This is a genomic window from Mycobacterium sp. ML4, from assembly GCF_054515735.1.
The window spans coordinates 1-57,671 of record NZ_JBTNSY010000009.1; the positions used below are offsets into that span (position 1 = coordinate 1).

A 57,671-nucleotide genomic window follows, 5' to 3' on the forward strand; every position below is an offset into this window, starting at 1 on the left:
AGCGGTGGCAGTGGCGGCGATGGTGGTAAGGGGGCGGCTGGGACTGCGCTAAGTCCCGATGGCTGGGCGGGGGGCAAGGGCGGTAACCCGGGTGCGGCGGGATTGGGTGGTGTGGGTGGTTTGGGCTCGGTGAACGGGGCGACCGGGGCTGCGGGGGCAGCGGTCACTGGTGGTGGTAATGGTGGGGCTGGTGGGAATGGTTTTGCCGCGACCGCGGCGGGCCAGCCCGGGGGTAACGGTGGGGCTGGGGGCGATGGTGGGGCGGTGGGCAACGGCGGGGCTGGCGGCGCCGGTGGTGACGGCGCGGCCGGCTTGGCCGGACTCGATGGCAAGAACCCGAGTGATCCCGGAACCAACGGCTTTGGCGGCGGTGCCGGCGGTCAAGGCGGTGCGGGAGGTGTCGGCGGTTCGATCTCGGGTAATGGCGGGGCCGGGGGCATTGGTGGGGCCGGTGGTGCGGGTGGTGATGGGGGCAAGGGTGCTGCTGGTGCGACCGTGGCCCCTCCCAGCGTCGGCGGGGCCGGTGGTGCCGGTGGTGGCGGTGGTGCCGGCGGCAGTGGTGGACTCGGCGGCGCGGCGACCAACGGCACCGGCGGTGCGGGCGGCGCTGCTGGAGCGGGCGGCAGCGGCGGGGACGGGGGGGACGGCGGGAGAGGCGGGAGTGGTGGCGGTTTGCCTGGGCGTACCGGCGGGGTCGGTGGGGCTGCTGGCGGCGGTGGCACGGGCGGCATCGGCGGAGCCGGCGGTGCATCGGGGACGGGCACCGGCGGTGTGGGAGGGACCGGTGGGGCGGGCGGTCATGCCGGGACTAGCGGCGCCGGCGGACAGGGCGGTGGCGGCGGCCCATCCTCATCCGGAGGCGCTGGGGCCGCCGGCGGGGCCGGTGCCGCAGGCGGGAGTGGAGGCGCCGGCGGTGCCGGCGGGGCATCGAATTCCGGCATCGCCGGGACCGGCGGTGTAGGCGGTGACGGAGGCAGCGGAGGCACGAGCGGCACCGGCGGTGCGGGCGGCGGTGGTGGGCCGGGCGGCAGCGGCGGCTCCGGCGGGATTGCCGGTACCGGCGGTAAGGGCGGAATCGGCGGGGCGGGCGGTGCATCTTCGATCGGTGGCGGCGACGGCGGGGCCGGCGGCGCGGGCGGCGTCGGCGGCACCGGTGGCGCGGGCGGCAATGGCGGTACATCATTCGCGTCGGTGGGCCCCGGCGGCCCCGGCGCTAACGGGTCTCAAGGCGGCACTGGCGGCGATGGCGGCGATGGAGGTGACGGCGGCGGTCCCGGTGGCATCGGTGGCGTCGGCGGCACGGCTGGCGACGCCGGAACTGGAGGAGCCGGCGGTCAGGGTGGGCAAGGCGCCCAAGGGAAGGGTGGAGCCGGTAACCCGGGCGGACCTGGCACGTCTGGTAACCCCGGCGCCAACGGCAACAACGGCTGAGGCGCCTGCGGTCCGCCAACAGTCTCCTGCTTGCCGTGTGTGCCGGGCTAAGTAGACGGTGGCCACCACGCCGTGCAGCACCGGGGTTAACGTTGACGTTGCCGAAATCGGCTCCTGCCTCGAATGCCATGACTGAGTTGGTTGTCTCGCGCTCTCAGTTACTGCCGCCCGGCTCGCTGGGAGGGCTTCGCGAGCCGCCGAAGGCGAGCCCGGGGTGAATCCGACGGATGTCCCGGTTCAGCAGCACGAGCCCGAATCCCAGGGCCCGCGCTGCCCACGACGGCTAACCCGAAAGGGATCAGCAGCAGGCGGTTGCGGCTCATGGATGCCACCGGCTCGCGGTGTACACCACCAACCCGCCCAACCCAGCAGGGGACGCCGGGTACAGGTGCCAGGTCTGCCAGTGCCAGCCATCGCCCACCGCCTCGGCGGTCAGCGCGGTCAGCGCAGCGTCATCACCCGGAAACACACCGCCCAGCCACCCGGGTTCGTGAGTACACCGTTCGCGCAGGCACTGTGCCAGAGCGCGGAAGGCCGCCTCGTCGTGCGTCTCGGTGTCCGATTCGAGGTGGTAACCGGGCGCGTCGGAGCGCTCAGGCAGATCGCCGCCGACGGCGCACGAAACTTGCTCGGAGAAGCTGCGGGTGTGGTGTTCCACGCTGACGACATGCGAGGCACCCAGGACGCCGAGCAGCAGCGCGCCGCCAGTGGGGTGTTCCAGTCGATAGGTGGCCAGGGGAGGAGGTGTCGCCGCGTTGAGCGCCAGTGCCAACCGGGCCCCGGACACGTCGGCCGGTGCGACAGCGAGCTGATGGAGCGGCACCGGTGCTACCCCGAGGCCGCGGAGTTGACGGTGAGCCCACCGGTCAGCACGGTTGTGACGGTCGAGATTTCCCACGGCATTTCCGGTGCCCAGCGTTCGAATGACAGCAGCGCGGAGTCGGCCAAGTCCGCGTCGTCGACGTAGTCCATCTCACCGCCGGGCCGACAGGGCTTGGTCGTCGTGAGTGTCTTGACGGCGTAAACGAGAGCGAGAATGGACGCGATGAACAGCGCCGCCGCGATCACCACCAGCTGCGCTCCCACACGAACCCTTTCCCCGATGCGCCATAAAGGTAGCTCAGCGAGTCAGTGCGTGTCCCTCACCCGCGACGCCGCAACTACCGGCTAGGCTATCGAACAGCTGTTCGTACGACGTGGGGAGCTGCGGTGCGGGTGATGGGCGTCGATCCCGGGTTGACGCGGTGCGGGCTGTCGCTGGTGGAAGGCGGACGCGGCCGGCAGATTACCGCGCTGGACGTCGACGTGGTACGCACCCCGTCCGACGAGCCGCTGCACCGGCGGTTGCTGGTCATCAGCGACGCCGTTGATCATTGGTTGGACACCCACCACCCGGACGTATTGGCCATCGAGCGGGTGTTCTCCCAGCTCAACGTCAGCACCGTGATGGGCACCGCGCAGGCCGGCGGAGTAGTCGCGCTGGCGGCGGCCAAGCGCGACATCGACGTGCACTTCCACACCCCCAGCGAGGTGAAGGCGGCGGTGACCGGCAACGGCGCCGCCGATAAGGCGCAGGTCACGGCCATGGTCACCAGAATCCTGGCGTTGCAGGCCAAGCCGACGCCGGCCGACGCGGCCGATGCGCTGGCGCTGGCCATCTGCCACTGCTGGCGGGCGCCGATGCTGGCCCGGATGGCCGCCGCCGAGGCCCGGGCGGCCCAACAACGCAGCAAGTATCTGGCCAAGTTGAAGGCTGCCCGATGATCGCCTCGGTGCGCGGAGAGGTGTTGGAGGTGGCACTGGACCACGCGGTGATCGAGGCCGCCGGTGTGGGGTACCGGGTGAACGCGACGCCCTCGACGCTGGCGACGTTGCGGGCGGGCACCGAGGCACGGCTGATCACGGCGATGATCGTGCGTGAGGATTCGATGACGGTGTACGGGTTCTGTGACGCCGAGACCCGCGACCTGTTCCAGACGCTGCTGTCGGTGTCCGGGGTCGGTCCACGGCTGGCGATGGCGACGCTGGCCGTGCACGATGCGGCGGCGCTGCGCCAGGCGCTGGCCGGCGGCGACGTCAACGCGCTCACCCGGGTGCCCGGCATCGGTAAACGCAGCGCCGAACGGATGGTGCTGGAACTGCGCGACAAAGTCGGTGCGGTTGCCGGGGCGGCCGAAACGCCGGCGGTCAACGGTCATGCCGTACGCGGCCCGGTGGTGGAGGCCCTGGTCGGGCTCGGGTTCGCGGTCAAGCAGGCCGAGGAGGCCACCGACAAGGTGCTGGCCGCCGACCGGGAGGCGTCCACCTCCACCGCGCTGCGGGCCGCGCTGTCGTTGCTGGGTAAGGCCAAATGAGCGAGCAGGATTTCGAGGAACGTGACGTCTCCCCGGCGCTGGCCGTCGGGGAGGGCGACATCGACGGCAGCCTGCGGCCTCGGTCGCTGCGGGAGTTCATCGGCCAGGCGCGGGTGCGTGAGCAGCTGCAGTTGGTCATCGAGGGTGCCAAGAACCGCGGCGGCACCCCGGATCACATCCTGCTGTCCGGGCCGCCGGGGCTGGGCAAGACGTCCCTGGCGATGATCATCGCCGCCGAGCTGGGAACCTCGCTGCGGGTGACGTCGGGGCCGGCCCTGGAACGTGCCGGAGACCTCGCCGCGATGCTGTCCAACCTGGTCGAGCACGACGTGTTGTTCATCGACGAGATTCACCGCATCGCCCGGCCCGCCGAGGAAATGTTGTATCTGGCGATGGAGGACTTCCGGGTTGACGTGGTGGTCGGCAAAGGCCCGGGTGCGACGTCGATTCCGCTGGACGTCGCGCCGTTCACGCTGGTTGGGGCGACCACCCGGTCCGGTGCTCTGACCGGCCCGCTGCGCGACCGGTTCGGCTTCACCGCGCACATGGACTTCTACGAACCCGCCGAGTTGGAGCGGGTGCTGGCGCGATCCGCCGGCATCCTGGGCATCGAGTTGGGCACGGAGGCCGGGGCCGAGATCGCGCGCCGATCGCGCGGCACCCCGCGGATCGCCAATCGGCTGCTGCGTCGGGTCCGTGACTTCGCCGAGGTTCGCGCCGACGGCATCATCACCCGCGACGTCGCAAAATCCGCGCTAGAGGTCTACGACGTCGACGAGCTCGGGCTGGACCGGCTGGACCGGGCCGTGTTGTCGGCGCTGACCCGCAGTTTCGGCGGCGGTCCAGTGGGTGTCTCGACGCTGGCAGTGGCGGTGGGCGAGGAGGCTGCGACCGTGGAGGAAGTGTGTGAGCCTTTCCTGGTGCGCGCCGGGATGGTTGCGCGTACGCCACGCGGGCGAGTGGCCACGGCGCTGGCCTGGACGCATCTGGGCATGACGCCGCCGGCCGGGATCTCGCAGCCCGGCCTGTTCGACTAGGAGGACTGAAATGATCACCGCCGCTTTGATATTCGCCGCGCTGGCCACGGTCCTGCACGTCTACATCTTCACGATGGAATCGTTGACGTGGACCTCAAAGCGCACCCGTGCCACGTTCGGTACCACGGTCGAGGAAGCCGAGACCACCAAGCTTTTGGCCTTCAACCAGGGGTTCTACAACCTGTTTCTGGCCATTGTGGCCGGGATCGGCATCGCCGCGGTGTGCACCGGCTATCGCGACGTCGGCGCGGCCCTGGTGTTTGCCGGGGTCGGTTCGATGGGTGCGGCCGCGGTGGTGCTGTTGCTATCCGCGCGGGACAAGGCGCGAGCGGCGGTGACGCAGGGGCTGTTCCCGGTGATCGCGATCGTGCTGCTCCTAGTCGGGCTGCTGACGTAGGCCTTCACCTTTCGCCGAACGTGCGCTCAGGGCGACATTCCGGCACGCGCTTCGCCATCAGTACACGTTGGGCGATGTGCTTCAACGGCGGCATGTCCGGGTACCCAACTTGGTACCTACCGAGGGAGATGTCATGAAAACCATCGAGGACCGTCCCGCCCGGGGACGAATCCCACGCTCGCGTGGCGCCGTGATCGGACTGGTGTTAGTGATCCTGGGCGCCTGGGGCGCACTCATTCTTTCGTCGGCCCGAACTTCGACTTCGCCTACACACCAGGTCAGGCCTGGACGGCCGCGCGTGGCTGGCTCGAGGTGCTTCCCGGCGTAGCCACCGCTGTCGGTGGTCTGCTGGTCCTCGTCTCGCGTAACCGCGGCAGCGCCTTGCTCGGCTGCTGGCTGGCCGCCCTAGGCGGCGCGTGGTTCGTCGTCGGCCGCATCGTGGCACCGCTGGTGAGTGTGGGGTCGGTCGGCGACCCGGTGGGCGCGACGGATCGTAAGCGTGCTGCGGTGGAGCTTGCGTACTTCTCCGGGCCGGGTGTGCTGATCACCCTCCTTGCCGGGGCCGCGTTGGCTCGGATGGCGTTCCGGCTGGCTCGGGATGTCCGGCCTGTTGATTCGGTCGCTCAACCAGTTGGGCCGGCCCCGGCGGAGCCGCAGCACAGCGGACTGGTCGAACCTGACCGCGAGGTGTCCACGGATGCTCTCACCAAGCCGCGCGACCGATTCGCGCCGGCGGACGACAACGGACAGCGGCGCGGCGGGTTGTTCCGCCGCCACCGCACGCCGGTCTCGCATCCGTAGCGTCGCCCGGTCCCGTTAGACGCAAAGTTTTGGCTCACAGGGCAGCCTGACAAGCGGCGTGCTCTTCGTTCGCCGTCAGCGTCATATTGCTGGTCCTCTTGGTGTGCGCGGGGGCACTGGTGCCGTCCGTAGGGCCCCATTTCAACTTTGCCTTCACGCCCGTCGAGGATTGGACGTGGACAGCGGCGCGAGGCTGGTTCGAAGGGCTTCCGGGGGCATGCTTCTCATCGCCTCAGGAACCGTGCCGTCGCCACCCTCGGCGGCGTTCTGGCGGTGGTGGCCGGCGCGTGGTTCGTCATCGGGCAGCAGGTAGCTCCGTGGCCGCACCTGGGGACGATCGGTGATCTGGCCGGTGCCACCGAGCGCAGGCGCGCAATCCCGGACATCCAACATTTCACTGTGTATTTCACCGGGTTGGGCACGTTTACCGTGTTGGTCCGCGGGTTCGCGTTGGCGCGTATCTTCTGCCGCCTGGCTCGCGACGTTCCGGCGCCGGCATTCGCGCGCTCAGTACGTGCCGAACCGGCGCCAGCCGGGGGTGATTACCAGCCGGCGGACGACACCCCCGCGACGGAACCGACGTCGGACGCCCGGACAAAGCCCCGTGGTGAGCAGGTCGCGGTGGACAACGACCCGCGGCGCTGGCGGCGTGCCCTGCGTCCGCGGGAACAGGTACCGGCCCCGGTAACGCGTGCCTGCGGTGGCCCCACCAGCGCGGTTGATCGCCGCGGCAACGTCGTGAGGGGTGGCGCAGTCGGTCGCGCGAGGATCAACTGGACTGACCCGCACCGCCGTTACCGACAATCGGGAAGAACAACTGAAACGCTGTTCCGCCGCCGCCGCCCGATCCGGTGGCAGTCCCGCCTTGACCTCCCTGTGCGGTGAACTGGACGCCGCCGCCCGCTCCACCCGCGCTGCCACTAGCGCCCGGTTGGCCGTCGAGGGCAGTGTTGGTGACGAAGATATTGGCGCGTCCGCCTTGGCCGCCACCGCCGCCGGTGCTTGACGGCGCCCCGGCCCCGCCTGGCCCGCCAGTGCCGAGGTTGCTCACGTCCAAGGCAAAACCGTTACCGCCACCGCCACCGTTTCCAGCGGTACCACCCGCGCCTCCGGATGCGCCCCCGCCGCCACCACCACCGCCGAAAGCAAAGGCTTGGGCAATGCCGGCGCCCCCACCCCCGCCGCCGCCTGCGCCGCCCCTGCCACCAACCTCGCCTGAAGCGGCAGCACCTCCACCGCCACCGCCACCGAAACCTCCAAAAGCGGCGGCGTGGGTACTGGGGTCGAGGGCTGCGCCCCCGTTGCCGCCGCTGCCGCCGACGCCGCCCAGACCGCCGTTGGCCGCGCCGCCTCCGCTAGCGCCGCCGCGGCCGCCCGCACCCCCCCCACCACCACCACCGGCCAATGGGCTGGCATTCGCGACGGTCAAAATGCTCTGGCCGCCGTTGCCGCCGCTGCCGCCCTTGCCGCCTTGTCCACCCTGGCCGCCTATAGTGCTGCCCGCGCCCGGGGCTCCGCCGGTGCCGCCCTCACCGCCGGTACCGCCCCGACCGCCTTTCGTGCCGGGTGCGGAGTCAGTATCGCCAACGTTAGGGCCGCCGGTCCCGCCCGCTCCGCCTGTGCCGCCTACGCCGGCTTGGCCGCCGGCGCCACCCCCTATCCCGTTGATGCCGGCGCCGCCGGTGCCGCCGGTGCCGCCGGCGCCGCCCTGGCCGCCCTGGAAGCCAGGGATTGGGAATTGCGGGTCGGAAGTGCCAGCTTGGCCGGTGGCGCCGCCTCCGCCGTTGCCGGCGGTGCCGCCGGTGCCGCCGGTGCCGTTGGTGCCGGCTGTTCCGCCGTCGATGCGGGTGCCGGCTTTGCCGGCGGTGCCGCCGGTGCCGCCTTGGCCGCCTTGGGCGCCTTGGCCGCCGCCGGTGTCGCCGGTGGTGGTGGTGCCGGTGTTGGTGCCGCCGGTGCCCCCGGTGCCGCCTTGGCCGCCGGTGCCGCCGGTGCCGGCTTTGCCGCCTCCGACGCCGTTGATGCCGGCGCCGCCGTCACCACCGGTGCCGCCGGTGCCGCCCTGGCCGCCCTGGAAGCCGTTGGTGGGCGCGGTTGTGGTGTCGCTGCCGTTGGCACCGTTGGCGCCGGTGGCGCCGCCTCCGCCGTTGCCGCCGAGGCCGCCGGTGCCGCCGAGGCCGTTGGCGCCGGCCGCTCCGCCGTCGATGCGGGTGCCAGCTTTGCCGGCGGTGCCGCCGGTGCCGCCTTGGCCGCCTTGGGCGCCTTGGCCGCCGCCGGTGTCGCCGGTGCTGGTGGTGCCGGTGTTGGTGCCGCCGGTGCCCCCGGTGCCGCCCTGGCCGCCGGTGCCGCCAGCGCCGGCTTTGCCGCCGCCGACGCCGTTGATGCCGGCGCCGCCGTCACCGCCGTCACCGCCGGTGCCGCCCTGGCCGCCCTGGAAGCCCGCTACCGGGGCGATCGGGTCGGGATTGCCGTTTTGGCCAGCGGCGCCGCCTCCACCATTGCCGCCGAGGCCGCCGGTGCCGCCGGTGCCCACGCTGCCGGCCGCGCCGCCGTCGACTCCGCTGCCGCCCAGTCCTGCGGCGCCGCCGTTTCCGCCGTGCCCGCCTTTTGCGCCCATCCCGCCGCCGGTGGCCCCGGTGGTGGTGGTGCCGGTGGCGTCGCCACCCGCACCACCGCCGCCACCGTCGCCGCCGGTGCCGCCTTGACCGCCGCCGCCGCCGTGCAGTCCACCGATGCCGGCACCGCCGTTGCCGCCTTGACCACCGGTGCCGCCGGTGCGGCCGGTACCGCCGGGCAGCGGGTTGGTGTCCGATTTACCGATCCCGCCCGCATCACCTTGACCGCCGGTCCCGCCGGTGCCGCCCACTCCGCCGGTGCCGGCGCCACCAGCATGTCCTGCGGTTCCGAAATATCCGCCGGATCCTGCGGCGCCGCCCGTCCCTGCGGCACCGCCGCTTCCTCCGGTGCCGCCGTTGCCGCCGTCGGCGTCAAATCCCACGCCGGTGCCGCCGGTCCCGCCCTGGCCGCCCGCTCCGCCGGTGCCGCCGATTCCACCGGCCCCACCTGCGCTCAGCAGTCCGTAGCTGGCTCCGCCGTCTCCGCCGACACCGCCGGCTCCACCGGCGTACCCGATGCCGCCTACACCGCCCAGCGGTCCCGCTCCTGCGGTCCCGGTGGCGCCGATGGCGCCGGCACCGCCCGTGCCGCCGGCACCGCCCGCACCGGCCCCTCCACCGAACAGCGCCCGACCGGCCCCTCCGCTGCCGCCGGCCCCACCGGTGCCCCCGGCGCCGGCAACCCCCGCCCCGCCGGCACCTCCGGCGCCCCCGGCGCCACCGAATCCGCTCAACAGTCCACCGGCACCACCGGCTCCACCGGTCCCGCCGATAGCCCCCGCCGCGCCGGCCCCGCCGGCTCCGCCGGCCCCGCCGTTGCCGAATAACCCGGCGTCCCCGCCGCGTCCGCCGGTCTGGCCGGTGGCTCCCGACCCGCCGTTGCCACCGTTGCCCCACAGGATTCCGCCGGCCCCACCGGCCTGCCCGGTTCCCGCGGCGCCGCGGTAACCGTCGCCGATCAACGGACGCCCAATCAGGGTGTTGGTCGGTGCGTTGATCAACCCCAGTACGTCTTGCTCAAGGATCTGCAACGGGGACAGGTTTGCGGTCTCAGCCGCCGCGTATGCCGCGGCGCCGGCACCCAGCGTGCGCATGAAGTGTTCATGAAACTGCGCCACGTGGATGCTGAGCGCCTGGTACTCCTGCCCGAAGGCGCCGAACACCCCCGTCACCGCCGCCGACACCTCATCTGCGGCCAGCGGGGCGATCTCGGTGGTCCACGGAGCCGCAACCGAATTGGCCGCCCGCAGCAGCTCACCCAGACCCCGCACGTCGCCCGCCGCCAGGGCCAACACCTCCGGGGATGCGATCAAAAAAGAAGACATACCCGGTGCTCCTTGACCTCGCGGTGAGCGATCAGCGATGACTGCGCCCACACGCTATCCCGCGGCCGCAGAATCGTCAGCATTTAAACTCAAAAACTATTGGACATTTCCCGGGAAATTCATCACACGGCGATTCTGCACTCCGTGATTTCCGCAGGTGCGTCCAATTTCGGTCCACCAAACTGCCGAAAAATTCGTGATTGCACCGTGAAAGTGGTAGTTGCACAATGTGTTTCGTGTTCGGAATACTCGTGAAAGGTGGCAAATAAGGACCGTGTTGTGGAATGAGCTTCCAGTTCAACGCCCGTCCCGAACAGGCTCACTCCGGACAGCAACCCAAAACTGACCGGGCTTTTTCTACATAAACGCTGGTCAGCGATCCCCGCGGGTGTCGATGACCCGCTGGGCGATATCGACCAGTGACGTATTGCTCTCCTGGGAAAGCCGGCGCAGCATGTCGAAGGCTCGCACATCCTCGACGTCGTAGCGCTCCATGATTATTCCCTTGGCCTGCCCGATCCGGTCCCTGCTGGCGACCGCTGATCGCAGGTTCTCGCTCTGGCGATTGGACATGATCGCCGCGGCGGCATGGGCGGCCAGCACCATACCGATGGTCTGTCGCTCGACATCCCACTGAGTGGGCTGGTACCCGAACAAGTTCAACGCGCCGGCGGTGCGCTCATGGGTGTAAAGCCGGAAGGACATTCCACTGAGCACGCCAAGCTGCTGCACGGCCGCCGAGTAGGCAGGCCAGCGCGTTTCGTTACGAAAATCGTCCGTCCGCACCACGTCGTAGTCGGATGACGACGCTGCCTCGATGCACGGTCCCTCGTTGAGGGTGTGTTGCAGCTCGTCGAGCTCGTGCGGCAGCTCATCGGTCGCGGCAACTGAATCGAACCGGCCACCTTTGCCGATCAGCAGAATTCCGGCGGTGTCGACACCCGCTATCAGCTCCATCGCGGCGGAGGTGACCTCGGTCAGAATGTCTTCGACGCGACGGGGTGTCGCGACCACGCGAGCCAGCTCGGCCATACGCAGCGCAAGGTCATGGTTGGAGGGCTGGGCCATGGGTTCGAGTCTGCCACCCTTCAAATCGTCGTAACCCAGTCGACATCTCCCACCGCCGAACAGCGGTCGCCGCGGGTGTCGATATCCCGCTGGGTCTGCCGGTCGTCAAACGAACGCGATGTCCCCGGACAGCAGGACAGGCGTTCGGTCGACGAACCCGAACGCCTGTCCGTGTCCTGGTTCAGAGCAGTCCCAGCAGCCGCAGATCGCTGATGTACTTCGCGATGATTACCGGCGTGACGTGCGGGATGTCCTTGTCCGGTCCGATCTTCGCGTCCTGTACCGCCCGGCGGAACCGGTCGGTGGGTGCCAGCGACCCGCGCAGTGGCCGCTCGGGTTTCTGGTAGTTGTGCAGCAACGGCAGCAGTGAGGTCTGACGCTGTTTCTCCGGTAGGCCTCGCAGCGCGGTTTCGAACCGCTGCAGCCATTCCCCGTAGTCGGCGATGCGCTGGATCGCGCAACCTGCGACGGCCGGGTCGACGAGCCAGTCCACGAACTCGTCCATGCCAATGCCGTCGTCGTGAGGGTTCATGACGTGGTAGGTCTGGAACCCCTGGCCGACATTCTGGGCGCCCAGCGTGCAGATGGCCTCGGCGATGAACTCGACCGGTAGCCCGTCGTAGTGGGCCCGCTGCCGGTTGCCTTCGGAGTCGGTCTCGTAGAACGAGGCCGGTGCAATCCCGGTCGCCGCCAGGCTGAGCATCATGCGGGTGAACATGTCCGGCACGTTGAGCTGACCGGCATAGGTGGTGTCGGCCAGGATCATGTCGCAGCGGAATACGGCCACCGGCAGGCCGCACAGGTCGTGGGCCTCGCGCAGTAGGACTTCACCGGCCCATTTGCTGTTGCCGTAACCGTTGGCGTAGCTGTCGTTGATGGCGCGGGTAGCGCTGATCCGGCGAATGTCGGCGTCCTCGGTGAACTGTCCGGGCTTGATCTGGTCGCCTACGCCGATCGTCGACACGTAGGTATATGGCTTTTGCTTGCTGGTCAGCGCGATCTTGATCAGCTCGGCGGTACCAAGTGCGTTGGGCCCGAACAGTTCGCTGTAGGGCAGCACGTGGTTGACCAGTGCGGCCGGGTCGACGATCAGGTCGACGGTGTCCGCCAGCCGTTGCCAGACCTGGGGGTCCAGGCCAAGGCCGGGCTCACCCTTGTCGCCGGCGATGACCTCCAGATGGTCGGCGGCCAGCCGCTGGTAGTGGGCCAGCAGCGCGGGGTCGCCGCTATCGAAGGTCTGGTCAAGCCGAGCCCGTGCCTCTTCGTCGGACCTCGCCCGCACCAATGCAATGACCTTGCCGTCGACCGGATCCATCCGTTCCAGCCAGTCCAGGGCCAGGTAGCGCCCCAGGAATCCGGTGGCGCCCGTCAACAGCACGGTTCGCACCTCGGCGCTCGGTTTGGGCAGCCTCGGCGCTGCGTCCAGGGTCGCGGCGTCGAGGAACTTGTCCAGCGTCAGGTCGCTCGCCTGCACCTCCACCGCGTCGCGACCGTGTACAGCCGCAAAACTCGGACGCTTGGTGCCCTGGCGCTCGGCCTCGATATAGGTCGCGATCGCCTGTAGATCGTTGGCCGGGCTGACGATGACTCCGACCGGCACGTCGATGTCGAAAATCTCGCGTAGCAGGTTGCCGAATGTCAGCGCCGACAGCGAGTCACCGCCCAGGTCGGTGAAGTGCGCGGCGGGGGACAGGTCGCTGCTCGCCGTGCCCAGCATCGCGGCCGCCGCCCGGCTCACCGTGTCAAGCGCCGGGCCGTCGGCGCCGCTGCGGCGCAACTCGGTCAGTTCGCTGGCCTGGCTCGAGGCCAGGTCGGCGTAGAGCTGTTCCAGCCGCTCGCCGTAGTGCGCCTTCAGCTTCGGCCACGCCAGTTTTCGGATGCCGGTCAACAGCCCGTTTTCCAGGGTGAAGGGGGTGCTCTCGATGAGGAAGTCCCGCGGCACCTCGTAGGACTGCAGCCCGGCTTGTCTGGCGACGGTTTGCAATGAATCGGCGATCATCGGCTTCAGCGCCTCGACGCTGTGCGCAGCCAGTGCGTCTGCAGGCGGCACCACCACGGCCAGCAGGTAGGGGTGGGCGCTGTTGCCGTAGACGTAAATCTGGCGGACCAGCGGGCTGTTGCCGAAAACGGCCTCGAGCTTGGCGACGGTAACGAATTCGCCCTGCGCCAGCTTGAGCACGTTGTTGCGGCGGTCGACATAACGCACCTGGTCCGGAGCGAGCTCGGCCACCACGTCGCCGGTGCGGTAGTAGCCGTCCTCATCGAACACGCTGACCGTGATCTCCGGTCGCTTGTAGTAGCCGGGGAACAGGTTCTCGGTCTTGACCAGCAATTCGCCGCGCGGGTAGGGCCGGTCGGTGGTGAAGTAACCCAGGTCCGGCACGTCGACCAGCTTGTAGTCGATCACCGGCGGGCGCTGCACCTCGCCGTCGAACAGCACCATCCCGGCTTCGGTGGACCCGTAGCCGTCCAGCAGGTGCATCTCCAACAGCGACTCCGCCCAGGCCTTCAATTCCGGCGACGTGGGCGCCGAGCCCGTCATCGCGAAGATGTAGCGTCCGCCGAGCAGATACTCCCGCTGCTCGACCAGCACCTGCGCCTCAACCGCCGCGCGGTCACCACCGTCGAGCAGCCGGGCTGTATGGCCCGGCTCCTCCACCGACTCAGGGCTCGTCGGCATAGTCGCAAGGCGGCGGTCCACCTCGCTCTGGAATTCCCCGTAGAGCGTCTCCCAGATGCGGGGCACGAAGTTCAACTCGGTGGGCCGCACCAGCGCCAGATCTTCCAGAAAGGTCGACAGGTCGCTCTTGGCGGCAAAGTAGGCGGTGCCGCCGTTGCCGAGTGTGCCGTAGAGGATGCCGCGGCCCATCACGTGGCTCATCGGCATGAAGTTGAGGGTGATCGACGCCGCGGTCGGTCCGAACCAGTTCTTGGCCGACCGGCGGAACATCTTGCCCACGTTGCGCTGCGGGTACATCGCGCCCTTGGGGGCGCCGGTGCTGCCGGAGGTGTAGATCAGCAGTGCAAGCGCGCCTTCAGCGATCTCCGGGAGCCGCGCCGTCGGCAGCTCCGAGCCGCGCCGCAGGACGTCGGCCAGCGTCTCGACCACCACACCGGTGTCCCCCAGGGCGGCCACCGCAGCGTCCAGGGCGTCGCGTTCGTCGTCGACCTGCGGGTGGTAGTCGAACACCACCAGCTTTCCGGGCGTTTGAGCTGCCCCGCGGATCAACTCGACGGCGTCGGTCAGCTGGTTCACACTCGCCGCGATCAGGCTGGGCCCGGTCTCGGTGACGATCGGTTGCAGCTGGGCGATCGCCGCGCTGGTCTGCAGCGGCACCGACACCGCCCCAATCTGACCGAGTGCCATGTCGATCGTGGCGTAGTCCACGCTGTTGAAGCCCAGTACGCAGACGCGGTCGCCGCGTTGAACGTCACCGGCGGTCACGGCGCGTCCGAACGCGGCGATCCGCTCACCCAGGTCGCGGTAGGTGACGGTCTCGAAACGAGGGAGCAGGTTGAGGATGGTGCGCCCGGTCTTGGGGTCCGCGACGAACTCCACCGCGCGGTGGCCCAGCGCGGGCCGGTCGGCGTAACCCTCGAGGACGGTCTGAATGACCTGCGGGAGTCGCAAGTCCGGGTTCTCCAACGCTTCAGCCACCGTCGGGTCGGGCCGGGCGGCGGCGAATTGTGGGTCGGTGGCGGCGAGCTCCTCGGCGCGGCGTTCTATCCGCTCTTCTTGTGTGGTCGTCATATCAGATCCTCTTTGAAATGAATCAGGAAAGAAATGAAATCCAGGCGGCGCGGCGCTGCGCAGATGAAAAGAACGTTAGCTAAAGTAAATATATTCCTCAATGCGCGAGCACTGCGAGTTGGCTGTGAGTTGCGCCACGCGTGCGGGCGGCCGTCAGGCACGGGCTTCCACGGGGTCGACCGCATCGAGTAGTCGCTGCATGGTTGTGCACATGTGCGCGAAGTCGTCGGCGCCTACCAAATTCGACCATCGAGCCTCGATCTCGGCCACTCGATTGCCGGCGTCGCTGAGTAGACGTCGACCGCGTCCGGTCAGATCGATGAGTTTGGCGCGGCCGTCCTGCGGGTCGGGGCGGCGGATCAGGTAGCCCAGCGCCGACAGGTCGTTCACCAGCTCTGACGTCGCCGCGAGGCTCAGCTGTGCTCGGGATGCCAGTTCAGTCAAGCGGATGCCGCCCATCCGGATATTGCCGAAAATCTGCAGATGGGGATCGCGGATGTCGCGATAACCCTGCTCGGTGTGCGGCGCGGCCAACTCGGTGCGAAACTGCCGCGTCAACCGCACCAGTAGCTGTCCGATCGCTTGCCGGTCGGCGGGTAAATCCCTTGACGTCGCCATGAGTTCCGAAGATACTACGGGTACCGAAGTTTCGGCTTCCGAAGTAAATGAGGGGCGCCATGAGCAAGCTGATGGAAGAGTTCGTCGAGACCGGCTTAGGCCGGTTGCATGTGTCGCGCCGGGGGAGCGGACCGGTCACCATCCTGTGGCACAGCCTGTTCCTGGACTCCCGGTCGTGGAAACCCCTGATCGAGGCGCTCGACGAGCTCGCGCCACACCGCACCGTGATCGCCATCGACGGACCGTCACACGGTCGCAGCGCACCGGTCACCCGCGACTTCACGTTCGACGAATGCGTTCAAGCCGCTGCGGACGTGCTGGACGGACTGCGCATCTGCGAGCCGGTCGACTGGGTCGGCAACGCCTGGGGCGGACACATCGGGATTCTGCTGGCCGCCACCCAACCGCGCCGGATCCGCACCCTGACCACCATCGGCACCCCGGTGCACGGCATCAGCCCGCGGTTCCGCGTGACCAAAGGGTGGCCGCTGGTGGCGCTGTATCGGCTGTTCGGTCCGACCCGGCTGGTCTGCGATCCGCTCTCACACGCCCTGCTGGGACCCAACGGTTCCGCAGAGTTCATGGATGCGTTTCGGCAGGCCGACCGGACTGGCATGTACCACGCCGTGTGCTCGATGATGTTGAAGCGGCCCGACATTGGTCACCGGCTGTCTCGCATCACGGCGCCGACGTTGATGCTGGCCGCCCACGACGACGACGAGGGCTGGCCGCCGCAGCAGGCCCGGGCCGCCTGCGCCGTCATGCCCAACGCACGGGCTGACGTGGTGATGGGCGGCGGTCGGGTCGCGCCATTGTTGGTCGATGCGAAGACGATCGCGCGGACGTTGGTCGACTTCTGGGCCGTCGCAGAAGTCGACCCGCCACGACACTGACTCCTCGCACACGACTCGCCGAGGCGGGTCTGCGTGCGTTCAATCTGGGTGGCGGCCGAGTGCGCTAGAGCGCGGAAAGCAGCCCCGTCAGCACGTCCAGCCCCTCGGTCAACAGCTCGTCGGTGATCGTCAGGGGCGGGAGCAGCCGGATGATGTTGCCGAACATGCCGCAGGTCAACACGACGATGCCCGCGGCATGCGCCGCAGTGGCCAACCGCGACGTCAGCTCGGGGTCGGGGTCGGAGGTGCCGGACTTCACCAACTCCATGGCGATCATGGCGCCGCGGCCACGCACGTCGCCGACCCGGTCATCGCCGGCCTGCAACCGCAGCAGCGGCTCGGTGATCAGACGCTCGATCTCCCGGGCCCGCTCGATCAGCCCCTCGGATTCGATGGTCGCGATGGTTGCCAGCGCGGCCGCACACGCGACGGGATTGCCACCGAAGGTCCCGCCGAGGCCGCCTGCGTGCGGGGCGTCCATCACCTCGGCCCGGCCGGTGATCCCCGACAGCGGCAGCCCGTCTGCGATGGCTTTGGCCGTCACGATGATGTCGGGCTGGATGTTCTCGTGCTCGCAGGCGAACATCGCGCCGGTGCGCGCAAAACCCGATTGCACCTCATCGGCGATGAACACCACGTCGTTCTCCCGGCACCAGCGAAGCAGGGCCGGCAGGAATCCTTCGGCGGGGACGATGAACCCGCCTTCCCCCTGGATCGGCTCGATGATGACCGCCGCCAAGTTCTTCGCGCCGACCTGCTTGTCCATCACGCTGATGGCGCGGGCCGCGGCCTTTTCGCCGTCGGTGGCCAGTTCCTTGTCGAGCAGGCCGTCCCGGTAGGGATAGGACAGCGGCGCGCGGTAGATCTCCGGGGCGAAGGGGCCGAAACCGCTCTTGTAGGGCATCGACTTTGCAGTCAGTGCCATCGTCAGGTTGGTGCGGCCGTGGTAGGCGTGGTCGAACGCGACGACGGCAGACCTGCCCGTATAGGCGCGGGCTACTTTGATCGAGCTCTCCACCGCCTCGGCGCCGGAGTTGAACAACACCGAGCGCTTCTCGCCGGCGCCCGGGGTGATCCGGTTCAACTCCTCGGCCACGGCGATGTAGCCCTCATAGGGCGTCACCATGAAGCAGGTGTGGGTGAACTCGGCAACCTGTCGGCGTACCGCCTCGACGACCCGCGGGGCCGCGTTGCCGATCGTGGTCACCGCGATGCCCGAACCGAGGTCGATCAGACGGTTGCCGTCCACGTCCTCGAGGATCCCGCCGCCCGCGCGCGCCACGAAAACCGGCAGGGTGACGCCCACGCCGTGTGACACCGCGGCGGTGCGGCGCTTGTTCAGTTGCAACGAGGCGGGACCAGGGATTTCAGTGGCCAAATGGCGGCTCTGCTCGAGGCTGGCCACGGACTCCTCCTCCCGCGGACGCGCAGGTCACGTCGCGGTTAAAGCCTAGCTGGTAGTCGGCTGGACGGTGCCCGTCGGTTTGCGACCTGCGGGAATGGCAGACTGGACCGTTAGCGACGTGAGCGAGCCCGGTTCGGACCGGCGCCGTCCCGGCTTTGGCGGGGAGTTTCGAGCACTACCGATACGAAAGACAGGCGTGTTGATGGAGAGTTTTGTCTTGTTCTTACCGTTCCTGCTCATCATGGGCGGGTTCATGTATTTCGCGTCGCGTCGTCAGCGGAAGGCGATGCAGGCCACCATCGACCTGCACGAGTCATTGGAGCCGGGGGACCGGGTGCACACCACATCGGGACTGCAGGGCACCGTCGTGAGTTTCACCGACGACACGGTCGACCTCGAGATCGCACCGGGGGTGGTGACCACCTGGATGAAGCTGGCCGTGCGCGACCGGATTCTGCCTGACGACGATGAAGACTTCGACGACGAGGACGTCGAACTGGAGGCGGCCGGTGAGGATGAGGACAACGAATCGGACTCCAGCCGGGTTATCAAGGATTCCTGACCGGTACCCACTGCCGCGTGCGCGACGTCGGTCGTAGCGCGGCACGTAGTCTTTTCGAAGGTTCTGTCCGGGTCTGGACGGATCCTCAAACCCGATTCGCGAGGAGACAGAAAGAACGTGGCATCGTCTTCGGCGCCAGTGCAGCCTGCCCGCTATCTGTCGGTGTTTCTGGTGATGCTCGTCGGCCTTTATCTATTGATGTTCCTCACCGGCGACAAGAAGGCCAGCCCCAAGCTCGGCATCGATCTGCAGGGCGGCACCCGGGTGACGTTGACGGCCCGTACCCCCGACGGCTCGCGACCGAGCCGGGACGCGCTGGCGCAGGCGCAACAGATCATTAGTTCGCGAGTCAACGGGCTGGGTGTCTCGGGCTCTGAGGTGGTCATCGACGGCGACAATCTGGTGATCACGGTGCCCGGCAGCGACGGCAGCGAGGCGCGTGATCTGGGCCAGACGGCGCGGCTGTACATCCGGCCGGTGCTCAACTCGATGCCGGCCCAGAAGGCTCCGGAGGAGCCCAAGCCGGGGCAACCGCCGGCCGGCGGCGAGCCCGGCGCCGCGCCGCCCGGTGCGCCGGCTCCCGGTGCGCCCGCACCCGGTGCCCCGGCTCCCGCGCCGCCGCAGTCCGGCGCACCCGCTCCGGCGCCACCACGCGGGCAACCCAGGCCCTACCCGCAGGACCCGGCGCCGAGCCCGTCGCCCGCGCCCAGCCCCTCGCCCGCGCCCAGTCCCGGCCCGTCGCCGACGGGCCAGGCACCGCCCACCGACGTGCCGCCCACCGACACGCCCGCCGCGCCCGATCCGCGCAAGGATCTGGCCGAGCGGATCGCGCAGGAGAAGAAGTGGCGGCAGAACACCAGCCAGTACATCCAGATGATCGCCTTGCAGTTCGAGGCCACCCGCTGCGACAAGGACGACATCCTGGCCGGCAACGACGACCCGAAACTGCCCCTGGTCACCTGCTCGACCGACCACAAGACCGCGTACCTGCTCGCCCCGTCGATCATCAGCGGCGACCAGATCCAGGACGCTACCTCGGGGATGAACCAGAGCAGCCTCGGTTATGTGGTGGACCTGCAGTTCAAGAGTGCCGCGGCCGAGACCTGGGCCAAGTACACCGCCGATCACACCGGCACCCAAACAGCGTTCACGCTCGACTCTCAGGTGGTCAGCGCGCCGATGATCAGGGAACCCATTCCCGGCGGGCGGACCCAGATCAGCGGCGGTGACCCACCGTTCAGCGCGGCGACCGCGAAGCAGCTGGCCAACGTCCTGAAATACGGATCGCTGCCACTGTCCTTCGAGTCCTCGGAGGCCCAAACGGTTTCGGCGACATTGGGTTTGACCTCCCTGCGGGCCGGTCTGATCGCCGGCGGGATAGGTCTGGTGCTGGTGCTGATCTATTCGCTGATTTACTACCGGGTGCTCGGGCTGCTCACCGCGCTGTCGCTGATCGCTTCCGGCGCGATGATCTTCGCGATCCTGGTGCTGCTCGGCCGATACATCAACTACACGCTGGACCTGGCCGGCATCGCGGGTCTGATCATTGGTATCGGTACCACAGCGGACTCGTTCGTGGTGTTCTTCGAACGCATCAAAGACGAGATACGCGAAGGGCGTTCGTTCCGTTCGGCAGTTCCGCGGGGTTGGGCGCGGGCACGCAAGACCATCGTGTCGGGCAACGCCGTCACCTTCCTGGCAGCCGCCGTGCTGTATTTCCTGGCGATCGGACAGGTGAAGGGATTCGCCTTCACTCTGGGTCTCACCACGATCCTCGACCTTGTGGTGGTGTTCCTGGTGACCTGGCCGCTGGTGTACCTGGCCTCCAAATCCACTCGGCTGGCCAAGCCGGCATACAACGGCCTGGGCGCGGTCCAGCAGGTGGCACGCGAACGCCGGGCGTCGAGCACGGCAGCCAAGACGGGACGGGGGTAAACCATGGCGTCCAAGCCCGACACCACAACCGACGTCGTCGAGCTCGATGAAGAGCCGAAAAGCACTGGGCCGCAACACAGTTTCCTGTCCCGGCTGTACACCGGCACTGGTGCCTTCGAGGTGGTCGGTCGCCGCAAGCTGTGGTACGGCGTAAGCGGGGCGATCATGGCGATCGCGGTGCTGGCGATCATCATCCGCGGATTCACCTTCGGCATCGACTTCAAGGGCGGCACCACGGTGTCGATGCCGTCGGCCGGTGCCGGCGGCACGGTCAGTGTCACGCAGGTGGAAAATGTGTTCCACAAGACCATTGGCAAGGACCCCGAATCGGTGGTCACCGTCGGCAAGGGTTCGTCGGCCACCGTGCAGATCCGTTCGGAAACCCTGTCCAATGAGCAGACCGAGAAGCTGCGCAATGCCCTTTTCGACGCGTTCCATCCCAAGGGCGCCGACGGCAATCCCAGCAAGAAGGCCATCAGTGACGCGGCTGTATCGGAGACCTGGGGTGGTCAGATCACCAAGAAGGCGGTGATCGCGCTGGTGGTGTTCTTGGTGTTGGTCGCCATCTACATCACCGTGCGCTACGAGCGGTACATGACCATTTCAGCCATCGCGGCCATGATCTTCGACCTGACCGTTACCGCGGGTGTCTACGCGTTGGTGGGCTTCGAAGTCACCCCCGCCACGGTCATCGGATTGCTGACGATCCTCGGTTTCTCCCTTTACGACACCGTCATCGTGTTCGACAAGGTCGAGGAGAACACCCACGGTTTCCAGCACACCGCCCGCCGCACCTTCGCCGAACACGCGAACCTGGCCGTCAACCAGACGTTCATGCGGTCGATCAACACCAGCCTGATCTCGGTGCTGCCGGTGCTGGCGCTGATGGTGGTGGCGGTCTGGCTACTGGGTGTCGGCACGCTCAAAGACCTGGCGCTGGTGCAGCTCATCGGCATCATGGTCGGGACCTACTCCTCGATCTTCTTCGCCACCCCGTTGCTGGTCACCCTGCGGGAACGCACCGAGCTGGTGCGCACCCACACCCGTCGGGTGCTGCGCCGCCGTAACGCGGGCGCGGTCACCGACAAGAAGTCCGCGCGCGCAGATTCCCCGGCCGACGCGGACGCCGACGACTCCGGAGAAACCAGAGAAGAGCCCGCTGAGGCCGGCGCCCCCAGCAAGCCCGCCGCCAACAAACCGGCGCCAGGTGCCCGGCCGGTGCGCCCCAGCGGCGCGCGGCGCCCCACCGGTAAGCGAAACGCCGGCAAACGGTAGGGCCGCATGTCGATCCGGTCTCGCTGGCTGGGAGCCGTGCTGGCCGCCGGTGTGACGGCCGTGCTGGCCGGCTCCACCCTGACCGCTTGCTCCGGGAGTGCCGCGGGGCAGATCTCCTATGTGGTTGACGGCGTGCTCTCCACCTACAACACCAACACAGTGCTGGGCGCCGCGTCCGCCGGCGCCCAGGCATTCGCCCGGACGCTCAGCGGGTTCGGCTATCACGGACCAGACGGGCAGGTCGTCGCCGACCACGACTTCGGAACCATCTCGGTGGTGGGTGGGGCGCCCCTGGTGCTCGACTACCAAATCGCCGACAACGCAGTGTATTCCGACGGCAAGCCGGTGACGTGTGACGACCTGGTGCTGGCCTGGGCGGCCCAATCGGGGCGCTTTGGCGGTTTCGACGCCGCCAGTCAGGCCGGTTACGTCGACATCGCCAATATCGAGTGCACACCCGGTCAGAAGAAGGCCCGGGTCTCGTTCATCCCGGACCGCGGCGTCGTCGACTACACCCAACTGTTCACCGCGACCTCGATGATGCCCTCGCACGTCATCTCCGACACGCTGGGCACCGACATCACCACGGCGCTGCTGACCAACAAAGGCGCGGTGATCGAACAGGTCGCCAAGCTGTGGAACAGCACGTGGGACCTCAAGCCCGGCGTCAAAGCCGAAGAGGTTCTCAAGCGCTTCCCGTCGTCCGGACCGTACAAAATCGAGCGCGTCCTGGACGGCGGCGCGGTGGTGCTGGTCGCCAACGACCGCTGGTGGGGCGCCAAGGCGATCACCAAGCGGATCACCGTGTGGCCGCTGGGGGGCGACATCCAAGACCGGGTGAACAACCGCAGCGTCGACGTCGTCGACGTGGCGGCCGGATCTTCGGGCGCGCTGGCGACCCCGGATAACTATGAGCGCGCCGATTCGCCCTCAGCCGGGATCGAGCAGCTGATCTTCGCCCCGCAGGGGCCGCTCGCGGCCAGCTCTGCCCGTCACGCGTTCGCGTTGTGCACCCCGCGTGACATGATCGCCCGCGATGCCGGGGTCCCGATCGCAAACTCGCGCCTATCGCCGGCGGCCGACGACGCGGTGTCAGCGGCCGACGGCGCCGCCGAGGCCGCTCAGTTCACCAAGGCCGATCCGAATGCCGCCCGCGCTGCGCTGAACAACGTCGCGCTGACGGTACGCATCGGCTATCGAGGGCCCAACGCGCGGTTGGCGGCCACCGTCGGGTCTATCGCAGCGGCGTGCGCCCCGGCCGGAATCACCGTCTCGAATGTGACTCTGGACACATCGGGTCCCCAGGCGTTGCGGGACGGAAAGATCGACGTGCTGCTGGCCAGCACCGGGGGAGCCAGCGGCAGCGGATCGACCGGATCGTCGTCGATAGACGCCTATGACCTGCACAGCGGCAACGGAAACAACCTGTCTGGCTACGCAAATCCACAGGTCGACGGGATCATCGGCGCGCTCGCGGTCTCTGCCGACCCCGCCGAGCGTGTCAGATTGCTGGCTGAGGGAGCGCCGGTACTCTGGGGAGACATGCCAACGTTGCCGTTGTACCGGCAGCAGCGGACGTTGTTGATGTCGAAAAAGATGTATGCCGTGAGCAGGAATCCGACGCGCTGGGGAGCGGGCTGGAACATGGACCGATGGGCGTTGATGCAGTGATAAACCTGAGGGGCAGGGCTCCCGTGGCCGACGTGATCGCGTCGCTGACCCGCGAGGTAGCAGACTTCCCGACGCCCGGGATTCAGTTCAAAGATCTCACCCCGCTGTTTGCCGACAGCGAGGCGATGTCCGCGGTGATCGAGGCTCTGGCCGACGTCGCGTCCGGCGCCGACCTGGTGGTCGGCATCGAGTCGCGCGGAGCCGTGGTCGCCGCCGCCCTCGCCACGCGGTTGGGCACGGGCCTGCTGTCCATCCGGAAAAGTGGCAAGGTGCCGCCGCCGGTCCTCAGCGAGGATTACCAGATGGAGTACGGCACCGCGTCCATGGAGATCCCGGCCGACGGCGTTGATCTGGCCGGACGCAACGTAGTGCTGATCGACGACGTACTGGCTACCGGCGGCACACTGAGCGCCGCCAGCCGGTTGCTCAAGCGGGTCGGCGCGAACGTCACCGGTGCTGCGGTCGTCCTGGAAATGGAGGCACTGGGCGGCCGCGACGCGATCGCGCCGCTGCCGGTGCACAGTTTGAGCCTGGCATAGCCCCGACATCGGTCGCCGGAAGAGCGCGAGTTCCGAGATATCCTCTATGGCGGAGGTGACTGACGTGGCGGACGACCAAAGCACGCTGCAAGCTGCCGCGCCACCCACCGAGCCGCTACCTGTCGCGGAGATCCCCGAGCCGACGGCCGAGCCGCTCAAGACCACCAGCAGCGCGTCGCGCCGGGTTCGCGCCCGGTTGGCGCGTCGGATGACGGCACGCAGCGGCGCCATCAACCCGGTGCTCGAGCCATTGGTCGCGGTGCACCGGGAGGTCTATCCCAAGGCGGATCTGTCGATCCTGCAGCGGGCCTACGAGGTCGCCGATCAGCGGCACGCCAACCAGTTCCGCCACTCCGGCGACCCCTACATCACCCACCCCCTGGCCGTCGCCACCATTTTGGCCGAGTTCGGCATGGACACCACCACACTGGTGGCCGCGCTGTTGCACGACACGGTCGAGGACACCGGTTATACCCTCGAGCAACTGTCCGAGGACTTCGGTGAGGAGGTCGGCCACCTCGTCGACGGCGTGACCAAGCTGGATCGCGTCGAACTGGGCAGCGCGGCCGAAGGCGAGACCATCCGCAAGATGATCATCGCCATGGCCCGTGACCACCGCGTGCTGGTGATCAAGGTGGCTGACCGGTTGCACAACATGCGCACCATGCGCTTCCTGCCGCCCGAGAAGCAGGCGCGCAAGGCCCGCGAGACGTTGGAAGTCATTGCGCCCCTTGCGCATCGGCTGGGGATGGCCAGCGTCAAGTGGGAGCTGGAAGACCTCTCGTTCGCGATTCTGCATCCCAAGAAATACGACGAGATCGTTCGGCTGGTCGCGGGCCGCGCGCCGTCCCGCGACACCTACTTGGCCAAGGTCCGTACCGAGATCACCAACACGCTCAACGCTTCGAAGATCAAGGCGACGGTAGAGGGCCGGCCCAAGCACTACTGGTCGATCTACCAGAAGATGATTGTCAAAGGTCGCGACTTCGACGACATCCACGACCTGGTCGGGGTACGCATCCTGTGCGACGAGATCCGGGATTGTTACGCCGCCGTGGGCGTGGTGCACTCGCTGTGGCAGCCGATGGCCGGGCGGTTCAAGGACTACATCGCTCAGCCCCGGTACGGCGTGTACCAGTCGCTACATACCACGGTCGTCGGGCCCGAGGGCAAGCCGCTGGAAGTGCAGATCCGCACCAACGACATGCACCACACGGCCGAATACGGCATCGCCGCACACTGGCGCTACAAGGAAGCCAAAGGCCGCAACGGTGTTCCGCATCCGCTGGCCGCCGCCGAGATCGACGACATGGCCTGGATGCGTCAGCTGCTCGACTGGCAACGTGAGGCTGCCGATCCCGGTGAGTTCCTCGAGTCCCTGCGTTACGACCTTGCCGTTCAGGAGCTTTTCGTCTTCACCCCCAAAGGCGACGTGATCACGCTGCCCACCGGGTCCACGCCGGTGGACTTCGCCTACGCGGTGCACACCGAGGTGGGCCACCGCTGCATCGGCGCCCGCGTCAATGGACGGCTGGTGGCGCTGGAACGCAAGCTGGAAAACGGGGAAGTCGTCGAGGTTTTCACTTCGAAGGCGCAGAATGCCGGCCCGTCGCGAGACTGGCAGCAGTTCGTCGTGTCGCCGCGGGCGAAGACGAAAATCCGGCAGTGGTTCGCCAAGGAGCGGCGGGAGGAGGCGCTCGAGGCCGGTAAGGAGGCCATGACCCGCGAGGTACGCAGGGCCGGACTTCCGTTGCAGCGCTTGGTCAATGGCGAGTCGATGGCCGCGGTGGCCAGGGAGTTGCACTACACGGACGTCTCGGCGATGTACACCGCGATCGGCGAGGGGCACGTCTCGGCCCGCCATGTCGTGCAGCGGCTACTGGCCGAACTCGGCGGTATAGATCAGGCCGAGGAGGAACTGGCCGAGCGGTCGACGCCGGCGACCATGCTGCGGCGTCCTCGCAGCAACGAGGACGTGGGCGTTTCGGTCCCCGGTGCTCCCGGCATCCTGACCAAGCTGGCCAAGTGCTGCACGCCGGTACCCGGCGACCAGATCATGGGATTCGTCACCCGCGGCGGGGGAGTCAGCGTGCACCGCACCGACTGCACAAACGCCGCGTCGCTGCAGCAACAGGCCGAGCGCATCATCGAGGTGCTCTGGGCGCCGTCGGCATCGTCGGTGTTCCTGGTGGCGATCCAGGTCGAGGCGCTCGACCGGCACCGGCTCCTGTCGGACATCACCCGAGTGCTGGCCGATGAGAAGGTGAATATCCTGTCGGCGTCGGTCACCACGTCGGGCGACCGGGTGGCGATCAGCCGGTTCACCTTCGAGATGGGCGACCCCAAACATCTCGGGCACCTGCTCAACGTCGTGCGCAATGTCGAAGGTGTCTATGACGTATACCGGGTGACGTCGGCTTCTTAGCCGGGCTACGGCGCTCCGGACTCTTCGGTGGTCGTGTCGTAGGTATCGGTCGAATCCGTTTGGTTTTTTCTGGACGGCTCGCCGCTCGTCTCGGTCGTCGTCTCCGGCGTCGCGCTGGTGGTCGATGCCGTCGTCGCGGGCATCGGGTTGTTCGAGCCGTTGTCGTCGCCGGACACAAACGCCACCAGCGCCGCCACCAGCACCAACGCCAGGCCCGAAGCGGCGACCGTCGCGATCAACATGGTGCGGCTGCTCGCCCTGCCCGGGGATGGCGCGGGGGGCGGGGTATCGGAGCCCGACGGGACCAGGCCCGCCGGCGCCGCAGCAGGCGGCGGCGGCGGTAGTGCCATGCCGGCGCCACCGAGTGCGGCGCGGGCGGCCTCGGCGAACTCGGTCACCGTCTGATACCGGGCATCGGGGTCCTTGGCCATTCCGCGGGCGATTACCGCGTCAAAGGCGGGGGCAAGGTCGGGAGCGATGGCGGTGGCTCGCGGTGGCGGGGTGTGCAGGTGGCCGGAGACCTGCTCCGCGAAGCTGTCGCCCGGGTAGGGCCGCGACCCGGTGAGGCACTCATACATCGTGCACGCCAGCGCGTAGACGTCGGCACGGGCATCCGTTGTGCCACTGAAGCGTTCGGGTGCCAGATAGGCCAGCGTGCCCATCGTCATCCCGGTGGCGGTCAGGGCCGTGTCAGTGGTGGCGCGGGCGATGCCGAAGTCGATCAGGTAGACGAAGTTGCGGGCGTTGGCGACCAGGATGTTCGAGGGCTTGACGTCACGGTGCACCAGTCCCGCCCGATGCGCGCTGTCCAGCGCCGCCGCAACCTGTTCGATGATCGCGACGGTTTGTTCCGCGCTGAGCCGGCCGCCGTTCTCGGCGATGAATCGGGACAGATCGCGGCCCTCGACGAGCCGCATATCGACATAGAGCCGGCCGTCGATCTCGCCGAAGCTGTGGATGGGCACTACATGAGGGTCGTTGAGGCTGGCCGCCGTTCGAGCCTCTCGGCGGAACCGGTGTTCGAACTCCTTGTCCTCGACCAGGTTCGGTGGCAGCACCTTGATCGCGACGACGCGGTCGGTCTGAGTGTCATAGGCGCGATAGACCTGCCCCATGCCGCCGCGACCCAGCAGCCCCTGCAACTGGTACCGACCGAACGAGCTCTCGGCCACGAATCTCCTCCCGGACAAGCGGTCGCCCACCCCCGGGAGACCACGTTAGTCGAGCAGGATCGAGGTGATGGTCACATCCAGCGCCGGGGGGCCGTCCTCGCCACCACCGGCGACACCGGCTGCGGCGATTTTGTCCAGGGTGGCCAATCCGTCGGCCTGAATGGTGCCGAAAACCGTGTACTCCGGCGGCAGCGCCGAGTCGCGGTAGACCAGGAAGAACTGGCTGCTGTTGGTGTTGGGTCCGGCGTTGGCCATGGCCAGGGTGCCGCGGGGATAGATGACCGGCTCTTTCAGCTTGGGGTCGTTAGGCGGGTACTGGTCGGTGGGGTATTCGTTGGCGAACTGGTAGCCCGGGCCGCCGGTGCCGTCTCCCTTCGGGTCACCGCACTGCAGCACCGACAGCGACGCCGAGGTGGTCAGCCGGTGGCACTTGGTGTCCTTGAAGAACCCTTGGTTGGTCAGGCTGGCGAAACTGTTGACCGTGCAGGGTGCTTGGTTGTTGGCCAACAGCAGGCCGATGTTGCCCTGGTTGGTCACCATGCTGACGCTCACCTGCGCCGGCTCGGTGGGCACCTTCCCGGTCCGCGGCGGCTTGACGGGCTTGACGGCCTTGTCTGGTGACGCTGGGTACTGGCAGTTTGCGCCTAAATTGGGCGCTGCCTTGAACGGCGGCAACGGCACGGCGTTGCCGAGCTGCACCGGCGGCAGACCGGCGACCGACGAGCTGGGCGCCCCGCTGCTCGACGTGGTCGACGCCGAGGGGCTGGCCTTGTGGTCGTCCTTGCTGACGACCACGGCGACCACCACGGCCGCCACCAGCACCACCGCGGCGACCGCGCCCCCGGCGATAGTCAGAACGCGGCGGCGCTTGGCCTGCTTGGCGCGGCGTTCCAGCTGCCGCTCGAGTTTGCGCTTGGCTGTAGCACGTCGCTGCTGATTGGTCGGCACGGCCGCTATCATTCCATGCGTCCGGGGATGGAAAACTGGGACCGTGTTGATCACCGGATTTCCCGCCGGACTGTTGCAGTGCAACTGTTACGTGCTGGCCGAGCGCCCAGGCGCCGACGCCATCGTCGTCGATCCGGGCCAGCGTGCGATGGCGCAACTACGAGAAATCCTCGACAAGAATCGGCTGACCCCGGCAGCGGTACTGATCACCCACGGTCACATCGACCACATGTGGTCGGCGCAGAAGGTCTCCGATACCTTCGGCTGCCCCACCTATATCCATCCCGAGGACCGGTTCATGCTGAAGGACCCGATCTACGGCCTCGGTCCGCGGGTGGCGCAGGTGTTCGCGGGCGCATTTTTCCGTGAGCCACGCCAGGTGGTCGAGCTGGACCGGGACGGCGACAAGATCGACCTCGGTGGCGTATCGGTCAACGTAGACCACACGCCGGGGCACACCCGCGGATCGGTGTGCTTCCGCGTCCTGCAGGCGGCGAAGAACGATGCCGACGTCGTGTTCACCGGCGACACCCTGTTCGAACGTTCCGTGGGCCGCACCGACCTGTTCGGTGGCAGCGGCCGGGATCTGCTGCGCTCGATCGCGAATAAATTGTTGGTGCTCGACGACCGGACCGTGGTACTACCCGGACATGGCAATTCGACCACGATCGGCGCCGAACGTCGGTACAACCCGTTTATCGAAGGCTTGACCCCGTGACGGAATTCGTTGCACCCAAAGGGGTTCCCGACTACTTTCCGCCGGATTCCGCCCAGTTCGTCGCCGTTCGCGACGGGTTGCTCTCGGCAGCCGGCCGTGCCGGATACGGCTACATCGAATTGCCGATTTTCGAGGACACCGCGCTATTCGCGCGCGGAGTCGGCGAATCCACAGATGTGGTGTCCAAGGAGATGTACACCTTCGCCGACCGCGGCGACCGTTCGGTAACGCTGCGGCCCGAGGGCACAGCGGGGGTGGTGCGTGCGGTTATCGAGCACGGCCTGGACCGCGCTGCGCTGCCGGTCAAGCTCTGCTACGCCGGCCCGTTCTTCCGCTACGAGCGGCCACAGGCCGGCCGGTATCGCCAGTTGCAACAGGTTGGTGTCGAAGCGATCGGCGTCGACGACCCGGCGCTGGACGCCGAGGTGATCGCCGTTGCCGACGCCGGATTCCGCTCGCTGGGTTTGGCCGGCTTCCGGCTGGAGATCACCTCGCTAGGTGACGACAGCTGCCGGCCTCAGTATCGGGAATTGTTGCAGGACTTCCTCTTAGGCCTCGATCTGGATGAGGCGACCCGCCAGCGCGCGCACCTGAACCCGCTGCGGGTGCTCGACGACAAACGTCCCGAGGTGAAGGCAATGACCGCCGATGCGCCGGTGCTGCTCGACCACCTCTCCGATGCCGCAAAGCAACATTTCGACACGGTGCTCTCGCACCTGGACGCGCTCGGGGTCGCATATGTCATCAACCCGCGCATGGTTCGCGGCTTGGACTACTACACCAAGACCACCTTCGAGTTCGTGCACGACGGGCTGGGCGCCCAGTCGGGCATCGGCGGTGGCGGCCGCTACGACGGTCTCATGAAAGAGCTTGGCGGACAGGACCTGTCCGGCATCGGATTCGGGCTGGGTGTGGACCGGACGCTGTTGGCGCTGCGTGCGGAGGGCAAGAGTGTGGGTTCTGTGGCGCGGTGCGAGGTGTTTGGCGTGCCGCTGAGCGAGGCGGCCAAATTGCGGCTCGCGGTGCTGAGCGGTGCGCTGCGAGCGGCAGGCGTCCGCATCGACCTGGCCTATGGCGACCGCGGGCTCAAAGGCGCGATGCGTGCGGCCGACCGCTCCGGTGCCCGACTGGCACTGGTTGCCGGAGACCGGGACTTGAATGCCGGCACCCTCGGCGTGAAGGATCTAAGCTCGGGGGAGCAGGTGTCGGTACCGATCGATTCGGTTGTGGCTGAAGTGCTCTCGCGACTGACGTAGGCGCTCGCGGCGTGCGCGAGTGGCCGCGTGTTGCCGGCGACACGCCGCAGTGTCCGTACATTCGCGGCCCTTCGCGAGAGTGGACCGGCCGATGGCGGGAAACCCCTTGACGTCGCATCGAACTATTGTTCGAATGGATACATGCGTTGGTCAGGTCAAGCGGTGGCTGTCAACGGAACACCCGTCGATGACGGGGCGTTGCCCGGCCTGCAGCGACTGGGCCTGCTCAAGAGTGTGCGGGTGCCGCAATTCGAGGGCATGACGTTTCACGAGGTGCTGTGCAAGTCGGCGCTGAACAAGGTCCCCAACTCCGCCGCGCTGCCGTTCCGCTACACCGTGAACGGCTACCGCGGGTGCTCGCACGCCTGCCGCTACTGCTTCGCCCGCCCCACCCACGAATACCTGGACTTCGACGTCGGGGCGGACTTCGACTCGCAGATCGTGGTCAAGACCAACGTAGTCGAGGTGCTGCGGCAGGAGCTCAAGCGACCCTCGTGGCGGCGCGAAACGGTCGCACTCGGCACCAATACCGACCCCTACCAGCGCGCCGAGGGCCGCTACGCGCTGATGCCCGGCATCATCACCGCACTCGCCGACTCCGGAACGCCGATGTCCATCCTGACCAAGGGCACCCTGCTGCGCCGCGATCTTCCGCTGATCAGCCAGGCCGCACACCAAGTCCCATTGTCGGTGGCAATCTCCCTGGCGGTGGGCGACGCGGAACTGCACCGCGAGGTTGAACCGGGAACGCCCACGCCGCAGGCGCGGCTGGCGCTCGTCTCGGCCGTGCGCGAGGCCAACCTCGGCTGCCACGTCATGGTTGCGCCGGTGCTACCGCACCTCACCGATTCGACTGAGCACCTCGACGCGTTGCTTGAACGGATCGCCGCTGCCGGCGCCACCAGCGTCACGGTCTTCGGGTTACATTTGCGTGGCGCCACCCGTGGCTGGTTCATGTCCTGGCTGGCCCAGTCCCATCCCGAGTTGATCGCCCGGTACCGGGACCTCTACAGTCGGGGCGCCTACCTGCCGCAGGGCTACCGCGACATGCTGCGCGAGCGTGCCAGGCCGCTGATCGCCAAGTATGGGCTGGGCGCCGACCCCAGACCGCTGCGGGCCGACGTGACGCCGCCGACCACGCAGCCGACGCTGTTTTAGCGGCGCGGCTTGGTCAGCGTGAATCGGTCGACGGCAGTGACCGCGCCGTATGGCCCCTGGACCGCGTAGTAGGTCGCCGCGATCGAGGTGTTGCCCCCCGGCGCGCCAGGCTCGACGTCGAAAGCCAAGAAGCCGTACGGGTTATCGCGGTCGCGGAAAGCCGACCACGGTGCGTCCTCCATCACATAGATCGGTGGCCTGAGCCCCCGCGCCTCATCGAAGGCGCCGACGCCGGTGATCACCTGGCACCGCAGGTCGGGGAAGAACGACCCGTTTGTGGGCACCGAGGTTCCGCCTCCGCCGATGACGACGTGCACGGTTCCCCGGGTCACGTCGATCACATCGGTGCGGGTGTCCACGGGGATCGGGGTCCGGGTGTCGGTACCCATCGTGCCGCGCAGTGGGTGCGAGCGCTCGTAGTGGTGCTCGTGCCCGCACAACACCAGATCGACGTTGTACTGATCGAACAACGGCAGCCACTCCTGGCGGATTCCCAGGTCCGCGCCGTTAGCCTTGGCCGTGGAGATCGCCGTCTGGTGCATGCACACCACCACCCAGTCGATACCCGGGTCGCGCCGCGCCGCCGCCAGTTCCCCGGTAAGCCAACGCTTCTGCTCGCCCGCAGAGTATCCGTGCACGTAGGAATTGCCGCCGTCCTGATAGGCCACGTCGTCGTTGTTCAGACTTATTATCCGCACTGCGCCGGCCGTGAACGAGTACCACAGGCCCCGCAATTGTTCGCTCGCCCTCGAGTCCGGCACCGAGAAGTAGGTCTGATACGCGCCGTAACCGATTGGCCCGTTGCCCAATTCGTTTTCATGGTTGCCCGCCGCGGGCATCCACGGGCGGTAGCGCGCCGAACGGGTGTTGTTGACAAACCAATCCGACCAGGCGCGGATGCGGTCTCGCGCAAGGTTGGCGTAGCACAGGTCGCCGTTGACCAGATTGAAAAGCGGTGCCATGCGTTCGATCGCCACCGTGGTGTCGGCCGCCGCGGGTGATCCGATGTGGTCGCTGACGTATCGGCCGTCGGTCAATGCGCTCAGGGTCGGCGTCGACTGGTCACCGAAGCTGGTGAAGCGGAACGGCTTTCGCCCTGACGGTGCGGTTCGGAAGGTGCCCAGCTCGGGGTGAGCACCGTCGTGTACCGCGGCGTACACGTACTCGGTGTCCGGGGTGAGGCCGGTCAACCGGGCGTGGTTGACCCGGACCTCGATGTTGGACAGGGCGTCTCGGTAGGTCCGTGTTTCGGCTGACACGGTGCTGCCCAGGCCGGACGCCGGCAAACCAATCATCACCCGCGGATTGCGGACCGCGTCCGTGGTATGCCAGGACACCACCGCCTCGGTGCCGGCATCCCGCCCGAACTGCAGATGCAGACCGCCGACCGGTGGTGCCGCGCCTCGATCCGGCTGATACCACAATTCCGGACGCTGTGATCGCAGCAGCGCGGCCCCGCCCGCTCCGATGCCTGCGCCGAGAACGCCGGCCACCGCGCCCGTCGTCACCAGAGTGCGCCGGCTGACGCCTCGCGAATGGCTTGGTGCAGGGTCGTCGCTCATGGGGTGGTTCTTACCCGACCCGGGTTAACGTCGACGGAACGATCCTGTCCAGGTGCCTAGTGGCGGTGTGGCTCCAGCAACGCCGCTTGTCCGGTTGCCGGGGGGTGGCCCGCCAGCCATTCACGGGTCGCGGCATGCGACCGCTCGATCAGCGTCGCCCCGTGCGAGAAGTCGGCGCCGGAAATGGCCACTGGACACAGGGGGCGGATGACGTGCAGTTCACAGACGTTTTCGTAGCGTGCGATGTCGGTGGCCAGGCGATGATTCAGCGCGATTGTCATGGCGTGCAGTGCCATGTTCACCGCAGACTTCGGGGTCGCGGGAAGGTCGCACGAGTAGCCCGTCGGCAATACCCACACCCGGTCGGCGCCCAGCGCGACCGCATGCGAGACCGGCGTGTTGTTCACCACACCGCCGTCCATCAGGTCGCGTCCGTCGATATTCACCGGGGGAAAGATTCCGGGTATCGCTGCGCTGGCGGTTATCGCGTCCACCGCGTTGCCTGATGACAACAAGACGTCGGTGCCTGAGACCACGTCGGTGGCCACCACGTGGAGCGGGATGGGTGCGTCCTGCAGCCTGGTGAACTGCAGCCTGTCCCGGAGAATGCGCCGCAGACCGGAATTGGGCACCAAATGGGTGCGACGGCCGAACATGCCGAGCACGCTGGAGAGCGGGTGGGCGGGGAATACCTGCTGGCGCGTCAGCGACACCCACAGATCGGCCAGCCCTCGGATGCCCGCAGCGTCCGCCCGCGATGCGAGCCAGGCGCCGTTGACCGCGCCGACAGAGGTACCCACGATCAGGTCCGGAGTTATCCCCTCATCGGCCAGGGCACGCAGCATGCCGACATGGATCGCCCCCAAGCTCGCCCCTCCGGACAACACGAATGCTGTGGGCACAGATCGATGTTACGGACGTTTGTCCGATTTTGGCAGGTAACGCATCCGGTAGCGTTTCCGATATGAGGAACGTGCGAACTTTGGCCAGCGCGGTCGCGGCCGCAGTGCTCAGTGGAGCTTTCGTGCCGCTGCCCGCGACCGCCCACGCAGACCCGGCCGGTCATCAGGTGACCTACACGATCACCGCCACCGGCAACCTGACCGGCAACGTCCGCTACATGAGCAGCGACCCGCCGAGTCAGGCCGCCTACGACGCCAACTCATCCCAGTTCATGACCACCGTGCCGGCGACCTTCTCCGCTGACCAGCCGCTGGTCTACACCACCACCCTGGCGAACCCGAATCAGTGGGCAATCGTCAGCGCCAGCGGCGGCTGCCACTGGCCGGACTGTGGTTCGGGCAGCACTCCGGAACTGCGCTGCGAGATATCCGTCGATGGCCAGGTCGTCGACACGCGAAGTGCGACCACCGGAGTCACCTGCTCGACGCGGCCCTGGTAGCAGACAGACCGAAGCCGGCGGGGGCGATGCGGCCCCGCCGGCTCTAACGAGCTTCATATTCGGCGATCTCGCCGACGACGAAGCTGAACAACGGTTGCGACAGCTGCGCGTCGAAGAACGAGCCTCGATTGCCGTGCGGGCCCGGGTTGGCGGCAACCCACGACCGGACCTCAATGCGGTCCAACAGTCACATCAGCGTTGCAGCGAGGCCGTCAGCCATTCCGACGACTGCGAGTCCTCGGTGTCCAAGCTCATCCCGGCTTCGGCGAGCAGTGATCGCAGTGCTTCAACGCCGACGCGATGAGCTTCGAACGACTGGGTCAGGCTCTGCCCGGCGTACTCCAGCGTGAATTCACCCAGGACGACATCGCCGTCGTTGTGCAGGATGGTCATCGTCTGCAGCATCTCGCCGTCGGTGCGCTGGTAGGTGCCGGCGGGTCGCTGGGCGAACCACTGCGGGGATCGCCACTGAATGATGGCTTTGCCAGTGGGACTGAGGTGGTGTGCGACGGTCGCCAGGAAACCTCGACGAAGTTCCAGTGGCGGATAGTTGACCAGGCTGCTCGCCAGCAGCACGGCGTCGAACTTTCCGGGTAGCCGCAAGTCCTCGATGCGAGCCTGAACGGTATCGGCACCGTGCACGTGCACAAGCATGTCGGCGGAATCGTCCACCGCGGTGACCTGGTGACCGAGAGCGGCCAGCGGGTTGGCTATCCGTCCCACGCCGGACCCCAAGTCCAGAATCGTGCTGCCAGGCGCGAGTTCCGACGTGATCAGATCGATTTCTGCAGTCGCCGACACGCGGCGGTAGATCTCCACCAAACTGCCGTCACTGGTGATCGGGCTGCCGGGGTTCATCTGGTCGTCAGTGTGCATAGCGTCTCTGAGCCTAGGTTTTGTTGGGTTTGCTGACGAGAACCCGAGCCAGCGGGGAGGATCAGTTCCCGCTGGACGGGCTGGGTGTCAGTCGGTGATTTCGTCGACGACGAATGAGATCAAGCCGTAGGTGGTCTCTTCCGTGGCGAACAGCGTTTCATGGGACACGATTTATCTCCTTTCTGTGTCAATATTTGCTGGTTATCGTTACACGTTGCCACATTATGACAATGTGTAACTAACAAGCTACGTTACACATCGCGAAGATGCGTATCCCATAGCGGGGCCTACCCGTGTCCCCCGATCAGGGGACACGCGGATCAGTGACCGGGGTGGGTGACGACGACAACCTCGGCCGGCTCCGGGCCAACTGCCCTGAGCTGATGGCCGACGGAGGCGTCGAAATACGCACTGTCTCCCGCGCCCAGAGTGATGATCTGTTTGCCGTAGGTCAGTTCGACGACGCCGGCATGCACAAAAACAAACTCCTGGCCGGCATGCTTGGGGTGCGGATCGTCACACGCCGCTTGAGTTGGCCGGACGACGAACGGGGACATGGATTTGGCCAGCAACGTCGTGGCCAGCGCGCGGTAGCGGCCGCCGGCAAGATCGGCGCGGTCGACGGTGATCCGGTCCTCGGCGGCAGCGTCGGAGAAAAGCCTGCCGACGTCGACATCGAGTGCCCGCGCCACTTTCAGGGCCACCGCGATCGAGGGCGTGCTCTGACCCCGCTCGATCTTGGAAAGGTAACTTTTCGTCAGTCCGCTCTGCGCGGCCAGCTGTTCGAGGGTGAGGCCCCGTTGCTTGCGGATTGTCCGAAGGAGAGCGGTCACCGGCGACGCCTCTCATGACACAAAGTTTCCTATAGTGCTACTATCGTGTCACACATTCCCGATCTGGGGGTCGCTGATGGCAACCACTTTCTCAGAGTCGAAAGCCGAATTGATGCGTCGAGCGCAGGAACGTCTGGACGCCCAGAGTCCTGATTCCCAGTTGACCACCAGGCAGAAAGTCGCGCTCACCTGCCGGGCCCTGTTCGACGCCGGTCACGACTCGGGACTGGCCGGGCAGATCACCGCGCGCGCCGAGCAGTCGGGCACCTTCTACACCCAGCGCCTGGGCCTGGGCTTCGACGAGATCACCGAGGGCAACCTGCTGCTGGTCGACGAGGACCTCAATGTCTTGGCAGGATCCGGAATGGCCAACCCGGCCAACCGGTTTCACAGCTGGATCTATCGCGCCCGGCCGGATGTGCAATGCATCGTGCACACCCATCCGTTCCATGTGGCAGCGCTGTCCATGCTCGAGGTGCCGCTGGTCGTCTCGCACATGGATGTCACGCCGCTCTACGACGATTGCGCGTTTCTGGCCACCTGGCCGGGTGTGCCGGTCGGCAACGAGGAGGGCGAGATCATCTCCGCGGCGCTCGGCGATAAGAAGGCCGCCCTGCTGGCACATCATGGGCAGGTGGTGGCCGGCGCCAGTGTGGAAGAGGCATGTTCACTGGCGGTATTGATCGAGCGCGCCGCGAAGTTGCAGCTGGCAGCCATGGCCGCCGGCACCGTCAAAGAGCTGCCCGCCGAACTGGCTCGCGAGGCGCATGACTGGACGCTCACGCGCTCGCGCAGCAGGGCGAACTTCGCCTACTATGCACGCCGTACCCTGGCGCGTCACCCGGATGCTCTCGACGGCTAAGCGACTGTCCGCCAACAGAATTCGAGGAAACATGCCTGAGATCCACGGAATCATCGCCTACCCGGTCACCCCCTTCACCGCCGATACGGCCGCCGTCGACACCAAGAGGCTGACGGCACTGGTCGATCGCCTGGTGTCTTCCGGGGTCCACGCCATCGCCCCGCTCGGCAGCACCGGCGAGCTGGCCTACCTAGACGAATCGGAGTTCGATGCCGTCGTAGACGCCACGATGGCCGCTGTCAGCGGCCGGGTCCCGGTCGTGGTCGGCGTGTCAGATCTGACTACCGCCAGCACAATTCGGCGTGCCCAATACGCCGAACAGGCGGGGGCCGAAGCGGTGATGATCCTGCCGGTCTCCTACTGGAAGCTCACCGACCGCGAGATCGCTCAGCACTACCGCAGCATCGGCGCGTCGATCGGTATCCCGATCATGGCCTACAACAACCCGGCCACCAGTGGCGTGGACATGAGCCCCGAATTGCTGGTCACCTTGTTCGACAACATCGACAATGTCGCAATGGTGAAGGAGTCCACCGGTGACCTGAGCCGGATGCGCCGGATCGCCGAACTCAGCGAGGGCCAGCTGCCGTTCTACAACGGCAGTAATCCGCTGGTGCTCGATGCGCTGCGGGTCGGGGCTTCCGGATGGTGCACCGCCGCACCAAATCTGAGACCACAGCCATGTATCGATCTGTACAACGCGGTGCGCGCGGACGATTTCGAGAAGGCGCAGATCCTTTACGACGACCTCAAGCCGCTGTTGCACTTCATCGTTGCGGGCGGGCTGCCCACCACCGTCAAGGCTGGCTTGGATCTGCTCGGCTTCCCGGTCGGCGACCCGCGGGCCCCGCTGCTGGCGCTCGATGACCAGGGTCGTGCCGAGTTGGCAGCCCTGCTGGCCGGTTCGTGAACCTCAGGCCAGCACCAGTGGCACCTGTTCGTAGCGGTTGAGCAGCGGAATGGGTTGCAGGCGTAGCTCTTCCGGCGCTACGGCCAGTTCGAGGCTCGGGAATCGGGTGATCAGTTCGCCGATGATGATTCCGGTCTCCAGCCGCGCCAGGTGTGAGCCCAGGCAGAAGTGGCTGCCCCTGCTGAATGCGAGATGGTCGTTCGGGCTGCGAGTGATGTCGAAACGGTCGGGGTCGGGGAATTGTGCGGGGTCGCGGTTGGCCGACGTCAGCAGCGTCGTCACCATCGCCCCACGTGGGATGGTGACTCCGTGCAGGGTGATGTCCTCGCCGGCGAAGGTCGTTGCTTCGGTGCCGCCGACGGTGCCGGAGTAGCGAAGAATCTCTTCGACGGCCCTGCCGATGAGTTGAGGCTGCTGTTGCAGCAGGCGAAGTTGGTCGGGGTGGGCGAGTAGCGCGGCGACGCCGTTGGTGATCACGTTCGGGGTGGTTTGGTAGTCGCCGGTGATGAGCAGGAACACCATCGCGACGATTTCGTCGTCGGTCGCGCTGCTGCCGTCTTCACGCGTATCGAGCAACGTGGTGATGATGTCCGGGCCAGGATGGACACGGCGCTGTTCAATCAGATCACGCAAATATGCGACGAACGCCTGCATCTGCTCGCCGGCGGAGTTCGCGTTGTGGTTCAGCATCGCCTCGAACAGCAGCTCGATGAAGCCGTAGAACGTGGACCGGTCCTTGCCTGGCACGCCGACCATTTCGCTGATCACCGTGGTTGGAGCCGGCAACGCGTACGTCTGGTGCAGGTCGATGCGCTGCCCGGGCTCGAAGCCGTCGAGCAATTCGCGTGCGACCGCGCGGATACGGTCCCGCAGTCGGGCGATCGCACGCGGGGTGAACGGCCGGCTCACCAGCTTGCGCAGCCGCAGGTGCGACGGGTCGTCCTGGTAGACCATCGTGTCGGTGGTCAGCAGGCGGATCGCCTCGGGCACCACCGAAGTGTCCTCGGCGGCGCCGTCGGGCGCTCGGCGGATCCGCGGGTCGGTGACCAGCTCCAGGCAGTCTTGGTAGCGAGAGATGAAGTAGACGTCCTGGTCCGGCGGTCGCAACGCCAATCGGCCCCGATAGACCGGCGACTCCCGGCGCATCCAGTCGTAGTACCGATGCTGGTCTGCGTTGAACTCAGCGGTGCCGACCGTGATCGGATGCTCGAGCCTCACCCCAGATCGTTGGTGTTGAACGTGTCGCACTTGTTCGGCTCGCCGGTCGAGTATCCGGTGGTGAACCACTTCTGTCGCTGCGCGGACGAGCCGTGGGTCCAGGACTCCGGGTTCACGCGCCCGTTCACCTGCCGCTGAATCCGATCATCACCCACCGATGCGGCCGCAGAGAGTGCGTCCTGAATGTCTTTGTCGCTCAACGGCTGCAGGAACGGCTGACCGGTACTCTCCTGCTTGACGGTGGACGCGTAGTGCGCCCACACCCCGGCGTAACAGTCGGCCTGCAACTCGGTACGGACCCCGCTGCCGGTGGCGCCCTGCGCTCCTGACTGGGCGCGTCCGAGTACCCCGAGAAGGTTCTGCACGTGGTGCCCGTACTCGTGGGCCACCACGTATTCTTCCGCGAAAGGTCCGCCGCTGGAACCGAACCGGGTGACCAGCACCTGGAAGAAATCGGTGTCGAAGTAGGCGGTCTTGTCCACCGGGCAGTAGAACGGACCGACGTCACTGCTGGCAGGGCCGCAACCGGTGCTCACCTGGCCGCTGAACAGTCGCAGGTGCGGGCGGGTGTACTTCGGCATCAGCTGCTTCCACACCGCGTCCAAAGAGTTGCTGGTCGCGACCACGCGGCACTGCACGTACTTGTTGGCATCGGCTCCGGTCTTGCATCGGCTCAAGTCGAAACCCGGTGCCACGTCCTCGCGCGAGTCGAGCGGCTGCTGGCTGATCACGCCGCCGGGGTCGACGCCGAGCAGCATGGCCACCACCACCAACAGCAGACCGCCGATGCCACCACCAATAGCCATCCGGCCCATCCCGCCGCCCGAGGACGTCGCGGAACTGGTGTCGATCTGCATACCCTCGTTGAAGGTCATCGCACGCTCCCCGGAATTAGAGTTTCACCCGCGCGGAAACAGCCTATCGCTGCTGTGTGGCGGCGAACCGGGTGTGGGTGCAAGTGCGCAGGTTGCGCGGGAACGGTTTCCGGGCAATGAACAGTTCGCCGCAGCATTCAGCCGGGCCCGTCGCTGGCCGCGGCGAGCAGCGGTACCAACACGTCGCTGATCGGGGTGGCCAGGCCATGGACCCTGGCTTTGCGGATGATCACCCCGTTGCGCAAGTCCCATTCCATCTGCCGGTGCGCTTCCCGGTCCGCCAGGATCGAGGTGCCCATGTCTTCGGGGACCACCTGAAACGAACTCACCATGTGCTCTACCACGTCATCGCCGAGCCGTGCGCCTTCGGCGCGCGCCACGGCCAGGCACTCCGACACGTAGCGTCGCCCCAGTTCGGCCACGTCGTCGCGGCGGAACATACCGGACCGTCGTCCGGACAGCGCCATGAATCCGGCCAGGGCGTTGAGCAACAGTTTGCGCCAGTTCAGCGTGCGGAAATCGGGGTCGCAGTCCACCTGGCAACCCGCGCCGCGCAGCAGCTCGGCAAACGATTCGGCGGCCGGCCCGGTGGGCACCACCAGCGCCGCTTCGCCACGTAACCGCACCCACCCACCGGGCTGCGTCTCGGCCGAGAACCACACACTGCCGGGTATGACGTGCGGAGACCGGCAGTACGGCGCGACCTGTTCGACTTGTTCGACACCGTTCTGCAGGACGGCGACGATGGTGTTCTCGCCGCACAGCCGGGCCAGCCATGCCCGGGCCGCGGGGTTCTGAGTGGCTTTGACCGCAAGAATCAGCACGTCCACCGGTCCACTGACGCTGGCGGGCTCGGTATGCACCGGGCCGGGTACCACGACCGGGTCCGAACCGTCGGGTCGCAGTTCGATTCCTCGAGAATCGGGGCGGGGGGTGTGACCGCAGATCAGCACGCCGTGTCCGGCCGCGTGCAGCAGCGCGGCGACGGTCGTCCCGACGGCGCCGGGCCCCACGAGTGCAATATCGGTTGCGATGCAGCCAAAAGTACCGGCAGGATCGGGCAAATCAACCGGCCCTCTAGACTGGGCAGTCATTCTCACCCGGTGTAAAGGAGTATTTGTGCTGCGCAGCCACGCCGCGGGTTCGTTACGGGAGGGCGATGCCGGGCAGCAGGTGACCTTGGCCGGGTGGGTGGCCCGCCGCCGCGATCACGGGGGCGTGATCTTCATCGATCTGCGCGAGGCGTCCGGGGTCGCGCAGGTGGTGTTCCGCGAGCGTGAGGTGCTGGCCCAGGCGCACCGGCTGCGCTCGGAGTTCTGCATCGCCGTCACCGGTGTCGTCGAGATCCGCCCGGAAGGCAACGCGAACCCGGACATCGCCACCGGCGATATCGAAGTCAACGCCACGTCGCTGACCGTGCTGGGTGAATCGGCGCCGCTGCCGTTCCAGCTCGACGAGCCTGCGGGGGAGGAGCTGCGGCTGAAGTACCGCTACCTGGACCTGCGCCGCGACGGCCCGACCGCTGCAATCCGGTTGCGTTCCAAAGTCAATGCCGCGGCCCGGGAGGTGCTGGGGCGCCACGACTTCGTGGAGATCGAGACGCCGACGATCACCCGGTCGACGCCGGAAGGCGCGCGGGACTTCCTGGTGCCGGCACGACTGCACCCCGGGATGTTCTACGCGCTGCCGCAGAGCCCGCAGCTGTTCAAGCAGTTGCTGATGGTGGCCGGGATGGAGCGGTACTACCAGATCGCGCGCTGCTACCGGGACGAGGATTTCCGCGCCGACCGCCAGCCCGAATTCACCCAGCTCGACATGGAGCTCAGCTTCGTCGACGTCGAGGACGTCATCGCGATCTCCGAGGAGATCCTGACCGCACTCTGGGCACTGATCGGCTACCGGATCCCGACGCCCATCCCGCGGATGACGTACGCCGACGCGATGCGACGGTTCGGCTCCGACAAGCCCGATCTGCGGTTCGGGCTGGAGCTGGTCGAATGCACAGAGTTCTTCAAGGACACCACATTTCGGGTGTTCCAGGCACCCTACGTCGGCGCCGTCGTGATGCCGGGCGGCGCTTCGCAGCCGCGCCGCACACTGGACGGCTGGCAGGAATGGGCCAAGCAGCGCGGACACCGCGGCCTGGCCTACGTGCTGGTCGGTGAGGACGGAACCCTGGCTGGCCCGGTCGCCAAGAACCTGTCCGACGCCGAACGCGACGGGCTGGCCGCCCATGTCGGCGCCGAGCCCGGGGACTGCATCTTCTTCTCCGCCGGCCCGGTGAAAACGTCCCGGGCACTGCTGGGTGCGGCGCGTACCGAGATCGCGCGCCGGCTGGGCCTGATCGACCCGGACGCGTGGGCGTTCGTCTGGATCGTCGATCCGCCGTTGTTCGAGCCCGCCGAGGATGCCACGGCCTCCGGTGACGTGGCGGTGGGCGCGGGTGCCTGGACGGCGGTGCATCATGCGTTCACCTCACCCAAACGCGAGCACGAGGACAGCATCGAGGCCGATCCCGGCTCCGTACTGGCCGACGCCTACGACATCGTCTGCAACGGCAACGAGATCGGGGGAGGCTCCATCCGTATCCACCGCCGAGACATCCAGGAACGGGTGTTCGCGGTGATGGGCCTGGACCAGGCCGAAGCCGAGCAGAAATTCGGATTCCTGTTGGAGGCGTTCACCTTTGGTGCGCCGCCGCACGGCGGCATCGCGTTCGGCTGGGACCGCATCAACGCGCTGCTGTCCCACGTCGACTCGATCCGTGAGGTGATCGCATTCCCCAAGACCGGCGGCGGTGTCGACCCGCTGACCGATGCCCCGGCGCCGATCACCGCCCAGCAGCGCAAGGAGTCGGGAATAGACGCCAGACCGAGATCGGTTGACGGGGCATGAGACCAGACACCGACACGATCAAGGCATTCAACAACGGAATCGTCGACGAATTCCGTTCCAACGGGGGCAAAGTCGGCGGCCAATTCGCCAACGCCGATCTGCTGTTGCTCACCACTACGGGCGCCAGATCGGGTCAGCCCCGTATCGCACCCCTGGCCTATTTCCGCATCGACGGCAGGCTGATCATCATCGGGTCGTTCGCCGGAGCGCCGGTCGATCCGGCCTGGGTGCACAACCTGAGGGCGAATCCGTCCGCACATGTCGAGCTGGGCACCGAGGCGTTCGACGTCACGGCGCACGAACTGAACCGCGCCGAGCGCGACGCGATCTTCAAGCAGATCACCGCTGCGGCGCCCGGCTTCGCCGAGTACCAGGAGAAAACCGAGCGGGTCATTCCGCTGTTCGAGTTGCGCCCCCAAGCTTAAATCGTCAATGCCGTCAGCTCAGCGGCGAACTCGCCGCAGCCGGCGAACCTTTGGGGGGTCTTTTGCCGGCGTCTTGTTCATCACCCGATCAAGGGGTGAAGTACGGCGCGATGGTCGCTGAGCCGTGCCGGCTGAATGGCAAACGGCGGTGCCGGCGGGCCACTCAGCAGGTGGGATCGGCCGACGGCCCGCCCCAGGACCCTGGGGGCGCGATGTGCGATCAGGTCCGCGACGGCTGCCGCCGAAGTGGTGCTGGCCGATGTCGTCTCCGGACGAGCCGACGATCTGCAACAGGTGGTCGATCCGCGGTCAGGATGACCTGGCCAGAAACTCCTTGACCAGCTGCTTCGGCGCGTGGGCCAGCCATGCCTCGGTGATGAGCGCCCGCAGGTCTTCGACTGCGATGGCGGCCAGCTCTACCAGCACCGCGGGGTAACCGTCGAAGTGCGGGGTCGTGAAGTACACGTCCGGCTCGTCGGCGATCAGTGCGAGCTTCACCCCTTCGTCGGGCACCCGCACGCCGAGGATGTCGCCCGATGGCGGCTGTCTCCCGCTGCGGGTCAGCGCCTCAACGTCGGACTTGCGCAGCGGCCGCTCCCACGCCATCAACTTCTTGCCCACCCGCCAGTCGCGCGGTGACTGCTCGGTGGTCAGCGGCAGCTCACCGACGACGCGGGCCACGTCTTCCCAGGTGGCCACAGATCGATTGTGCGCTCGACGGCTCGAGTTCGGCGCGTTATCTCAAATTGCGACCGCCGTGGCCACGCGCTGCGGTAATTAACCCTCATGAGCACTTCGCTGCTGGCCAGAGCGTCACACACCGGTGTCGCCTCGGTGCGCCGTCTGCGCGCCGTTCTGTGGCCGATCACCCAGACGTCGGTCGCCGCCGGCCTGTCGTGGTACATCGCCCACAATCTGCTCGGCGAGCCGCAGCCGATCTTCGCGCCGCTGACCGCGGTGGTGAGTCTCTCGGCGACCAACATGGTCCGCGCGCGCCGGGCCGGACAGATGATCGTCGGCGTGGCGCTGGGGATCCTGCTCGGTGACCAGGTGGTCGGAATGCTGGGCGTCCGCGCGCTGGCCATCGCGATCGCGGTTCTCTTCTCGCTTTCCGTCGCGGTGCTGATCGGGCGGGGATTCTTCGCCCAGGGCGTGACGTTTTTCAATCAGACCGCCTCGGCGGCGGTTCTGGTTGTGGTGTTCGCCCATCAGGGCAGAGTGGTGAACGAACGGCTGATCGACGTGGTGATCGGCGGGGGACTGGCCCTGGTGTTCAGCATGCTGCTGTTTCCGGCCAATCCGGTCACCGTGCTCAGCAATGCGCGAGCCGGGGTACTGGCCGCGCTGCATGACATCCTCACTCAGGTCGTCGATGCGATGAGCGAACCCGACGGTCGCGACGCCGACTGGCAGTTGCCCGCCTTCGATCAGTTGCACCACCAGCTGGGCCGACTCATCGACGCGCGCAGTACCGCCCGGATGCTGACCCAGCGCTCGCCGCGACGATGGGGGTTACGCGACACCGTCCGCGTGTCCGACCGATACGCCGCGAAATTGGGCCTGCTTGCAGCGTGCGTGCTGCACCTCGCCCGCGCCGTCACCCCGGCGCTTGCGGAATGGAATCCGCCGGCCCTGTATGACGCGATCACCGACCTTGCGGCCGGGATTGCCCTTGCCGACGCCGATCCGCGGGCGGCGAGCGTGCATGCTTCGGCGGCTCGGCATTACGCGTCCGGGCTGCATGAAGCGGCGCAGACCACGAACCAGTCGGTGCTGGTCGCCCTGGTGGAGTCCTGCATCGACGACCTGGACCAGGTGATCGCTACTTAACCGACCGCGTCCGGTTGTGGCAGCGCGGCGCGGCGCCCAACCAGGCCAGCAGCTTGTCAGCGTGGTCACGACACGGGGGCCTTCGCCAGCGAGGTCGGCCAGCGACTTGATTTCGTGTCCCCGGACGGGCCGGCCCCTCTCTTCCCAGCGAACGGCGTTCCCGTTTGGGCGCGGAGTAGACCTGCGGTACAAACTGTCAGCAAGTCACGTGAGCTAGGCTTGCCGCCACCCGCTGACAGGGGAGGTTGTCGTTGCCGTCTGAGGAGTCGAACGGGTGGTCGGCCCAGCCGGCCGCAAAACGTTACCGAATCACCCACCGCACGGAGTACCGCTACTCCGATGTCGTCACCAGCTCGTACGGACGCGGGTTTCTCACGCCGCGGGACTCGATGCGGCAACGCTGCGTCGCGCATGAACTGATCATCGACCCGGCCCCGGCCGACAGCTCGACCAGCCGCGACACCTACGGAAACATCAGCTCGTATTTCCACGTCACCCAGCCGCACCGGGTCCTGACCATCACCAGCGACTCGATCGTCGACGTCGCGCCGCGGGCCAGCGCGGTTTTCAGCACCGGGCCGGCTGTGCAACCGTGGGAGCACTCCCGGCCGAGCGGGGCGCAGGGAGCGTTGGCGACCGACTTCGCGCTGGATCTGACGCCGCCCGAGATCACCGACGCGGTACGCGACTACGCTGCGCCCAGTTTCGAGCCCGAACGGCCGCTGGTTGAGGTGCTGCGCGACCTCGCATCGCGGATTTTCCGCGATTTCACCTACCGTTCCGGCTCGACCACCGTTTCGACACGCGTCAACGAGGTTCTGGCGGCCCGCGAGGGGGTATGCCAAGACTTCGCGCGGTTGGCTATCGCCTGTCTGCGTGCCAATGGTTTGGCCGCCAGCTACGTGTCCGGGTACCTGGCGACCGACCCGCCCCCGGGAAAGGACCGAATGATAGGCATTGACGCCACCCACGCATGGGCGTCGGTGTGGACGCCACAGCAGCCAGGTCACTTCGAATGGCTGGGACTTGATCCCACCAACGACCAACTGGTTGACCAGCGCTACATCGTTGTCGGACGCGGCCGCGACTACGCGGACGTACCGCCGCTACGAGGCATCATCTATACGAACTCGAAGCGTAGCGTGATCGATGTCGGTGTCGACGTCGTCCCGTTCGAAGGAAATGCGCTCCATGCGTGACTTCCACTGCCCCAACTGCGGCCAGCGCCTGGCATTCGAGAATTCGGAGTGCTTGTCCTGCGGCAGCGCGCTGGGGTTCTCCCTCGACCAGATGGCACTGCTGGTGATCGCCAAACACGAAGAAAGTGACCACGCCGGCGCGGTGGCCGCCAACGAGTATCGGTTGTGCGCGAATTTGTATGTTGCGGAATGCAATTGGCTGGTCCCGGTGAACCATCCGGGTGGCTTGTGCGAGTCGTGTGCGCTGACTATCGAACGGCCCAACGACGGCGACACCGTCGGTCTGGCCGAGTTCGCGCGGGCCGAGGCGGCCAAGCGCCGGCTGGTCGCCGAGTTGCACGAGTTGAAGCTGCCGATCATCGGACGCGACCAGGACCCGGATTACGGTTTGGCTTTCCGGCTGCTGTCCAGCTCGCATGAGCACGTCATCACCGGGCACGAAAACGGGGTCATCACACTGGATTTGGCTGAAGGCGACGACGTCCACCGCGAGCAGCTCAGGGTGGAGATGGAGGAGCCGTACCGCACCCTGCTCGGGCACTTCCGGCACGAGGTCGGGCACTACTACTTCTACCGGCTGATCAGGTCGCCGGAGTATCTGGAGCGCTTCAACCAGCTGTTCGGCGACCCCGACGCCGACTACCAGGCGGCACTGGATCGCCACTACAGCGAAGGGGCGCCGCAGGGCTGGCAGGAGACTTTCGTCTCGTCCTACGCCACCATGCATCCCGCCGAGGACTGGGCCGAGACGTTCGCGCACTACCTGCACATCCGCGACACCCTGGACACTTCGGCGTCGTGCGGCCTGGCGCCGGCGGCCGCGACGTTCGACCGGCCGCCGTTGGGGCCCAGCGCATTTGCCACCATCATCGAGATGTGGCTGCCGTTGTCGTGGTCGCTGAACATGGTGAACCGGTCGATGGGACACGACGACCTGTACCCCTTCGTGCTGCCGCCCGCGGTGCTGAACAAGATGCAGTTCGTCCATACAGTTATCGACGAGATGACCTCGCAGTTGCGCGCGGCCAGCTGACACTGGGCTTGCGGTCGACGCGGGCCGGCCGGCCGGACCCGGTGAGTTTGGGTCCGCGAAAGTGCCGCCGGGGGCACCAGCCCACAGCTTAGACCTCGATCCACCGATGAATTGGGTGGGGTTCAAGGGATGGTCGCCGAGCGCACTCGGGCGATCAACGCCGTCACCGCACTACGCACAGTTGACCTTGGTGTCGATGTCCGTAAAGCGCTGCTGCATAGTCAATTCAAGGCATCGCTGGGGATGGTTCGGGCGCGACAAACACCTGGTGCTACCGCCGGGGGCGGCCACGCCTTCGGCCGAGGTTCACGCCAGTGTTGGTTGCGCATGGATGATGACTTGCGGGAGTGGTTCGAAAATATGTAACAAAGACGGATGGAATAACCGTCAGAGCAAGGGGGCATGGGCAGTGGTTGATATCGAAAAAGTAGCTGCAAGCGTGAGGCACATAGCATTTGCCGAGATCGCCGGCGAGTTTGGCCAAACCCCGGGGAGTAATCGTCAACCGCTGAGCAGATTTTCGGTGCGCATTCAAGGCGACCAGCGACCGACGACGTCGGTGGCCACAAAGACAACGGCCTGGCCGACGCAGCCCAGTAGTGGCACGTAGAAGGCCAGTCGGAGCTTCGTCATCCACCTGATTGCGAACACAAGGTCCAGGATGAATAGCAGCCCACTGCCGCCCCCAGCGATCCATGCAGCAACAGCGACCCACTGGTTAGTGCAGTCAAGATTATGGTAGCTGCACCTGGACTCCCGGTATTCCTGGTAGCTGACGATTCCTTCCAGGACCCACAGCGTGAACAGGACCATCAACGCGTGCCCGATGAGTAGCAGAATCGTCACGGTTGTGTCGGCGCATCTGCGGCCTCCCGAAGGAGCGGTTGCCATACCCGATTATCAACGACACCGCCCGGCGAAACGGTCCGTTTTGTAACGGCGCTGCAATTGCCACCGAGTTCGGCTGAACATGCCGGGTCTGCCGACGCTCCAACGCGCAACAGGATGCCATCGGAGCAGCATTGGCTAAGCGGGGCCTGCGAATGGGTTGTTTTGTCAACAACGTAGACGCCTGGAACAAGCGCCTTTGGGGCACTGCCGATTCGTCCGCCCAGGACCAACGGCAGCGTGATTTGATCACATTAATCGAGGCGGCCCAGCGGTCGGGGGCAAATTCTTGACCACCATTTCCGGGCGTGACCTCCGGACGCCCCTCGCCGTGCAACTCACCAACATGACGAAGAACCTCAAGCGCCTGACCCCCGTGGCCGAGAAGTTCGGCGTCGTGATCGGCATCGAACCGACTAACACTAACGAGGCGGGGTTCCCGGAATGTTGGTCCACCATGTGCTTGACGCTTACCAAATCGTGAAGGCCGTCGATTCACCGTCGGTGCGCCTGGTCTTCGACGCGTTCCACATCCAAGTCATGGACGGCAACCTCTTCGAAAACTTCACTCGGACCTACGACGCCATCGGCATCGTGCAGATCGCTGACAATCCCGGACGGTTAGAGCCGGGTGTCGGTGAAATCAACTACCCCGCCTGCTCCGCCACATGACCGCTATGGGCGCCCGCACGAGCCCCCACCCCAACCCGTCCACGCCGGACCATCAGCCGCAAGGCCCGACCCGCAGCGACGACAGGAAAGCTGGGCAGACCTGCGACTACCGCTGCCCGCCCTCAGAAATCGCTACCAGAATCAATTTGGCCGATACGTCGACAGCCCATCGGTGGATCGAGGATTAGGCCGGCATCGTGCGGCGCTCGTCGGGGCCGCCCCACAACGGCTGCATACCGCCGGGCAGCGACAGCTGGGTCGCGGTGATCACGTCCGCCAGGTCACGCAGGGCCGTATGCACGGCGCCCAACAGCGCGGCCAGCTCCTTGCGGTACCCGTCGGTGATCTCCTCCAGTTCTATGGGATCCGACCGGCGCAGCCTGGTGCTGATCTCCTCGACCAGCCGTTCCGGCCGCGAGGACCCCGATGAACTGGGCAGACCTTTGAGGTTGGTGCGCAGACGCTCCAGCTGGAACAGCAGCGACCGCGGATTCTGCGCGTCGAACAGCATCAGTTCGGCCACCGCGGCAACGCTGATCTTGCCCAGCGTCCGCCGCCGGTAGATCACCGACGACTCGCACGCCTCCAGCATCGCCTCCACGACCGACTGTTCGGCGACGGTGCTCCGCACGACGCTCAGGGTGTCGATCAGCAGGGCGGTCAGCCACAACCCGCGCTCGATGCGCTTGCCGATGTCCATCATGGTCCAGCCGACGTCGTGCACCATCGACTCACCGGCCACCCCGGACAGCGTCAGCATCCCCGCCAGCGCCTGCGACTGGGCCGTGGCCAGCAGGGCGTCAGCCTCGGCCAGGGATTGCGGCGGGTCGGAGCGCAGTCCCACGGCGCGTTCCACATTGGCCAGCACCATCCAGGTGTCGTTGGACAACTGGTCACGCACCGCCCTCGCGCACAGCGCCAGCCCCTCCACCGACTGGATCAGCGATCCCGGCCGGTCCAGATCCACCGTCAGCGACCACAGCATCGAGGGTGCGACGGCGATGATCTCTGCCTTGTCGGAGTCGCCGTCGTTCGTCGCCCCGGTGTCGGTCCCGGTGATCTGGCCCAGCGCGGCCATCAGCACCGGCACGCACTCGCTCTCTTCGGTGTCCTGGTGGTGGCGGTAGACGTGATAACGCTCGCGCGCGACGATCAGCAACCGGGCCATGTTCTCCGCACGTTCGCCGTAGCGTCCCATCCAGAACAGGTCGGAGAGCACCCGCGGCGAACTCACCGTCCAACTGCCCGCACCGGCCTTGACGGGCTCGCGAACCGATGGCAGGCTGATCGTCTCGGCGATCGCCCGTTCCGTCGGACGCACCCAAACATCCTTGGCCGCAACAGTTTTCAGTGTGTACGCGCCCGGCTCGGGGGCCACCACGTAGCCCAGGCCGCCGATCATGGGTGCATAGCCGCTGCGTTGCGCGACGGTGAAAAGCCGCATCCCGACGCCTGCCGAGGACAACACCCCGGCATGGTCTGTCGGCGCCGAGGAGAACGACGGCAGGTCCTGGCCTGCCCACCGCCAGGGCACCGCCTCGATCCGCGCCGCCAGTTCGGTCAGCTGCGCCGCCGAAAGCGTCGGCCCGACCAGAATCTCCCCCCCGTCAGTGGGTTTGATCAGCAGCGACGACAGGTTGGCCAACAGGTGCGACAGTTCGGCGGGGATACCGCCCCAGTACACCGGCGCGGTGGGCAGCAGCGGATCCTCACCGAGCAGGCGCTCGGCCATCTCGGGCAGAAACCGCAGCAGCCCAGGGCTTTCCAGAATGCCGCTACCCAGCGTGTTGACCACGGTCACCGTGCCACGGTGCAACGCCTCCACCAGGCCGACCACGCCCAGGCGGGAATCGGCCCGCAGATCCAGGGGGTCGGCATACGGAGCGTCGACGCGGCGCAACACCACGTCGACCCGCTTGAGGGTGCCCAGCGAACGCATCCACAATTTCCCGTCCCGCACCACCAGATCTGCGCTCTCAACCAGTGGAACACCCAGCAGTGTCGCCAGATGCGCCTGGTCGAAGGCCGTCTCGGAGTAAATGCCGGGGCTGAGCACCACCACCACCGGGTCCTGCACCACATCGGGTGCGGCGTCGATCAGGCCCAGGCGCAACGCCTGCGCGAACGGCGTCGTCGGCCGCGGGGCGATCCGCTCGTACAGATCGGGGATCGCATGGGCCAGCACGCGGCGGTCGGCCAGGGCATAACCGGCACCCGAGGGCGCCTGCGTCCAGTCGGCGTTGACCTGAAATCCGCCGCCCGGCAACCGGCTGAGGTCGCAGGCATGCATGAACAGCTGGTGTCGGCCGGGCACCGTGATTCCGTTGGCGGGGCGCACGTATCCGGGATGGGCGAAAACCAGCGGGGCGGGCAGCAGGCCCTCCGTGAGCAGGCGGCGTGGCCCGTACAGGTCGGCCAGCACCGCGTCGAGCAGGCGCGAGCGCTGCACCAGCCCGGCTTCGAGCACCTCCCAGTCGGCCGCGGACACCACCAGCGGCAGCGTGTCCAGACTCCACGGACCGGGCTCCGGCCCGTGGCCGGTGGGGGGTACGTCTCTGGTCGGATCTGTGTAGGTGATGCCGTCGTGATCGATGAGGCTGTGCACCACCGAGCGCATCCGGTCCAGCCCGGCGCGCCCGCCCTGGGAGATCGTGTCGGCGAGCTCGGTCCAGCCGCGGCGGACCTCACCCTCGGCGTCGACGAACTCGTCATAGCCGCCACCGGGACCGTCACGCAGGTCGAAGAGCGCTTCTTGGGCGCGTGCCGTGCGGTAGCCGGCCAGCAGCCGGTCGACGTCGGGGGCCGTCGAAATCGCGGCCGCACCACGTGCGCCGGATGTCATCGCTGTGCCGATTCTGCGAGACCCATTACTGCTGCACGGTACGCACGCGCCGCAGGTCGAGGATGCCCGGCGCGCCGACGTCGGTCAATAATCGGGCCTGCTTCTCACGGAGGCCGGCGAGGTCGAGTTTGCCAGGGGTGAACCCGGTGGCCTCGAAGCGGCGCGCGCGGCGTGACTCGGCTTCGACGGCGTTGACCGGAGGCTCGTCATAGGCGCGCCCGCCGGGATGGGCGACGTGGTAGGTGCACCCGCCGCGTGAGGTGCCGGTGGTCAGGTCGATGAGCTCGAACTGCAGAGGGACGTCGGTGGAGATGGTCGGGTGCAGGGCACTGGGCGGCTGCCAGGCCTTGAACCGCACCCCGCCGACGTGGATGTCGGGATTGTCGGTGGCCAGCAGCGGGACGGGGTAGCCGTTGCACGTCACGGTGTAGCGGTGGCGGTCAGCGCCGATGACGCGGACCTGGACACGCTCGACCGAGGAGTCGACATAGCGGGCGGTGCCGGTGGCGGCGGACTCCTCGCCGAGGGTGTTCCACGGCTCGATCGCTGAGCGCAGCTCAATCTCCACGCCGTCGAAGACGGCGGTGCCGATGCGCGGAAAACGGAATTCGGTGAACGGGTCCAGCCAGCTGGTCTCGAACGCGATACCCTGCGCGCGCAGGTCGGCGGCCACGTCGGCAATGTCGTGAATCAGGAAGTGCGGCAACAGATACCGTCCATGCAGGTTCGCGCCGTGCCGGATCAGCGGGGCGCGTAGCGGCTGCTCCCAGAACCAGGCCACCAGCGAGCGCACCAACAGCGACTGCACCATCGCCATCCGCAGATGCGGCGGCATCTCGAACCCGCGCAGTTCCAGCAGCCCGAGCCGGCCGCGGGCGCCTTCGGGGCTGTAGAGCTTGTCGATGCAGAACTCGGCGCGGTGGGTGTTGCCGGTGATGTCGGTGAGCAGATGACGCAGTGCGCGGTCGGTGACCCACGGTTTGGCCGTGCTCTTGAGCCCCCCGCCCCCAAGGCGCACGATCTCGGCGAAGGCGATCTCCAGCTCGTAGAGGGCCTCGGCGCGGCCCTCGTCCACCCGCGGCGCCTGTGAGGTGGTCCCGATGAACCGCCCGGCGAACAGGTAGGACAGCGATGGGTGGCGCTGCCAGTAGGTGAGCAGCGACACCAGCAGATCCGGGCGGCGCAGCAGCGGTGAATCGGCGGGGGTCACGCCGCCCAGCGTGATGTGGTTGCCGCCGCCGGTGCCGCCGTGAGTCCCATCGATGTCGAACGACTCGGTGGACAGCCGCGCCAGCCGGGCCTGGGCGTAGAGGGTTTCCAATTGCCGGCGCTGCTCGTCGAAGCCGGCGGTCGGTGCGACGTTGACCTCGATCACGCCCGGATCGGGCGTGATCGTTGTCGACGTCAGGCGCGGGTCAGGCGGCGGGCCGTACCCCTCGATCACCACCGGGACGTCGACCTTGGCCACCGCGGCCTCGACGCGGGCGATCAGGTCGACGAAGTCCTCCAACGCTTCGGTGGGCGGCATGAAGATGTTGAGCAGCCCGTCGCGGATCTCGGCGACCAGCGCGGTCGTCGGCGCATTGTGTGGTTCGACCAGCACCGCCGCGTCCGTTGCGGCCCCGGGCAGCGGGTCGCAGATGGCTACCGGGTCGACGTCGAAGGACGCCGGCGGCGGGTACCAGCTGATCGAGTTCAGCGGCAGCCGCAGACCGGCCGGCGAATCACCTTCGGTCAGAACCAGGCGGCCACGGCGCAGCCGCCAATCGGCACTGGCCCAGCCGCTGCCGTCGTCGCGGCGGTGCAGCGGGAGCACGAAGGCGGACGGGCTGGTGACGGCCTGGTCCAGACGCGCCAGCAACGCGGTACGCCGCGCGGCGCTGTCGTCCGCGAGATCGTCGTCAGGGTCCACCGCATCGCCCTCCGGTAACCGCACCGCGGCGGCCAGCCTTGATAACGGATCCTCGAAAGCCGGGCGCACCTGCGACAGGGGCAGGCCGAGGCCTTCGGCGATCCCCGCCAGCACCTCGTGCGCGTGGTCGATCTCGACCGGATCGCAATCTTGGGCGCCCCACGGATCGGCCAGCAACGCCTCGTCGGTCCACAACGGGCGCCCGTCACTACGCCAGTACAGCCCGATCTGCCAGCGTGGCAGCGGCTCTCCGGGATACCACTTGCCCTGGTTGCGCTGCACCAGGCCCTGCGGCGCCCACTGCGTCTTCAGTCGGGCGGCCAGCTCCGATGCCAGCTTCCGTTTGTGCGGGCCGTCGGCGGCGGTGCGCCACTCCGGGTCGACCTGGTTGTCCACCGAGACGAACGTTGGCTCCCCACCGATGGTGAGCCGGACGTCGCCGGCCGCCAGCCGCTGGTCGACGTGGTGTCCGACCGCGCAGATCGCGTCCCACGCGTCGTCGGTATAGGGCAGCGTCACCCGCGGATCCTCGTGGACGCGGGTGACGGTGTTGGAGAAGTCCAGCACCGAATTGCAGGGTTCGGTGCTGCCGGTGATCGGCGCCGCCGACGCTGGGTGGGGTGTCGCGGCCAGCGGGATGTGGCCCTCGCCGGCAAACAGCCCCGACGTCGGGTCCAGTCCGATCCAGCCGGCGCCCGGGATGTACACCTCGGTCCACGCGTGCAGGTCGGTGAAGTCGGCGGCGGGCCCGGACGGCCCGTCGAGCGCTTTCACGTCGGAGGCCAGCTGCACCAGGTAGCCCGACACGAAGCGGGCGGCCAGCCCGAGCTGACGCAGGATCGACACCAGCAGCCACGCCGAGTCACGACACGAGCCGACACCGCTGCGCAACGTGTGATCCGGTGACTGAACTCCTGGTTCCATCCGCAGGCTGTAAGTGACGTCGGCGTTGATCGCCCGGTTCAGCGCGACCAGGAAGTCGATGGTGCGGGTGCCATCGGGCACCGAGAAATTTCGTACCCAGGCCTGCGCCAGATCGCCTGGCCCTGACCCGTCGCCATCCTCGTCGACGGGACGCAGGTAGGGCTCGAGGTCGTCCGCCAGTGCCTTGGGGTACAGCGAGCGGCCCGGATGCCATTTCTCGGCCCGGTCCTCGATGAAGAAGTCGAACGGATTGATCACCTTGAGGTCGGCGATGAGGCCGACGGTGATGATCAGCTCGCGGGTGGGTTTGGGAAACACCAGACGGGCCAGGAAGTTGCCCAGCGCGTCCTGTTGCCAGTTGATGAAGTGTTCGGCCGGTTCGACGCGCAGCGAATAGGCGTCGATCGGTGTCCGGGAGTGCGGAGCCGGGCGCAGCCGGACCACGTGCGGATAGACCTGGACCAGCTTGTCAAAGGTGTAACTGGTGCGGTGCTCCAGTGCAACTTTGATGCTCATAACCGCTGATCCCATCACAAGAGACAGCCGCCCGCAGCGCGCGCCTGGGGTGGCTTGCGCTGCGGGCAGCTGTCATTCGCTTGTCGACGCGCTCACATGTGAACGGTCTGTTTCAGTCGCTTTACCGCTGTTGTCAATCAGGAGTACTGCTGCGGCGGCGGGTACTGCCCGGGCGGCGGTCCCGGCGGGTACTGCCCGGGCGGGGGGCCCGGCGGATACTGGCCGGACGGTACGGGCTGCTCGACTTCGGAAACGTGCCCGCCCGTCAGCTTGCGGTAGGTGTAGATCTGGACCAGCGCCGCGATGGGCGCTCCCACGACCAGTCCGACGTAGCAGGCGAGCTGGCCGACAGCCACCGCTGCGTACTGCACCAGCCAGGACAATGCGCTGGGCCCGAGGTTGGCGCGTACGGTCGCGAAGCTGGCCTTGATCGCGTCAATCGGCGACAGGGATCTGTCGACGACGAATGCGACGGCGAACTGGGTGAAGAAGGCGATCACCAGCGGCCCGATGATGGTGCAGGACAACACTGAGGAGGCCACCACGATCAGCAGAGTGGTGAGCAGCACTCCGACCACATTGCGCGGCTTGAACAAGGTCCCGATGCCGACCGGCCGGCCGTCGGCGAGTTCCAGGCTGGCGGTGGTCAGGCCGGCCTGCAGGAACGCTGCGACGAAGACCGCGGCGATGATGCCGATGGTCATCACGATCCAGCTGATCAGCCCGAAGCTGGTGCTCGTCGACTCGTAGCTGACGCCGTACCCGTAATCCGCGGTCGTGGTTGTGGTCTCGGCGGTCGCGAACGCGATGCCCAGGGGGATACCGATGACGGCGGCGAGTATCAGGAAGTAGATGGCGACCGGCGCCGCCAGCGCGACGGCGTTGTTCTTGAACTTGCCCCACGACCAGTTGAAGGCCTCGCCGACGCTGAACGGCGGACCGCCGGGGCCACCTCCCAGCCCTGCCTGGGGCGGGTAACCCTGCGGCGGGGCGCCGTAACCCGGCGGGGGTGGGGGAGGAGGCGGCGTGCCGTAACCGGGAGCCTGGTAGCCGCCGGGACCCGAAGGCTGCCCGTACTCCGGCGGCGGCGGTGGGGCACCGTAACCGGGCGGCGGTGGCGGGGGCGCCCCGTAATTCGGCGGTGGCGGCGGGCTGTATCGCGGCGGGGGTGGGTAGCCAGGCGGATTGCCGCCCTGAGGGTCGGCCGGGTTACCTGGATACTCTGGCGGCTGGCTCATGGCTGTCCTCGTTGCCTCGTAGTTGGCTCTGCTGGATCGGGACGTAGCAACGGGAACTTAGCAAATGTGTGCCCCGGATGCTCGCATTAGTCGCGGGCGGGCTTCCCTGTCGGCGGCGTGTCCGCACTGCGTGGTATGTCTGAAGTCGTGTCCGACGGTCTGTTCGACCTGCCCGGTGCGCCGAAGTCGACCGATCATGCGTTGAACGTTTCGGGTGCCGGCGCCCCGCTGGCGGTGCGGATGCGTCCGGCCTCGCTCGACGAGGTGGTGGGTCAGGAGCACCTGCTGGCAGCCGGGTCGCCGCTACGTCGCCTGGTCGAAGGATCGGGTGTCGCGTCGGCCGTCCTCTACGGTCCGCCGGGAAGCGGCAAGACGACGCTGGCGGCACTCATCTCACAGGCCACCGGACGGCGCTTCGAGGCGCTGTCGGCGTTGTCGGCCGGTGTCAAAGATGTTCGGGCCGTGATCGAAAAAGCTCGATTCAGCTCCCTTTCCGGCGAGCAGACGGTGTTGTTCATCGACGAGGTGCACCGGTTCTCCAAGACCCAGCAGGACGCGCTGCTGGCCGCCGTGGAGAACCGGGTGGTGCTGCTGGTGGCGGCCACCACCGAGAACCCGTCGTTCTCGGTGGTCGCACCGTTGCTCTCGAGGTCGCTGATTCTGCAGCTGCGGCCGCTGACCGCCGACGACATCCGCACCGTGGTGCAGCGGGCAATCGACGACCCCCGCGGCCTGGGCGGCAAAGTGACAGTGGCGCCCGATGCCGTCGAGTTGTTGGTGCAACTGGCCGCCGGTGACGCCCGGCGGGCGCTGACGGCGCTCGAGGTGGCGGCCGAGGCTTCAGATCATGTCTCGGTCGAAACCGTCGAACAGTCCTTGGACCGGGCTGCGGTCCGTTACGACCGGGACGGCGACCAGCACTATGACGTCGTCAGCGCCTTCATCAAGTCGGTGCGCGGCTCGGATGCCGATGCTGCGCTGCATTACCTGGCCCGCATGCTGGTCGCGGGGGAAGACCCACGGTTCATCGCGCGGCGCCTGATGATCCTGGCCAGTGAGGACGTCGGCATGGCGGATCCGACGGCGCTGCCGGTGGCGGTCGCCGCGGCGCAGACGGTTGCTCTGATCGGTATGCCCGAGGCGCAGTTGACGCTGGCACACGCCACCGTTCATCTGGCGACCGCGCCGAAATCCAACTCGGTGACGACGGCGCTGGGTGCCGCGATGAACGATATCAAGGCGGGCAAGGCCGGCCCGGTGCCGCCTCATCTGCGCGACGGACACTATTCCGGCGCGGCCGCACTGGGCAACGCGAAGGGCTACCGGTACTCCCATGACGACCCGGATGGCGTTGTGGCACAACAATACCCGCCGGACGAGCTGGTAGGGGTGGACTACTACCAACCGA

General features: G+C 67.3%; 47 protein-coding genes and 2 pseudogenes (1 of these 49 running past the window's edge). 26 read left to right on the forward strand and 23 right to left on the reverse strand.

Annotated elements, in window-relative coordinates; all coding sequences use genetic code 11:
* Nucleotides 1-1,431, forward strand: a pseudogene (locus ACX9NE_RS11775) (PE family protein); the annotation flags it as partial.
* A gap of 319 nt (nucleotides 1,432-1,750) precedes the next feature.
* On the opposite strand, the gene ACX9NE_RS11780 reads toward ACX9NE_RS11775, so the two are convergent.
* Nucleotides 1,751-2,254 (reverse strand): DUF2617 family protein, encoded by a 504-nt coding sequence (locus ACX9NE_RS11780; RefSeq protein ID WP_459365201.1) that lies wholly within the window; start codon nucleotides 2,252-2,254, stop codon nucleotides 1,751-1,753.
* A gap of 5 nt (nucleotides 2,255-2,259) precedes the next feature.
* Nucleotides 2,260-2,517, reverse strand: a complete 258-nt coding sequence (locus ACX9NE_RS11785) for a hypothetical protein (protein WP_459365202.1) — start codon at nucleotides 2,515-2,517, stop codon at nucleotides 2,260-2,262.
* 123 nt (nucleotides 2,518-2,640) lie between these two features.
* Between ACX9NE_RS11785 and ruvC the strand changes: the two genes are divergently transcribed.
* The 5 genes and pseudogenes from ruvC (at nucleotide 2,641) to ACX9NE_RS11810 (ending at nucleotide 6,020) form a co-directional block, all read left to right on the forward strand.
* Complete coding sequence (gene ruvC, locus ACX9NE_RS11790; RefSeq protein ID WP_459365203.1) at nucleotides 2,641-3,195, forward strand: crossover junction endodeoxyribonuclease RuvC; 555 nt, start codon at nucleotides 2,641-2,643, stop codon at nucleotides 3,193-3,195.
* Nucleotides 3,192-3,785, forward strand: coding sequence for a Holliday junction branch migration protein RuvA (gene ruvA, locus ACX9NE_RS11795; protein WP_459365204.1), 594 nt, complete (start codon nucleotides 3,192-3,194; stop codon nucleotides 3,783-3,785). The genes ruvC and ruvA overlap by 4 nt, the downstream gene beginning before the upstream one ends.
* Nucleotides 3,782-4,822, forward strand: a complete 1,041-nt coding sequence (gene ruvB / locus ACX9NE_RS11800; RefSeq protein ID WP_459365205.1) for a Holliday junction branch migration DNA helicase RuvB — start codon at nucleotides 3,782-3,784, stop codon at nucleotides 4,820-4,822. The genes ruvA and ruvB overlap by 4 nt, the downstream gene beginning before the upstream one ends.
* 10 nt (nucleotides 4,823-4,832) lie before the next feature.
* The gene (locus tag ACX9NE_RS11805; protein ID WP_459365206.1) at nucleotides 4,833-5,219 is read left to right on the forward strand and encodes a DUF1304 domain-containing protein; all 387 of its coding nucleotides are present in this window, start codon (nucleotides 4,833-4,835) and stop codon (nucleotides 5,217-5,219) included.
* A 133-nt stretch (nucleotides 5,220-5,352) separates the two neighbouring features.
* Nucleotides 5,353-6,020: pseudogene (locus tag ACX9NE_RS11810) on the forward strand (hypothetical protein).
* Nucleotides 6,021-6,173: 153 nt separating this feature from the next.
* Here the strand turns inward: ACX9NE_RS11810 and ACX9NE_RS11815 are convergent.
* The 5 genes from ACX9NE_RS11815 to ACX9NE_RS11835 form a co-directional block, all read right to left on the reverse strand.
* Nucleotides 6,174-6,410: a hypothetical protein gene (locus tag ACX9NE_RS11815; RefSeq protein ID WP_459365207.1), complete on the reverse strand. Its 237-nt coding sequence runs from the start codon at nucleotides 6,408-6,410 to the stop codon at nucleotides 6,174-6,176.
* A 379-nt stretch (nucleotides 6,411-6,789) separates the two neighbouring features.
* A complete protein-coding gene (locus ACX9NE_RS11820) occupies nucleotides 6,790-9,957 on the reverse strand; it encodes a PE family protein (protein ID WP_459370724.1) in 3,168 nt (1,055 codons plus the stop codon).
* Nucleotides 9,958-10,329: 372 nt separating this feature from the next.
* On the reverse strand, nucleotides 10,330-11,025 hold the full coding sequence (locus tag ACX9NE_RS11825; RefSeq protein ID WP_459363895.1) for a GAF and ANTAR domain-containing protein: 696 nt from the start codon (nucleotides 11,023-11,025) through the stop codon (nucleotides 10,330-10,332).
* Nucleotides 11,026-11,206: 181 nt separating this feature from the next.
* Complete coding sequence (car, locus tag ACX9NE_RS11830; protein ID WP_459363894.1) at nucleotides 11,207-14,776, reverse strand: carboxylic acid reductase; 3,570 nt, start codon at nucleotides 14,774-14,776, stop codon at nucleotides 11,207-11,209.
* A gap of 153 nt (nucleotides 14,777-14,929) precedes the next feature.
* Nucleotides 14,930-15,394, reverse strand: coding sequence for a MarR family winged helix-turn-helix transcriptional regulator (locus tag ACX9NE_RS11835; protein WP_459363893.1), 465 nt, complete (start codon nucleotides 15,392-15,394; stop codon nucleotides 14,930-14,932).
* Between the two features lie 59 nt (nucleotides 15,395-15,453).
* On the opposite strand from ACX9NE_RS11835, the gene ACX9NE_RS11840 reads away from it, so the two are divergent.
* The gene (locus ACX9NE_RS11840; protein WP_459363892.1) at nucleotides 15,454-16,287 is read left to right on the forward strand and encodes an alpha/beta fold hydrolase; all 834 of its coding nucleotides are present in this window, start codon (nucleotides 15,454-15,456) and stop codon (nucleotides 16,285-16,287) included.
* Nucleotides 16,288-16,351: 64 nt separating this feature from the next.
* On the opposite strand, the gene gabT is transcribed toward ACX9NE_RS11840, so the two are convergent.
* Complete coding sequence (gene gabT, locus ACX9NE_RS11845; protein ID WP_459363891.1) at nucleotides 16,352-17,692, reverse strand: 4-aminobutyrate--2-oxoglutarate transaminase; 1,341 nt, start codon at nucleotides 17,690-17,692, stop codon at nucleotides 16,352-16,354.
* A gap of 202 nt (nucleotides 17,693-17,894) precedes the next feature.
* Between gabT and yajC the strand changes: the two genes are divergently transcribed.
* From yajC to ACX9NE_RS11875, 6 genes are all read left to right on the forward strand, one after another.
* Nucleotides 17,895-18,254, forward strand: coding sequence for a preprotein translocase subunit YajC (yajC, locus tag ACX9NE_RS11850; RefSeq protein ID WP_459363890.1), 360 nt, complete (start codon nucleotides 17,895-17,897; stop codon nucleotides 18,252-18,254).
* Nucleotides 18,255-18,371: 117 nt separating this feature from the next.
* On the forward strand, nucleotides 18,372-20,189 hold the full coding sequence (gene secD / locus ACX9NE_RS11855; RefSeq protein WP_459363889.1) for a protein translocase subunit SecD: 1,818 nt from the start codon (nucleotides 18,372-18,374) through the stop codon (nucleotides 20,187-20,189).
* 3 nt (nucleotides 20,190-20,192) lie between these two features.
* Nucleotides 20,193-21,464 (forward strand): protein translocase subunit SecF, encoded by a 1,272-nt coding sequence (gene secF / locus ACX9NE_RS11860; protein ID WP_459363888.1) that lies wholly within the window; start codon nucleotides 20,193-20,195, stop codon nucleotides 21,462-21,464.
* A 6-nt stretch (nucleotides 21,465-21,470) separates the two neighbouring features.
* Nucleotides 21,471-23,135 carry an ABC transporter substrate-binding protein gene (locus ACX9NE_RS11865; protein WP_459363887.1) on the forward strand — a complete coding sequence of 555 codons (1,665 nt, stop codon included), beginning with the start codon at nucleotides 21,471-21,473 and terminating at the stop codon, nucleotides 23,133-23,135.
* Nucleotides 23,117-23,674, forward strand: coding sequence for an adenine phosphoribosyltransferase (locus ACX9NE_RS11870; RefSeq protein ID WP_459363886.1), 558 nt, complete (start codon nucleotides 23,117-23,119; stop codon nucleotides 23,672-23,674). The genes ACX9NE_RS11865 and ACX9NE_RS11870 overlap by 19 nt, the downstream gene beginning before the upstream one ends.
* A gap of 64 nt (nucleotides 23,675-23,738) precedes the next feature.
* The gene (locus tag ACX9NE_RS11875) at nucleotides 23,739-26,099 is read left to right on the forward strand and encodes a RelA/SpoT family protein (RefSeq protein ID WP_459363885.1); all 2,361 of its coding nucleotides are present in this window, start codon (nucleotides 23,739-23,741) and stop codon (nucleotides 26,097-26,099) included.
* A 5-nt stretch (nucleotides 26,100-26,104) separates the two neighbouring features.
* Here ACX9NE_RS11875 and ACX9NE_RS11880 read toward each other — a convergent pair whose 3' ends face one another.
* Both ACX9NE_RS11880 and ACX9NE_RS11885 read right to left on the reverse strand, forming a co-directional pair.
* A complete protein-coding gene (locus tag ACX9NE_RS11880) occupies nucleotides 26,105-27,271 on the reverse strand; it encodes a serine/threonine-protein kinase (RefSeq protein WP_459363884.1) in 1,167 nt (388 codons plus the stop codon).
* Nucleotides 27,272-27,316: 45 nt separating this feature from the next.
* Nucleotides 27,317-28,219: a peptidylprolyl isomerase gene (locus ACX9NE_RS11885; protein WP_459363883.1), complete on the reverse strand. Its 903-nt coding sequence runs from the start codon at nucleotides 28,217-28,219 to the stop codon at nucleotides 27,317-27,319.
* 43 nt (nucleotides 28,220-28,262) lie between these two features.
* On the opposite strand from ACX9NE_RS11885, the gene ACX9NE_RS11890 reads away from it, so the two are divergent.
* From ACX9NE_RS11890 to ACX9NE_RS11900, 3 genes are all read left to right on the forward strand, one after another.
* Nucleotides 28,263-28,937 (forward strand): MBL fold metallo-hydrolase, encoded by a 675-nt coding sequence (locus tag ACX9NE_RS11890; protein ID WP_459363882.1) that lies wholly within the window; start codon nucleotides 28,263-28,265, stop codon nucleotides 28,935-28,937.
* On the forward strand, nucleotides 28,934-30,193 hold the full coding sequence (gene hisS, locus ACX9NE_RS11895) for a histidine--tRNA ligase (RefSeq protein ID WP_459363881.1): 1,260 nt from the start codon (nucleotides 28,934-28,936) through the stop codon (nucleotides 30,191-30,193). The genes ACX9NE_RS11890 and hisS overlap by 4 nt, the downstream gene beginning before the upstream one ends.
* 141 nt (nucleotides 30,194-30,334) lie before the next feature.
* A complete protein-coding gene (locus ACX9NE_RS11900) occupies nucleotides 30,335-31,351 on the forward strand; it encodes an Rv2578c family radical SAM protein (RefSeq protein ID WP_459363880.1) in 1,017 nt (338 codons plus the stop codon).
* On the opposite strand, the gene ACX9NE_RS11905 is transcribed toward ACX9NE_RS11900, so the two are convergent.
* Nucleotides 31,348-32,913 carry a purple acid phosphatase family protein gene (locus tag ACX9NE_RS11905; protein WP_459363879.1) on the reverse strand — a complete coding sequence of 522 codons (1,566 nt, stop codon included), beginning with the start codon at nucleotides 32,911-32,913 and terminating at the stop codon, nucleotides 31,348-31,350. The genes ACX9NE_RS11900 and ACX9NE_RS11905 overlap by 4 nt on opposite strands.
* Nucleotides 32,914-32,969: 56 nt before the next feature.
* Nucleotides 32,970-33,815, reverse strand: coding sequence for a patatin-like phospholipase family protein (locus ACX9NE_RS11910; RefSeq protein WP_459363878.1), 846 nt, complete (start codon nucleotides 33,813-33,815; stop codon nucleotides 32,970-32,972).
* Nucleotides 33,816-33,877: 62 nt separating this feature from the next.
* Here ACX9NE_RS11910 and ACX9NE_RS11915 point away from each other — a divergent pair, with 62 nt between their 5' ends.
* Nucleotides 33,878-34,315 carry a hypothetical protein gene (locus ACX9NE_RS11915; protein WP_459363877.1) on the forward strand — a complete coding sequence of 146 codons (438 nt, stop codon included), beginning with the start codon at nucleotides 33,878-33,880 and terminating at the stop codon, nucleotides 34,313-34,315.
* Between the two features lie 43 nt (nucleotides 34,316-34,358).
* On the opposite strand, the gene ACX9NE_RS11920 is transcribed toward ACX9NE_RS11915, so the two are convergent.
* The 3 genes from ACX9NE_RS11920 to ACX9NE_RS11930 form a co-directional block, all read right to left on the reverse strand.
* Complete coding sequence (locus ACX9NE_RS11920; RefSeq protein ID WP_459363876.1) at nucleotides 34,359-34,499, reverse strand: hypothetical protein; 141 nt, start codon at nucleotides 34,497-34,499, stop codon at nucleotides 34,359-34,361.
* 8 nt (nucleotides 34,500-34,507) lie between these two features.
* Nucleotides 34,508-35,191, reverse strand: coding sequence for a class I SAM-dependent methyltransferase (locus ACX9NE_RS11925; RefSeq protein ID WP_459363875.1), 684 nt, complete (start codon nucleotides 35,189-35,191; stop codon nucleotides 34,508-34,510).
* A 320-nt stretch (nucleotides 35,192-35,511) separates the two neighbouring features.
* Entirely contained in the window at nucleotides 35,512-36,024 is a 513-nt protein-coding gene (locus ACX9NE_RS11930; RefSeq protein ID WP_459363874.1) for a helix-turn-helix domain-containing protein, read from the reverse strand.
* Nucleotides 36,025-36,100: 76 nt separating this feature from the next.
* Here ACX9NE_RS11930 and ACX9NE_RS11935 point away from each other — a divergent pair, with 76 nt between their 5' ends.
* Nucleotides 36,101-36,886 carry an aldolase gene (locus tag ACX9NE_RS11935; protein ID WP_459363873.1) on the forward strand — a complete coding sequence of 262 codons (786 nt, stop codon included), beginning with the start codon at nucleotides 36,101-36,103 and terminating at the stop codon, nucleotides 36,884-36,886.
* Between the two features lie 31 nt (nucleotides 36,887-36,917).
* Nucleotides 36,918-37,796 carry a dihydrodipicolinate synthase family protein gene (locus ACX9NE_RS11940; protein ID WP_459363872.1) on the forward strand — a complete coding sequence of 293 codons (879 nt, stop codon included), beginning with the start codon at nucleotides 36,918-36,920 and terminating at the stop codon, nucleotides 37,794-37,796.
* Nucleotides 37,797-37,799: 3 nt separating this feature from the next.
* Here the strand turns inward: ACX9NE_RS11940 and ACX9NE_RS11945 are convergent, their stop codons facing one another.
* The 3 genes from ACX9NE_RS11945 to ACX9NE_RS11955 all read right to left on the reverse strand — a co-directional run bounded on the left by ACX9NE_RS11945 (nucleotide 37,800) and on the right by ACX9NE_RS11955 (nucleotide 40,923).
* Nucleotides 37,800-39,014: a cytochrome P450 family protein gene (locus ACX9NE_RS11945; protein WP_459363871.1), complete on the reverse strand. Its 1,215-nt coding sequence runs from the start codon at nucleotides 39,012-39,014 to the stop codon at nucleotides 37,800-37,802.
* Complete coding sequence (gene ypfJ / locus ACX9NE_RS11950) at nucleotides 39,011-39,889, reverse strand: KPN_02809 family neutral zinc metallopeptidase (protein WP_459363870.1); 879 nt, start codon at nucleotides 39,887-39,889, stop codon at nucleotides 39,011-39,013. The genes ACX9NE_RS11945 and ypfJ overlap by 4 nt, the downstream gene beginning before the upstream one ends.
* Before the next feature lie 137 nt (nucleotides 39,890-40,026).
* Entirely contained in the window at nucleotides 40,027-40,923 is an 897-nt protein-coding gene (locus ACX9NE_RS11955) for an oxidoreductase (RefSeq protein WP_459363901.1), read from the reverse strand.
* A 58-nt stretch (nucleotides 40,924-40,981) separates the two neighbouring features.
* Here ACX9NE_RS11955 and aspS point away from each other — a divergent pair, with 58 nt between their 5' ends.
* The gene (aspS, locus tag ACX9NE_RS11960) at nucleotides 40,982-42,784 is read left to right on the forward strand and encodes an aspartate--tRNA ligase (RefSeq protein WP_459363900.1); all 1,803 of its coding nucleotides are present in this window, start codon (nucleotides 40,982-40,984) and stop codon (nucleotides 42,782-42,784) included.
* Nucleotides 42,781-43,209 carry a nitroreductase family deazaflavin-dependent oxidoreductase gene (locus tag ACX9NE_RS11965; RefSeq protein WP_459363869.1) on the forward strand — a complete coding sequence of 143 codons (429 nt, stop codon included), beginning with the start codon at nucleotides 42,781-42,783 and terminating at the stop codon, nucleotides 43,207-43,209. The genes aspS and ACX9NE_RS11965 overlap by 4 nt, the downstream gene beginning before the upstream one ends.
* A gap of 309 nt (nucleotides 43,210-43,518) precedes the next feature.
* On the opposite strand, the gene ACX9NE_RS11970 is transcribed toward ACX9NE_RS11965, so the two are convergent.
* Complete coding sequence (locus ACX9NE_RS11970) at nucleotides 43,519-43,908, reverse strand: MmcQ/YjbR family DNA-binding protein (protein ID WP_459363868.1); 390 nt, start codon at nucleotides 43,906-43,908, stop codon at nucleotides 43,519-43,521.
* 87 nt (nucleotides 43,909-43,995) lie between these two features.
* Between ACX9NE_RS11970 and ACX9NE_RS11975 the strand changes: the two genes are divergently transcribed.
* The 3 genes from ACX9NE_RS11975 to ACX9NE_RS11985 all read left to right on the forward strand — a co-directional run bounded on the left by ACX9NE_RS11975 (nucleotide 43,996) and on the right by ACX9NE_RS11985 (nucleotide 47,271).
* Complete coding sequence (locus ACX9NE_RS11975; protein ID WP_459363867.1) at nucleotides 43,996-45,039, forward strand: FUSC family protein; 1,044 nt, start codon at nucleotides 43,996-43,998, stop codon at nucleotides 45,037-45,039.
* A gap of 251 nt (nucleotides 45,040-45,290) precedes the next feature.
* Entirely contained in the window at nucleotides 45,291-46,238 is a 948-nt protein-coding gene (locus ACX9NE_RS11980; protein WP_459363866.1) for a transglutaminase family protein, read from the forward strand.
* A complete protein-coding gene (locus ACX9NE_RS11985; RefSeq protein ID WP_459363865.1) occupies nucleotides 46,231-47,271 on the forward strand; it encodes a zinc-binding metallopeptidase family protein in 1,041 nt (346 codons plus the stop codon). Before ACX9NE_RS11980 ends, ACX9NE_RS11985 begins: the two co-directional genes overlap by 8 nt.
* A 531-nt stretch (nucleotides 47,272-47,802) precedes the next feature.
* Here the strand turns inward: ACX9NE_RS11985 and ACX9NE_RS11990 are convergent.
* Complete coding sequence (locus ACX9NE_RS11990) at nucleotides 47,803-48,162, reverse strand: DUF6264 family protein (protein ID WP_459363864.1); 360 nt, start codon at nucleotides 48,160-48,162, stop codon at nucleotides 47,803-47,805.
* 441 nt (nucleotides 48,163-48,603) lie between these two features.
* On the opposite strand from ACX9NE_RS11990, the gene ACX9NE_RS11995 reads away from it, so the two are divergent.
* Nucleotides 48,604-48,831, forward strand: a complete 228-nt coding sequence (locus tag ACX9NE_RS11995; protein WP_459363863.1) for a TIM barrel protein — start codon at nucleotides 48,604-48,606, stop codon at nucleotides 48,829-48,831.
* A gap of 184 nt (nucleotides 48,832-49,015) precedes the next feature.
* Here the strand turns inward: ACX9NE_RS11995 and ACX9NE_RS12000 are convergent, their stop codons facing one another.
* From ACX9NE_RS12000 to ACX9NE_RS12010, 3 genes are all read right to left on the reverse strand, one after another.
* Nucleotides 49,016-51,673, reverse strand: a complete 2,658-nt coding sequence (locus ACX9NE_RS12000) for a circularly permuted type 2 ATP-grasp protein (protein WP_459363862.1) — start codon at nucleotides 51,671-51,673, stop codon at nucleotides 49,016-49,018.
* A gap of 25 nt (nucleotides 51,674-51,698) precedes the next feature.
* Nucleotides 51,699-55,025: a transglutaminase family protein gene (locus ACX9NE_RS12005; RefSeq protein ID WP_459363861.1), complete on the reverse strand. Its 3,327-nt coding sequence runs from the start codon at nucleotides 55,023-55,025 to the stop codon at nucleotides 51,699-51,701.
* Nucleotides 55,026-55,162: 137 nt separating this feature from the next.
* Nucleotides 55,163-56,263, reverse strand: coding sequence for a DUF2189 domain-containing protein (locus tag ACX9NE_RS12010; protein WP_459363860.1), 1,101 nt, complete (start codon nucleotides 56,261-56,263; stop codon nucleotides 55,163-55,165).
* 135 nt (nucleotides 56,264-56,398) lie between these two features.
* On the opposite strand from ACX9NE_RS12010, the gene ACX9NE_RS12015 reads away from it, so the two are divergent.
* A protein-coding gene (locus tag ACX9NE_RS12015) for a replication-associated recombination protein A (RefSeq protein ID WP_459363859.1) crosses the window boundary here: on the forward strand, nucleotides 56,399-57,671 show its 5' portion. Its footprint extends 83 nt past the window's final position; 1,273 of the gene's 1,356 nt are visible here — the first part of the coding sequence; the start codon lies at nucleotides 56,399-56,401; its stop codon lies beyond the right edge, outside the window.

Coding starts and splice junctions, on each gene's coding strand:
- ruvA (WP_459365204.1), top strand. CDS start 3,192: ATGATCGCCTCGGTGCGCGGAGAGGTGTTGGAGGTGGCACTGGACCAC.
- ruvB (WP_459365205.1), top strand. CDS start 3,782: ATGAGCGAGCAGGATTTCGAGGAACGTGACGTCTCCCCGGCGCTGGCC.
- ACX9NE_RS11805 (WP_459365206.1), top strand. CDS start 4,833: ATGATCACCGCCGCTTTGATATTCGCCGCGCTGGCCACGGTCCTGCAC.
- ACX9NE_RS11820 (WP_459370724.1), bottom strand. CDS start 9,957: ATGTCTTCTTTTTTGATCGCATCCCCGGAGGTGTTGGCCCTGGCGGCG.
- ACX9NE_RS11825 (WP_459363895.1), bottom strand. CDS start 11,025: ATGGCCCAGCCCTCCAACCATGACCTTGCGCTGCGTATGGCCGAGCTG.
- car (WP_459363894.1), bottom strand. CDS start 14,776: ATGACGACCACACAAGAAGAGCGGATAGAACGCCGCGCCGAGGAGCTC.
- ACX9NE_RS11835 (WP_459363893.1), bottom strand. CDS start 15,394: ATGGCGACGTCAAGGGATTTACCCGCCGACCGGCAAGCGATCGGACAG.
- ACX9NE_RS11840 (WP_459363892.1), top strand. CDS start 15,454: ATGAGCAAGCTGATGGAAGAGTTCGTCGAGACCGGCTTAGGCCGGTTG.
- yajC (WP_459363890.1), top strand. CDS start 17,895: ATGGAGAGTTTTGTCTTGTTCTTACCGTTCCTGCTCATCATGGGCGGG.
- secF (WP_459363888.1), top strand. CDS start 20,193: ATGGCGTCCAAGCCCGACACCACAACCGACGTCGTCGAGCTCGATGAA.
- ACX9NE_RS11865 (WP_459363887.1), top strand. CDS start 21,471: ATGTCGATCCGGTCTCGCTGGCTGGGAGCCGTGCTGGCCGCCGGTGTG.
- ACX9NE_RS11870 (WP_459363886.1), top strand. CDS start 23,117: ATGGGCGTTGATGCAGTGATAAACCTGAGGGGCAGGGCTCCCGTGGCC.
- ACX9NE_RS11900 (WP_459363880.1), top strand. CDS start 30,335: ATGCGTTGGTCAGGTCAAGCGGTGGCTGTCAACGGAACACCCGTCGAT.
- ACX9NE_RS11905 (WP_459363879.1), bottom strand. CDS start 32,913: ATGAGCGACGACCCTGCACCAAGCCATTCGCGAGGCGTCAGCCGGCGC.
- ACX9NE_RS11915 (WP_459363877.1), top strand. CDS start 33,878: ATGAGGAACGTGCGAACTTTGGCCAGCGCGGTCGCGGCCGCAGTGCTC.
- ACX9NE_RS11925 (WP_459363875.1), bottom strand. CDS start 35,191: ATGCACACTGACGACCAGATGAACCCCGGCAGCCCGATCACCAGTGAC.
- ACX9NE_RS11935 (WP_459363873.1), top strand. CDS start 36,101: ATGGCAACCACTTTCTCAGAGTCGAAAGCCGAATTGATGCGTCGAGCG.
- ACX9NE_RS11940 (WP_459363872.1), top strand. CDS start 36,918: ATGCCTGAGATCCACGGAATCATCGCCTACCCGGTCACCCCCTTCACC.
- ypfJ (WP_459363870.1), bottom strand. CDS start 39,889: ATGACCTTCAACGAGGGTATGCAGATCGACACCAGTTCCGCGACGTCC.
- ACX9NE_RS11965 (WP_459363869.1), top strand. CDS start 42,781: ATGAGACCAGACACCGACACGATCAAGGCATTCAACAACGGAATCGTC.
- ACX9NE_RS11975 (WP_459363867.1), top strand. CDS start 43,996: ATGAGCACTTCGCTGCTGGCCAGAGCGTCACACACCGGTGTCGCCTCG.
- ACX9NE_RS11985 (WP_459363865.1), top strand. CDS start 46,231: ATGCGTGACTTCCACTGCCCCAACTGCGGCCAGCGCCTGGCATTCGAG.
- ACX9NE_RS11990 (WP_459363864.1), bottom strand. CDS start 48,162: ATGGCAACCGCTCCTTCGGGAGGCCGCAGATGCGCCGACACAACCGTG.
- ACX9NE_RS11995 (WP_459363863.1), top strand. CDS start 48,604: ATGTTGGTCCACCATGTGCTTGACGCTTACCAAATCGTGAAGGCCGTC.
- ACX9NE_RS12000 (WP_459363862.1), bottom strand. CDS start 51,673: ATGACATCCGGCGCACGTGGTGCGGCCGCGATTTCGACGGCCCCCGAC.
- ACX9NE_RS12005 (WP_459363861.1), bottom strand. CDS start 55,025: ATGAGCATCAAAGTTGCACTGGAGCACCGCACCAGTTACACCTTTGAC.
- ACX9NE_RS12010 (WP_459363860.1), bottom strand. CDS start 56,263: ATGAGCCAGCCGCCAGAGTATCCAGGTAACCCGGCCGACCCTCAGGGC.